This window comes from Flavobacterium sp. MFBS3-15, from assembly GCF_026107645.2.
Classification (GTDB): Bacteria; Bacteroidota; Bacteroidia; order Flavobacteriales; family Flavobacteriaceae; genus Flavobacterium.
Window position 1 is genome coordinate 57,672 of sequence record NZ_JAPCHV010000015.1, and the last position, 57,671, is coordinate 115,342.

A 57,671-nucleotide genomic window follows, 5' to 3' on the forward strand; every position below is an offset into this window, starting at 1 on the left:
AGGGATGCTGAATTTGGAACCGTTATTGTCCCAGTATTCCAGAAAATCACCAATGCCTGATTGCGTGCGGATATCCCTTTCCAGTACCAGGTCGAGGAAATACTGCACATAGCTCTGGTTGCTCTTATCCTTGATAAACGCATCCACAATCGTTTCCACTGCTTCATACAGCGATCGCTTCCTGCAATTTTTAAAGGAGATATGTATATCATGCCTGCCAAGCCAAATTTGCAGCGCTTCCTCGTCAGGCTGCTCCATCCCCTCGGCGATGAAGTCGTGGACAGCCAGGCCATCGTTTTGTGTGCTTGCTGCAAAATACAGGAACTGCGCCTTCGCTTCAATGTTGGCATTGCTTTTCAGGTAACGCAGCAGGCTGATGATGAGCTTTACCTCTGTGGCATTTTCTATAAGAAGCGTTTCCGACGATAATATCGGTATCGCATTTTCGGTAAGGTAATTGGCCAGTAATACACCGGGCTGCCTTTTCCTGGTGAGCAGCACGATATCTTTATATTGGAATCCTTTTTCGCGAAGGTTTTGGATGGTTGCCAGTGTGGCCTGAAGGTAAAGTTCCTCTTTGCTTACCTCATCTTCCAAATCGTCCTGCTGTATTTCGGGCAGGAAAGAGATATTAACATAACCGCCTTTTTTTGTGTTATGTTCCTGCCTGCTTGTAGCATACATTGCCTTGTAATCTTCATTCTCAAATTCTTCCGAGAGGAAACCAAAAAACTCATTGTTGAAGTTTATTACTTCACTATAGCTGCGGTAATTGGTATCTAATGGTATTGTTTTTCTATCTGGATTAGAAAATGGGTTGTAACCATTAACCAAATTTATAAATTGTTCTGCTTTGCCTCCACGCCAGCGGTAAATAGACTGCTTCGGATCTCCTACTATCATTAATGAACCCTTAACACCCTGAAGATCTTCTGAAGCAAGAACATCTTTAATGAGTGGGATTAGATTATGCCACTGCATTTGAGAGGTATCCTGGAACTCATCAATAAAAAAGTGCCTGTACCTCTCACCAAGCCTTTCATAAATGAATGGCGCGGGCTGGCTTTGTATCTCTTTATGGATGATGGCGTTGAACTCCGATATTGAAAGGACGTTCTGTTCCTTCTGGATGCGCTCCAGCTCCTGCCCGATAGAGTTGAGCAGCGAGAGCGGTGTGATGTTCTTTAAAAAAGCATGGTAAAAATTGCGTTTCTCATAGTTCTTATAAGCGTTTGCCAAAAGCGCCAGCAGCCGGGGCAACAGCGCCTCTATTGCATCACGGTCTTTTGCAGATTTGTTTATCTGTACATCTTCGGGGGAGTGGAATTTTTTATGCGAACTGCTCAAAGTCCCTTCTTTAATGTACCCAATGTGGTTAGGGAATGTACCGCGGGAAAACGATGCCGGGTCAATACCGCTGACTTCGAGGAGTTCGCCCAGTTCCGTACCTATGTTTTTACATTCCAGTTCCAGAGATGCAATGGTTTGCCTGAGCTTTTCGCGGATAAAAATAAACTCTTCTATCGACTTGTCCTTAAATTGGTGCAGCTCATTGCGATTGTTCTCATCAATAAGCAATTTGCCGGTATCGAACAGTTCACGGGTAACGTCCCAGCTCTTGTCGTTGTCTGTTTTATCCAATGAAAAATCAACAAGCAGCGAGGTAAGCACATCGTTCTCGCCTGCCTTGGCTATGATGGCATCAACCGCCTCCTGCAGCAGCATATCTGTTTCGAGCGATACGTCAAATGACAACGGCAGGTTCAGGTCATGGGCAAACGCCCGGATCACTTTGTGCGTAAAACGGTCGATGGTAGATATATCAAACGATGCGTAGTTGTGTATGATGTTTTTAATGATGGAGCGCGCTTTGTCATGGATGGTGGCAATCGATAGTGAAGTTTCTGCAGACAGCGCTTTCATGAGCTCGTAAGCCCCAACAGGAGGCTCCTCCTTTGCAAAATCAGAAAGGTTCTGGATAATGCGGCCTTTCATCTCCTCTACAGCCTTGTTCGTAAAAGTTATAGCTAATATTTTGCGATAGGCATCATCAGCAGGCGCCTGCAGCAATATGCGCAGGTATTCTTTGACGAGCATGTAAGTTTTGCCCGAGCCCGCCGAGGCATTATATATGGAAAAAGCCGTTTGAGCCACTTAAAATGAAGTGTTTATCATTACATTAACTAAATTATCACAAATTCTTATTTTGTGAGAAGCTATAAATCTGTAAATTTGGATTTAAAATTAGTACTAATCTTTTAAATATACCATCTTATGGCATTTGAATTACCTAAACTTCCCTACGCATACGATGCCCTGGAGCCGCACATAGATGCCCGCACCATGGAAATTCACCATACAAAGCACCACAATGCTTATACTACTAACCTGAATGCCGCCATCGAAGGTACCGACCTTTCCGGCAAAACCATCGAGAACATCCTTATCAATCTTGATATGTCGAATAAGCCCGTAAGGAATAACGGCGGCGGGTTCTATAACCACAACCTGTTCTGGACGATACTTTCTCCGAAAGGCGGTGGGGAGCCAACTGGCGAGCTGGAGGAAGCGATCGACAAAGCGTTCGGTTCGTTTGAAGAATTCAAGGCAAAATTCGCGAAGGCGGCAGCTACGCAGTTTGGATCCGGATGGGCATGGCTTTGCGTACACAAAGGCGGCAAGCTGGACATTTGTGCAACACCTAACCAGGATAACCCACTGATGCCGGAAGTTGGCTGTGGCGGGACACCTATACTTGGCCTTGACGTATGGGAGCATGCTTACTACCTGAATTACCAAAACAGGAGGCCTGATTATATCGAGGCTTTCTTTAATGTGGTAAACTGGGAAGAAGTAGCAAGGCGATTTGCCATAGAAAAATAGTCTTTTAATTTATATATCAAAACGGGTTCCGGAAGGTACCCGTTTTTTATTTATCAATCATGGCAAAAGAAACAGCGATACTTTTTAAGGACCAGGCGTATTTTACACCTGTAAATATTATCAGGTGGATGAAATTTTATATTTTGTCAGAGGAAGCTTTTACCAAAGTCTTCCCCGAAGCATCTGCGGAAATTTCCAGTTATTTTTTCTGGGATCAACATCTGGGATACGGTGGACTGGCAGGGGACAGTTTCAATCTGGATCATTTTCTTGATAACAGCAATATTGATAGGTTCTCCATGATCGTTGCTGCTCTACTGGACAGCTATTCAATGTCAAAAGAAGAAATCCGTGCTAAAGTGATAGCCAGTGAAAAACTGAAGGAATTTGAAAGGATAAAGGTAGCACGCTTTTTAGCCGTCAACATTGACTTTGATGAAGCTTTTGGCGTAAAAGAACATTTTGAAATTCTGCAGCGCGCCCTTCAAAAGAGGACTTTTTATGAACTTTCGCATACCCCTATTGAGGATCTTGAAGGCGAATGGACATCTACATATGAGACGGGTGCTTTGGATTATAACTACAATATGACCGATTTTATGGCTCTGGGAAAGCAGGTAAAGCTGGTGATATCCAAACATGACCAGCGATTTTATATATCTACGTGGCTGGTGAAGGTGTATGACTATACTTCGCGCGAGGAGAGGGATCTCGCAGTGCGCCAAACCTACGTGACTTTTCGGAACGGGTATCTCCATCATCATTATGACACAGAGGGTGGATTTTATTTTTCTCACCGCAGTCCGGTATTCGATTATAAAGTTGAGACGTTCCAAACGCAGTTTGGCGATGTAGGATTTACATTCCGGCGAACCTTACAGGGATAAAAGGGCACGGCTTAAAATAAAAAAGGGAAAACGATCTGTTTTCCCTTTTTTTGCCCCCAAAAATACCGTAAAATTAAATTTACTAATGCTATTTTCTACAGCAAACATACCACAGTTTATTGTTTCCGCAAAACAAATCAGACAAAGTGCAATTAAAATCGATGAAATGCACGCAGATTGTTTTTCGATATATAGATTCAAAGATCGACATGCCGAATAACTTTTTAAAATAAAAAAGGGAAAACGATTTGTTTTCCCTTTTTTTGCCCCCAAAAATACCGTAAAATTAAATTTACTAATGCTATTTTCTGGTACAAACATACGGTGTTTCTTTTCCTTCCACAATTGTTTTAGATGAAACACCTAATAAACTCGTTGAAATGCAGTTTCGGGCTTTAATATGCCCTCGCGTCGTTACCTTCATAGAAATTGATAAAGGCGCGGTTCACTACCCTGTTGCCTCCCGGGGTGGGATAATCGCCGGTAAAATACCAATCACCAAGGTTTTTCGGACATGCCTTATGCAGGTTGTCTACCGTTTGGAATATGATCTTCACTTCAGCTTTTATATGATCCTCTTTCAGCATATGGGCAATCTTGTCGCTTATCTCCTGGTCGGTGAATGGCGCGTAGAACTCTTTCACATAGTTCACCACTTCATCATCCGGCAGGTTTTCCTGTGCTTTGGATTTTTTGTACACCTCTTCAATGATATGCTGCATCCCTTTTTCTTTCAAAAGCTGCTCTGCCGCACGGAAAGCCACAAGCCCCTCGAGCTTGGCCATATCAATGCCATAACAATCGGGGTAGCGTATCTGAGGAGCTGAGGAGACAATGACTATGCGTTTTGGATTTAGCCTGTCCATCATCTTAATGATGCTTTTTTTAAGGGTAGTCCCCCTAACAATGGAGTCGTCAATGATAACAAGATTGTCTTCCGGCCTGATAACCCCATAGGTAACATCGTATACATGCTCTACAAGATCGTCACGGCTGCTGTCTTCGGTTATGAAAGTGCGCAGCTTAACGTCTTTTATTGCGATCTTTTCCGTTCGGATCTTAACCGAAAGCAATTCTTTCAGTGTTTCCGCAGTAAGGGTATGCCTGTTTTCGAGTATGTGGTTGTTCTTTCTGTCATTTAAAAAGTCCTGTGCCGCCTCTACCATCCCGAAAAATGAAGTCTCGGCCGTATTAGGTATGTATGAGAAGACTGCATTGTCTGTATCATCCTCTATGGCTTCCAGCACCTGTGGCAGCACTAGCCTGCCCAATTCCTTGCGTTCCCTGTATATTTCAGCATCGCTTCCCCTTGAGAAGTATATGCGCTCAAACGAACATGCTTTTTTGGTTACGGGCGGGATAATTTCCTGCACGCTTACATTACCATTCTTTTTAATGATGATGGCATTGCCGGGCTCGAGTTCCTGCACTTTTTCGAAGGGAACATTGAACACGGTTTGTATTACCGGCCTTTCGGACGCTACTACTGCAATCTCATCGTCCTGGTAAAAATATGCCGGGCGTATACCTGCCGGGTCGCGGAATACAAAGCTGTCGCCGTGGCCCAAAAGTCCCGCCATGGCATAGCCGCCATCCCAAAACTTAGAGGCGCGTTTAAGTATCCTGGCAATATTCAGCCTTTCGGATATTACCGCCGAGGCTTCCTGCTTGGTATAACCTTCGTTCTTGCAGGTCTGGTAAAGCTCAGAGACTTCGTCATCCAGGAAGTGGCCAATATTCTCCATGATCGTAACGGTATCGGCTAGTTCTTTTGGGTGCTGGCCCAGTTCTACAAGATTGTCAAACAGCTGTTTTACATTAGTCATGTTAAAGTTACCCGCCACGATAAGGTTGCGGTGCATCCAGTTGTTCTGCCTCAGGAACGGGTGTACGCTCTCGATGCTGTTCTTGCCGAATGTTCCGTAGCGTACATGACCCAAAAACAATTCGCCAATATAAGGAATGTGCTCCTTTTGCAGGGCTACGTTGTCGTTATATTCAGGGTGAATGGCCAGCTCTTCGTTTATCCGCTCGTTAATCTGGGCAAAGATGTCCTGTATAGGCTGCTGCTGGTTCGACCGGACACGGCTGATATAGCGTTGGCCTGGCCGTACATCCATCTTGATGCTTGCAAAACCTGCACCATCCTGCCCACGGTTGTGCTGCTTTTCCATCAGCAGGTACATTTTCTGTATACCATAAAACGCCGAGCCGTACTTTTCCTTGTAATATTCCAAAGGCTTCAGCAGCCTTAATAGTGCGATGCCGCATTCGTGCTTGATAGCGTCACTCATAGTTGTTGTATTGTCGTTGTTGTTGTTTTTATCATTAAAAAAAGGCCCGCAATGAGGCCTTTAATTTTTATTCTTCTTCTTCAAGCGCAATTTCAAACTGCGTTAGCGATTTGAACTGTTGCAGGCGGTCCTGAACCTCTCCCTTTGTGAGCGTTTCCATTCGTTCGGTTCCGAATTTCTCCACACAGAATGATGCCAGGTTAGACGCGTAGATTATGCCATTCTTCATATTATCGAACGATACATTCTCGCTCTGCGCGATGTAGCCGGCAAATCCGCCGGCAAAGGTATCGCCCGCACCGGTAGGGTCAAATACTTCTTCAAGCGGCAGTGCCGGCGCAAAGAACACCTGCTTGTCGTTGAACAGCAAGGCTCCGTGCTCCCCTTTTTTGATGACCACATATTTAGGGCCCATGGTGTGGATTTTGGCAGCTGCCTTAACCAGCGAATATTCGCCCGAAAGCTGGCGTGCCTCTTCGTCATTTATAGTTATCACATCCACACGCTTCATTACATCAAGCAATTCCGGCAGCGCGCAGTCCATCCAAAAGTTCATCGTGTCAAGCACTACAAGCTTTGGCTTGGCTGTCATCTGGTCCAGCACACCCGATTGTACAATTGGGTGCAGGTTACCCAACATTACTACATCGGCATCTTTAAAGTGCTCCGGAACAACCGGATTGAAATCAGCCAGCACGTTAAGCTCAGTCGACAACGTGTCGCGCGAATTCAGGTCGTTATGGTAGCGGCCGCTCCAAAAGAACGTTTTTCCGCCCGGCACTGTTTCCAGACCTGTAAGGTCGATGTTTTTGCTCTTGAGCAGGTCGATGTGCTTTTGGTCAAAATCATCTCCGATTACCGACACTATGGCCGACTGTACTTTGAAAAATGAAGCCGAAAGGCCAATATAAGTTGCAGCGCCACCGAGTATTTTATCGGTTTTGCCGAATGGCGATTCAATAGCGTCATAAGCGACAGTGCCAACAATCAGTAATTTGTTCATAAAGGGTATGATTTTGAAGGCGCAAAGATAGTGTATAAGTTGGTGCGGTGCAAGTTAAAACAATCAAAGTGGCAAGCGGAATTTATTGGCTATTTGTGTATTTTTGGAAAAACACAGAAGTGAAAAAAGTATTGGCTCTTCTATTGATGATTTTGGTTACAGGATGCATTGACCATAAGGCGCAAGTCCCGCCGTTAAAGGAAATTCCAAAGGCAAGCAATGCTTTCCAAAATTTCCTGGCACAATTTCCCGGCCTCTCTTTTCCTATACAGGTAAAAGCATGCGGAGAGATGCCCGACCTTGAAATTTTAGATGGCGCGGCAAGCTATCCATACAACAGGAGGCCTGATTATATATTCGGTAAATTTAGCCTTAATGATGGCTGCGTAGCTGTAATAACATTTTCAACTGCGGACTGCATGCTGCCCATTCTCACAACTTATCACCCTGACGGTATTGAGATTGACTCAAAACCCCTGGCAGTAGGGCAATGCTCTGACGGTCCATGCTACAAGTGCGAGGAAGTTTTGCAGATCGGCAAAGACTTAACGATCCGTGTGGCTGACACTATGCAAACCTTTGAATGCGATGAAGACGACCTGCCCAAAGGCGCGCCGATTACAACAACCATTGTGTATAAAGAAGGAAAAATTACACCTTCGGGAAGGATAGAAATTAGTAAGGAAAAGGAGAAGCAGCTTTGATATAGCCGAAAAATCTGTGCACAAGTGCTAAAACCCCGGTCATCCGCGTTCCTTTTTCATACCTTTATGCTTTAAAGCAAATCATGGAAAACCAAAAAGAAGAACAGGCGCAAAACGAGCCGGTAAAAAGCAAAAAGGAAGACTATACAGGCGGCTGGGGCATACTCCTGCTCGAGGTATTTTGGATTTTTATCGTACATCACCTCTACCCGGTATTTTCCGTATGGGCGTGGGGAATGGAAAAAGGCAGCTTTACTTTTACACAGACCAATTTTTACATTTATCTTGCCCTGATCGTGCTGCCACCTACCTTTTTGAATATTTTGAAATTCATCAGACAACGTAAAAAACAGCAGCCCATCGGGCGGTACATTACTGCCCAGGTTGTAGTACTCATTGTATTTACGGCGATTATTTTTGGGTCTTTTTCATGGGATTTTTAAGTTAGATTTTTGGATATGATTTTTAGATTGTCAGACATTCTATATATTTATCAAAAAAAATCATTCCATGTTTTTCAGGCGAAAGAAACTCACCGAAACAGAATTTGCAAACAAATTTGCCCAGGCGCTAAGGCAAAAGATAAAAGGCATAGACATAATTTCCATCAATGGGCTTGAAGTAGTCTCTAAACTTGATGATTCCGACGAGCATCGCCATTTTCTCGACAACGCCTATATAGAGTACTCCCACGACACCAAAAAGCTAAAAGAAGTCATCGAGAAATATGCAAGTGTTTCAGCGGACTCTTTCCTGCCCAACGAGCCGGTAAGCCCGGAGAGCATTTTGCCTGTCATTAAAGGTAAGCAATTTATAAAGGGCCTTTTGGAAATCAATCCAAAGGCCGGGGCGCAACAGGTACTCGAGACATACAACTCCGATCTTGATATTTTTTACGTGGTCGATACCGAGCATGCCCTTCGCTACCTTACGAGCGATGAACAGGAGAAACTTGGCCTGGAGATGGATGAATTGCGTGAGCTTGCCATTCGCAACCTTGATAAATTTGATATACGCAGCCATGGTGAAGAAGGCTATTACATGATTACGGCCGGTGGTACCTATGAAGCCAGCATGATATTGCTCGACATTTGGAACAAAGGCAATTTTGACGTGAACGGCGATATCATCATCGGCATACCGGCACGCGACCTCCTTGTCGTTACCGGCAGCAAGGATTGGGCCAACCTGCATAAGATGTACGACCTCGTAAAAGAAGTCTCTGAAACAGGGAATTATTTAGTCTCTGATAAACTATTTGAGCTGAAAGGTGACCGGTTTGAGGTGTTGGGTTAAAAAAGTATCTAAAAAGTCTTAATCAATGCAATATCAAAAATTAAAAAAGTGCATCGACAGTGGCAGATTGCAATTGAGGCGTGGCGAGGCTATACAGCACTACCTGATTGTTATTGCCTTAGCTGGTTTCTCAATATTGGGAATTTACATTATGTTTTCGGCGAAAGATGAAGATCAATTTGAAAGGTCTGTGATCTTCTTTATAATTAGTTGCCTTATCGGGCTTCTGTTTTTGTTTATACAATACAGAAGGCTGCGGTTTGTAATGATCGAAACCGAGCTTTCTCAGGATGAAATTGCTGAAGTGATCAACAAGGTTGCCATGAGATTAAACTGGAAACAAACATCAAAAGGCAAAAATTATTATACTGCATCAACACCGACCAGCTTTTTGCAAGGCAGCTGGGGAGAGCAAATCACAATACTATTAAACGATAAAAAAGTCTACATAAACAGTATATGTGATCTTAAAAAACAATCATCTGTAACTGCCTTTGGCAGAAACAGAAAGAACGTTATCACATTTAAGCGGGAATTAAACCTTATTGAAATGGTCAAAAAAACTGCTAAAAATCGCTAAGGGCCCATCTTTCGCCTATGCATCCACATTTAGCTTGAGGTATTGGGATAAAAACAAGGCCATCCGTGCGGATGGCCTTTATATTTTAATGGCTCAGGCAACCCCGAACCAATAACGCTAAACCCTAAACAAATTAATCCCTTCCTGATATTTTAGCGAACAGCTTAAGGAACTCCATGTATAGCCATACTAATGTAATCATTAGCCCCATGGCACCAAACCACTCCATGTATTTCGGCAGTCTCCTTTGTGCGCCCTGCTCAATCATATCGAAGTCAAGAAAAAGGGTGAGCGCCGCTACTACAATCACAAACACGCTGATACCGATGCTCATCAGCGAACTGTCCTGGAACGAATGCCCTACAAGGTAGTTGCCGGTAAACATTGATATGATCCACGAGATAAGGTAATAGGTCATAATAGCAAGCACGGAGGCAATGACAACTGACTTAAATTGCTCTGTTACCTTCACTATCCCAAACCTGTACAGCAGGAAGCAAACCATAAAGGTTACCAAAGTACCACCAACTGCCTTAAGCACAACCCCCGGGTACATAACTTCGAGCACGACGGAAATACCTCCTACAAACAGCCCTTTGAATACAGAATATGCGGGTGCCAGTACACCTGAATAATTCGGCTTAAAGCCGGCAATAATCACGATGATGAACCCGGTTATGCCACCACCTAATGTAAGTGCATAGGGATGAACACCCTGGAACAGCATTAAATAACCTGCAAAGAATGCGCTCGTAACCAGTATAGCAAAAAGGAACATCGATTTATTGATGGCACCTTTCACCGTCATGGTTTCATTTTGGCTTACAGCATAAGCATCTTCCTGCGCGCCATAGCGGGAGGTTGGCGAAAACGATTTGTTATTAAAAAAAGGATTGCTTGATTTCATAGTTTCAATAAAAATTTATCCAAATATAGTTTTTTCCTGACACAAAACAAAAAGCTGCCCCTGTGGGCAGCTTTCTTATATCAAAACAAATGCCATTTAGTCGATTTCAGACACCCTCAGCGTATTTACCATTCCTTTGTCTGCCACAGGCATCGCAGCAAGGTTAATCAGTATGTCACCTTTTTCAACAAAACCTTTTTCCTTAGCCAGGTTGTTTACATCCTCAACCGTTTCGTCGGTGCTAAGGAAGGCATCATAATAGAAGGCCCTTACACCCCAAAGCAGGTTGAGTTGCGTAAGTATCCTCTTATTTGACGTAAATACCAAAATATGCGATGCAGGCCTCCATGCAGAGATCTGGAATGCGGTATATCCCGAATTCGTTAGTGTACTTATCGCTTTCGCCTTGATGGTATTAGCCATTTGTGCCGCGTGGTAGCAAATGGATTTTGTGATGAAACGCTTCGTCCTTACCTGCGGAACATTTTGCGGAACGTGGATAAGCGGTGAATCTTCAACTGCCTCGATGATCTGGGTCATCTTCTCGATAACCTGCACCGGGTAATTACCTACCGATGTTTCGCCCGAAAGCATTACCGCGTCGGCACCATCCATAACCGAGTTGGCTACATCATTAACCTCAGCACGGGTTGGCGTAAGGCTTGTAATCATGGTTTCCATCATCTGTGTGGCTACAATTACCGGTATGCGTGCTGTTTTGGCACGGTTGATAAGCTTCTTCTGGATAAGCGGCACTTCTTGTGCAGGCATTTCCACACCAAGGTCGCCACGCGCTACCATCAGGCCATCGCAAAACGCAACGATCTTATCGATGTTCTCCACACCTTCAGGCTTTTCTATTTTAGCTATGATCGGAATTTTATGGTCAGAATGTTCTGAGATAAGGTCCTGTAGCTCTTCAAGGTCTTTAGGTGTCCTTACGAAAGAAAGTGCAATCCAGTCTACGCTGGCAGCGATGGCAAATTTAGCATCGCGGATATCCTTTTCAGTAAGGGCAGGAAGCGATACTTTAGTATTTGGAAGGTTTACCCCTTTTTTAGATTTCAATGGGCCACCCTGTATCACAACCGCTTTAACACGGTCCTTTTTATTGGTTTCAAGCACTTCAAAAATAAGCTTGCCGTCATCAAGCAAAACCCTTTCACCTGCATTTACATCGGCAGGGAAAGCTTTATAGTTCATGTATACGTTATCAGCTGTCCCTGGTACATCATCTGCAGTCTGAAAAATAACTGTATCACCTTTATTTACGATAACATCCTCCTTCATCACCCCAACACGGAGCTTTGGTCCCTGAAGATCGGCAAGGATGGAAGTATTGTATCCAAATTCATCGTTAAGTCCGCGTATGATGTCGATGCGCTCCTGTACATCGGTGTAGTCGGCATGCGAAAAATTGATCCTGAATACATTTACACCGGCTTCGATCATGTCTTTGATCACTTCCCTTGTGCTGCAGGCAGGGCCTAATGTGGCTACAATTTTAGTTTTCTTGTTTGTCAACATTCTCTTAAAAAATTAAGTTATTTTTCGATTTTAGTTTATTGTGGTCAATAATATAAGCCGTTGTGATGTGTTTTACCGTCAGCAGGCTTCCTACTACGGTATCCAACGCAAAAACATCGGGCGTATTTTCTATTTTAAGTATATAATCCACTTTTTTGAGTTCGGGTAAGAGGAAAGTACTGGTTGCAACATTCATACCGGCTTGCCCGAACAGCGATTCTGATCCCGGCTGGGTTCCTACAATACTGTGCCTGTTCTGCACAAGGCTCCAAAGGGTATCGTTGCCGTCTTCGTAGGCAAACCTCGAAAAGCCGCTTTCGCCCCCGCGAATACTGTAGCTGATATCTTCAGCACTTTTTTCCAAAAGGATAGCAAGCTCCCTGTTAAGGAAATATGCCAGGCGGTAATCTTCAAGTGGGGAATGTATGGCAATCAATCCATAGTCGATTGTAATGAAATCGTCGATCGATAATTTGTGAATAGCCATACGAAGTATCCAAATAAGCCGTAAATATACTGCATATAACTCAGAATATGTGAAGAAAAATTAAACTTTATGTAAATTTTTTCACGAAAACGTTTGAGTAAACTATTAACTTGTGTTATTTTTTGTTAATTTTTTCCTGAAATGCAAAAAATGCTCTTTGTGAGGCTTTTTCTTCCGCTTTCTTCTTGGATGTGGCCCTTGCACGCGAAATTACACGCCCTCCAATGGTAAGTTTTACGGCAAAGTGTTTCTGTCCTTCCTTCCCGTTGTCTTCGTACACTTCGTAGTTGAATGGCTTCTTTTCTTTTTGGCACCATTCGATAACAAGGCTTTTATAGCTTATCACCTTACCTTCAAGCTTGGCAATGTCTACATAAGGCTGCACCACCTTTTTTTGTATGAACTTCTCGCAGTATCCAAACCCGCGGTCCAGATATATGGCCCCTATAAGCGCCTCAAAAAGGTTTCCGTGTATGTTCTCCCCAAAATGCTGAGCCGATACTTTGCTCTCTACCCATTTGATCAGGTTAAGGTCGCGGCCCAACTCGTTAAGGTGCTCACGGCTCACGATCTTGGAGCGCATTTTGGTAAGGTAGCCCTCATCGCCGGTAGGCACTTCATTGAAAAGGTGGGCGGCTATAACCGATCCCAGCATCGCATCACCCAAAAATTCCAGGCGCTCATAGTTAACCGGGTGGCCATTTTCATCCACCTTATTGGAAGACCTGTGCGTAAAAGCCCTCCTGTAATGCTCAAGGTTCAGCGGGACAAACCCCAGCATTTTGTTTATTTCCTCAAAAAAAAGCCCGCCTTCCTGGGGAAGACGGGGATTTTTTGAGAATATTTTTTTAAAGAAACCCATATAAGGATTACATATCAAGTTTTTTAACCAACACACATGCATTGTGGCCGCCAAACCCAAAAGTATTGCTCATAACTACTTTCATATCCCTTTTTTGGGCCTTGTTGAAGGTAAAGTTGAGCTTAGGGTCTATGTTCTCATCATCCGTAAAGTGGTTGATGGTAGGCGGAACCATGCCATGCTTGATGGAAAGTATCGAAGCGATAGTCTCTATAGCCCCGGCAGCCCCAAGCAGGTGGCCTGTCATTGATTTCGTAGAATTCAGGTTGAGTGTATAGGCATGCTCCCCGAACACCTCCAGTATCGCCTTAGATTCGGCAATATCACCCAGTGGTGTAGAAGTGCCGTGCATGTTTACGCCATCCACGTCGGTAGGTTTCAGGCCCGCGTCGCGAAGGCAGTTCAGCATCACATTGCGTGCGCCTAACCCTTCCGGATGCGGTGCGGTAATGTGGTGGGCATCGGCACTCATGCCGCCCCCGCCAATTTCGCAGTATATATTGGCACCCCTTGCTTTGGCGTGCTCATATTCTTCAAGTATAAGTGCGCCGGCACCTTCACCCAGTACAAAGCCCTCACGGTCCTTGTCCATCGGCCTTGATGCGGTTTGCGGATCGTCATTGCGGGTAGATAGCGCGTGCATGGCATTAAATCCGCCCATACCGGCAATGGTTACCGCTGCTTCACTGCCCCCTGTTACCATAACATCGGCATGGCCAAGGCGGATGTAATTAAAGGCATCGATCAGCGCATTGGTTGATGATGCACAGGCAGAAACTGTAGTAAAGTTTGGCCCCCTGAAACCATATTTAATAGAAATGTGGCCTCCTGCAATGTCAGCGATCATCTTTGGGATAAAAAAAGGATTGAATTTCGGGGTACCGTTTCCGGCCGCAAAATTCATCACTTCCTCCTGGAAGGTTTCCAACCCCCCTATACCGGATCCCCATATTACACCTACCCTGTCTTTGTCAAGCTTATCAAAGTCAAAGTTGGCATCCTTTACAGCTTCTTCTGTAGAAACAAGGGCATACTGGGCATAACGGTCCATTTTCCTTGCTTCTTTTCTGTCTATAAAATCCTCTACGTTGAAATTTTTTACTTCGCAGGCAAATTTTGTTTTGAAGTTGGTAGTATCAAAATAGGTAATGGGAGCCGCACCGCTCACACCGTTTACCAGGCCTTTCCAGTATTCCTCTACTGTATTGCCTATGGGCGTAAGTGCGCCAAGTCCAGTTACAACTACTCTTCTTAATTCCATAAAGTCGTTTTTATAGTTTCAAATTATAGAACAATACCCATGTATCCCTCAATAAATTAGTAAGAAAACATGGGCATTATTTAATATTGTTATGAATGCTCCCGATAAAAGCGGTTCATTTTGTTTTAGTGTTGAATGCAAAGCCAATAAATAATAACATCCATGCAATACGTACCGCATGGATGTCTGTTATTTATTATTTTTTTGCCTCCTCGATGTAAGAGATTGCCTGACCAACAGTAGCAATGTTTTCAGCCTGATCATCCGGGATTTGAATATCAAATTCTTTTTCAAACTCCATGATAAGCTCAACAGTGTCCAGGGAATCAGCTCCCAAATCGTTTGTGAAGCTAGCTTCTGTTACAACTTCGTTTTCGTCAACACCTAATTTGTCTACGATAATCGCTTTTACTCTTGATGCAATGTCTGACATAATCTTTAATTTTAGAATTTAAATTGAACGGCAAAAATAAAAAAACTTATCTTATAACCGCGTGTTCACCAAAAAATGTGACCACTAAAATAAAAAATTAATTTTACAATTTTATGAAATCGGTGTTATTTTGCAGATTATTTACGCATTTTTAAACCACTAAAAAATTGCCCTGATGAAAAACATAATCCTGTTCGCTTCCGGCGGCGGCTCCAATGCACAACGCATCATGGAATACTTCGGGCAAAAGGACGGATACAGCGTTAAAGCGCTGTTTACCAACAACCCAAATGCAGGCGCCATTGCCATAGCAGACAAGCATAACGTACCCTCCATTATCTTCACCCGCGAAGAGCTGAATGACGGCACTGTACTGCAAAAGGTCAGGAACTACAATCCCGGCATCATTGTACTGGCCGGCTTTTTATGGAAGTTCCCTGCCGATATTATAAAGCAGTATCCCCATAAAGTGATCAACATTCACCCTGCGCTACTGCCCAATTATGGCGGAAAAGGCATGTATGGCATGAACGTGCACCGTGCCGTGCATGAAAATAAGGACAAGGAAAGCGGTATTACCATACATTATGTAAACGAGCATTATGATGAAGGCAACATTATTTTCCAGAAAGCAATTGCCATAGAGGAATGCCTGAGCCCCGAAGAGGTGGCGCTCAAGGTTTTGAGCCTGGAGCATGAGCATTTTCCGGAGGTTATTGAAAAACTTTTAAATACGGAGGCATGAAACAGTTATTTTTTGTGTGTTCACTTTTGCTATTGTTCAGTTGCGAGAAAAAGCAGGAAAAAACCATAGAGATGCCTGCTCCCGAAAAGCATTTTAAGGAAGCTTACAAGGAAGATCCCTGTGACACTGATTTTGACGTTTTTTTCAGAAAGTTTCAGTCGGACAGCATTTTCCAAAGGCAGCACGTAAAATTCCCGCTAAAGAATACCTACCTGAATAGTGACGGCGATTATGAATTACTTAGGAAGGATATTACCGTCTTAAACTACCGGTTCCTCGATTTCACAAAAGATGAGGAAGCCGCAAAAGCAGAAAATGGCGCTTTCACCATAAATATTGAAAAAGAAAAAGACTCGGTTTTTTACCAGGCCCGCGGAATTGACAACGGCATCCATGAAGACATCAAATTCGCTTTCATTGATGGCTGCTGGTATTTGCTGGCTATAGAAGATTCTTCTACATAGCACAATTTTAGGTTCGAGTGAAGCTAAATCTGAAATCTACAATCTGAAATTTGAAGTAAATGCATACAGTCCACATATATACCGATGGCGCCGCCAAAGGAAATCCCGGCCCGGGCGGATATGGCGTTGTCATGGAACAGGTGGGCACCGGTTACCGAAAGGAATTTTACGAAGGCTTCCGGCTTACCACCAATAACCGCATGGAACTGCTGGCGGTTATCGTGGGGTTGGAAAAGCTGACCAAACCCAATACAGCTGTGCTCGTAGTATCCGACTCCAAGTATGTGATTGACTCAATTACCAAAGGCTGGGTGTTCGGGTGGGAAAAGAAAGGCTATGCCGGCAAGAAGAACCCCGACCTGTGGAAGCGCTTCCTCAAAATATACCGCCAGCACAAAGTAGACTTTAAATGGGTAAAGGGCCACAACAACCACCCGCAAAACGAGCGCTGCGACCAGCTGGCAGTAATGGCAGCAACACAGCCAAAGCTGAATGTGGACGCCTACTATGAAGCGGAAGGGCAAAAGATGGATTTATAAGCAATTCAGGCTTCAGGATCACTTGACAGCAATCGTGGCATTCCCCGTTTAAGGGGGTTAGGGGCTCAAAACTCAAACTTCAGCTGCACTGCGACTGTCTTATTGGGCTTGCCGGTGTCGGTATCTGTGTTCAGGTTAGATAAGGATATGCCCAGCAACCGCACCGAATCCTTCGGCTTTTCCTGATACAGCAGTTCTTTTACCGTTTCGAGGATCAGGCTTTTGTCGGAAATGAAATATGGCAATGTCTTGCTACGCGTCTGCACTGTAAAGTCGCTGTACTTTATCTTGAGGGTGACGGTCTTGCCTGCAATCTTCTTTTTCCCGAGGCGGCGGTCCAGCTCATTGGTTATGTCATTTAGCTTTTCTTCCATGAACACTTCCGACACCAGGTTCTCAAAAAAAGTATGCTCCGTACCTACCGATTTGGCGATGCGGTTGCTCTTTACCTCGCTGTTATGGATGCCGCGTACTACATAGTAGTAATAGCTGCCCGACTTTCCAAAATGCTCTGAAAGGTATTCCTCGGATTTTTCCTTCAGGTCCTTTCCGGTAAAAATACCCAACTGGTACATCCTTTCCTCTGTCACTTTGCCTACGCCATAAAATTTACCGATCGGCAGGTTTTCCAGGAACTCAAGCACCTCATCCGGATTAACGGTCTTTTGCCCGTTGGGCTTATTATAGTCGCTGGCAACCTTGGCAATGAATTTATTGATGGATATCCCTGCCGAAGCCGTAAGCCCCGTCACCTCAAATATCCGTTTGCGTATGTCGGCGGCTACAAGTGTGGCACTGGGATTGCCTTTTTTGTTTTGGGTAACGTCAAGATAAGCCTCATCCAGTGACAGGGGTTCCACCTTATCCGTATATTCATAAAATATCTCGCGTATGCGGCGCGATATTTCTGTATAGCGTTCAAACCGTGGCTTTACAAATATGAGGTGGGGACATTTTTTTTTAGCCAAAAATCCGCTCATCGCGCTGCGCACACCAAACTTGCGGGCCTCATAACTTGCTGCAGCAACCACTCCCCTGCTCGAGCCGCCGCCTACGGCAATAGCCTTGCCCCGCAGTTCCGGATTATCCAGCTGCTCAACAGACGCGTAAAAGGCATCCATATCTACATGGATGATCTTGCGCTGGCGTATTTCGGGATTTTCAGCCTCAGTCACAGTTTAGTCTCAGTTTTTCAGTCAATATTGCCCGGGGAAACTTCAGTATCCGTACAGCAATATATGGAAGCCAAAGTTAGGGAAAACAGCACATACTTCGAATATCCGGAATGATCAACGGACTCTGACTGCAACTAATACTGCTTGCGTAGGGAAGGAAAGAAAAACGAGCCCGGCCTTCTTTTAAAATGTTTCCATATCGATTTGGATATGGGGCGAAGTTCCGACAACGGGATGTTGCGCGAACGGAAAGCCAGTCCCATCGAAAGGCTGAAGCTTACCATAAAGTTGACCAGCCCGATGATTCCTATGCCAAATATCCCCCAAAACAGCAGCTCGTTGGAAACATTCCAGTTAGCCCCATACAGGGCAAGAGCCAGGTTTCCGCTGGCAAAGGTAATATGCCGAACATCAAGGTTCAGTCCCAAAAAAACCCCAATAGAGGCAGTACTGCCCATGAATACGCCGAACCAAAAATTCGAGATCACGCCCGCCCACTTCCGTTCATAGAGCTTTGCGAGCTTTTGCGTGCGCACGCGGCCAAAGCTCCTTTTGAGTACAGGATGCTCCTCTATCCGGTAATAAACATGACGGTGCTTGTCGCGGTTGGCTACGCTTCCGGCTATGATACCCGAAAGGAACAGGAACACACCCGCAATGGCCGCATGCAGTATAGCCAGGGAGTGTATAGGGCTAAGATCGGTCATCATGGCATACCACTTGGTTAGGGTAAGATTGTATGAAAAGGCATAATCTATGAGCCAGATCCCAAGCAGTGATACCGGAAACGCGACAAGCACGTTGCCCAAAAAGGCAATGAACTGTGACCGGAATACCCTTGCAAAAAACTCGGCAAAGGCGCGGTGCTTCTCCTCGTCGTCTACCTCGGTGTTCTTTCGGCCACTTTCGATGGCGCGCACCAGTGCCGCGGCAGTCATGGCAGGCTGTTTGGTGGCCAGAGTAAAGCCCAGCACATAGATGGCAATGAAGCCGAACGAATAATTGAGGCTGTAGAAAAACGCGTGGCCGAAGGCGCTGGTTTCCATTTTCGACAGGAATACCTTAATGATGCAAAGAATACCTACAATGATGCCGCCCCCCGATGCCGCCCAAAACATTTTGAGGTACTCCAGCCTGCTCTTGGTAATATAATTTTCGCCGGTATTGGCGGTATGCTGTGTTACTTCATACGATAGCAGCTGGGTACTTTCGTTGATGAGCTTGCGTACATTATTCTTGTCGCAATTGTAGGTAATGAGGCTTTTACCCAGCCTGATGGTATCCTGGGCTGTTTCGCGGTCCTGCTCAATGGCCAGTAATGGCAACAGCACCCCAAGGCGTTCCAGCTGTTGGCGGATACGCAACAGGCTTTGGTTTACGCGCAGTGATATGCCATATTTTTCGCTGTTGCGGAAAGCCGCACGAACATAGTCGGTACACTGGTGGTGCAGCACAAGCATTTGGCGGTACCCGATATCATCAGGGGGCACATAGTTGATCTGCTCCTCGAGGAGGCGGGCACTCAACAGTGCAAATTCCTTCTGTATGGCGAGGAACGGGCTTTCGAGTCCCTCATATTCCGGCACCATCTGTATCACTTCGCTTTCCAGGGCGCGCCCTGTAATGCGGTGAATGAGTACTTCCATGGCATACAGGAGTTCGGCCAGCGGGCTTTTTTGTTCTGACGAAACATAAAGCGACCGGAATTTCACCAGGTGGTAAAATTCCTCAAGCTGTTCCATGGGTATCTTTTCTACCCAAATCGGATCGGTTTTCAGGTAAAAAACCTGGTTGAGCACATACTCAAGGGTATCCTTTTGCGGCTGGTCGGGTATCAGCTTTGCAAAGAGGCGCTTGCGTACCTCCGAGAAAAATACCGCCTCGCCAAGGATGCCTGCATCGGTAAGGATGCGGCTGAACTTCTTCTGCTTCAGGATGCCTTTCAGGTAAAGCGACAACCCTGTACAATACCGCTCGTTATCCCTCAGCAGCTGCAGCAGGCTTTCAAGGCTCACCGTTTCAGCCCGGTGCGGGTCTTTCGGACGGAACAGGTCTGCCAGCTCTGCCAACAGATCGGTTTCGTCGGCCTTATATTCCCACAGGTTATTGCTGTCGAAATTCAAGGTAAAGAATTCTTCGATTGTGATATTATGCTTGGTTTTCCTGAACTTCATTGAGCCAATGGTTACGGGGTAAATTTACAAATGATTGCGGATACACTGCTATGGCAGTGCTAATTTATGCAAACCTTAGCTTTTTGCACCTACCTGTTTTTTGCTTTTATTTACTTAACTTGCCCTGTAATTTAGAATACCATGACCGAAACAGAGCGCAAGTTCCTCGTGCTTTCCGATACCTACAGGCAGGAAGCGCATTCACAAAAAAGAATAGCACAGGGCTATCTCAACTCGCACCCGGAGCGCACCGTACGTGTGCGCACCAAGGGCGATGCAGGCTACCTGACCATTAAAGGGAAAAGCAATGAAACCGGCACTACCCGCATGGAATGGGAGAAAGAGATTTCTTTGGCCGACGCCCGACAGCTGCTGGCTCTTTGCGAAAGCGGTGCAATAGATAAAGTGCGCTACGAAGTGAAACTGGGCAGCCACATTTTTGAGGTGGACGAATTTTTTGGCGAAAATGAAGGACTTGTGATTGCCGAGGTGGAACTGGCCGACGAAAATGAAGCCTTTGAAAAACCGGAATGGCTGGGCATGGAAGTTACCGGAGACGAGCGCTACTACAATGCTTACCTGAGCAATAACCCCTATACCAAATGGCCGAAGTAACCCGATATGACCTCATCATTATAGGCGGAGGGCCGATAGGGATGGCGTGTGGCATAGAGGCACAGCGCAAGGGCCTCAGCTACCTGATACTTGAAAAAGGAGCATTGGTCAACAGCCTGTTCAATTATCCGTTGTACATGACCTTTTTTTCCACCGCCGAGCGGCTTGAGATTGGCGGTTTGCCTTTCAGCTGCATTGCACCCAAGCCCGGGAGGCAGGAAGCGCTGGAATATTACCGCAATGTCCAGCGGCATTATAATCTCAACATTCAACTGTTCGAAGATGTCCTGTCCGTTAACAAGCAGCCTTCGGGGCAGTTTGTGGTGCATTCGTCCAAAGGATGGTATAATGCTAAAAATGTAGTCATTGCCACCGGCTTTTATGACATCCCCATTACAATAGACGTGCCGGGTGAAAACCTCCCGCATGTGCGCCACTACTACAAGGAAGCCCATGAATATGCCTTTAAGAAAGTAGTGGTCATAGGCGCTAACAACTCATCTGTAGATGCCGCACTGGAATGCTGGCGCAAAGGGGCCGATGTAACGATGGTTATCCGTAAGGGCGAAATAAACCCGCGCGTAAAATATTGGGTAAAACCCGATGTGGAAAACCGGATTGCCGAAGGGAGCATAAAGGCGTATTTTTATTCCTGGGTGACAGAAATACGGGAAAACGAAATGGATGTATTTACGCCGGACGGCAATGTTACCCTTGATGCCGACTTTGTACTGGCCCTTACCGGCTACCGGCCCAACATTGAATTTCTTCGTAAATGCGGCATCGGCATCAGCGATGACCTGCTTTGTACCCCGCAGTATAATCCCGAAACCATGGAAACCAATGTGCCCGGGCTTTACCTTGCCGGTGTGGTATGCGGGGGCATGGAAACCCACAAATGGTTTATAGAAAATTCAAGGGTACATGCTGATATGATTGTAAGCAACATTACAAAAATGATTTCCTGAATCTGAAAATCAGATATTTATACCCCCTTAAAATTTTAGCCCTAAATTTCTTAACAAATTTTTAACGCAAACTTTAGTTCGGCTTCAACCGAACCAAACGAACTAAAGTTTACCTTTGCAAAAAAATTTGAATATGGCCGACGTACAGAAAGAGCGTGAGGAATTGATTGAGTTGTTCGGGATCCATTTTGAAAAGTTCCACCACATGCCGCCCCTTGGGTCGCGCATTTTTGCCACCATCATACTCGATGCCTGTGGCAGGGGCATCACTTTTGAAGACCTGGTAGAACGCATGGGGGCAAGCAAAAGTTCTGTCTCCACCAATGTGAACCTGCTGCTCAAGCTTGGGAAAATAAACTACTATACGCTTCCGGGCGACCGCAAAAAATATTACAAGCCATCACCCTTCAGTGAGCGTTTCAGCAACTACATGAAAATGGTTGAACTTGAAAAAATCATCATCGACAAGATGCTGGATTACCGCCAAAAGACGGCTATGTGCAGCGCCGAAAAGGGCGATATCGAAAAGACAAAGGCGTATAAGGAACATGTATTGCAGATGGAAGAGCTGCTTACCAACACCATAAATAAGTTTAAGGAAATAGAAAACAACAACAAATAATCATCAATCAGAAAACAAATAGTTACCCAATGAAAAAAAGATTCTTAGCAGGCGCGATGGCTGCCTTACTTATCATAACATCCTGCGGCAAAAAAGAAGAGCAGGCCGCACAGGCCGCCCCGCCGCCAATGCCGTTCCCGGTAATGGCGATTGCCAAACAGGATGCCGTGATTTTTGAAGAATATACAGCGAGCCTTGAAGGCCAGCAAAACGTAGAGATACGCCCGAAGGTAAATGGCTTTATCCAAAAGATATATGTAGACGAAGGCCAGCAGGTAAAAAAGGGCCAGCTACTGTTTAAGCTCGAAACACAGACGCTTAACCAGGATGCCGCGGCGGCAAAGGCGAATGTTTCTGCCGCACAGGTAGAGGTGGACAGGCTGAAGCCGCTGGTGGACCGCAAAATCATCTCGAATGTACAGCTTGAGACTGCCAGGGCAAGACTGGCGCAGGCCAAAGCGGCCTACAGCAGTATCGCTGCCAACATTGGCTATGGTACAATAACTTCACCGGTAAACGGTGTTATAGGGAGCCTTCCGTATAAAGAAGGCAGCCTCGTAAGCGCCACCAGCGAGATGCCGCTGACTACCGTTTCGGATACCAGGGGCATGCGTGCCTACTTTTCAATGAACGACAAGCAGATGATTAATTTCAGCAGGGAGTTTAAAGGTGCAACATTACAGGAGAAGCTTAAAAACACACCCGAAGTAAGCCTGTTGCTTGTTGACGGCAGCGAATATGAGCAAAAAGGAAAATTAGAGGCTGTTAACGGAATGGCGAATGCCGAGACAGGTACCACACAGTTCCGGGCCGACTTCCCCAACCCGGAGGCGATACTCAGGAGCGGCAGCAAAGCTACTGTACGCATACCCCTCGCGAAAAAAGGAGTGATACTCGTGCCGCAAAATGCCGTATTCGACATGCAGGGCAAGCAGATGGTATATGTTGTTGGCAAGGACAACACCGTGAAATCGAAAATACTGGACATTGCCACTACATCCGGGCTTAACTATATTGTTAGTGAAGGGCTTGAGGAAGGCGAGGTAATCGTTACGGAAGGTACAAGCAAACTGAAAGACGGCATGGCCATAGTGCCGCAGCCGGTTGCAGCACAGGAGGCTCCTGCCGCAACTGCCGATACTACAGCAGTATCCCAAACACAAACCAAAACAACAACCGTTACAAAGAAATAAACCAGGATGCTAAAGACATTTATAGAAAGGCCGGTACTGAGTACCGTAATTTCGATATTGATAACCATATTGGGCGTACTTGGCCTTATGGCGCTGCCGGTAGAGCAGTACCCCGAGATCGCCCCGCCAACGGTGCAGGTAACCGCTACCTACACCGGGGCAAATGCCGAGACGGTACTTAACAGCGTTATCGTTCCGCTTGAGGAAGAGATCAACGGTGTGGAAGGGATGACCTATATGACCTCAACCGCATCGAATGACGGCGCAGCGACAATAAGCGTGTTCTTCGAACTGGGTGTAAACCCGGATATTGCGGCGGTTAACGTACAGAACAGGGTATCGAGGGCCACCAGCAAGCTCCCTTCTGCTGTAGTGCAGACCGGGGTTACCACGCTGAAAAGCCAGACGAGTGCCTTGATGTTCCTTTCGCTGTACAGCAACAACAAGGAATATGACGGCACTTTTGTACAGAACTTTGCCAAGATCAATATCGTGCCAAAGCTGCAACGCGTAAAAGGTGTTGGGCAGGTAAACGTATTTGGAGGTAAGGACTACTCCATGCGTATATGGATAGACCCCCAGAAGATGGCTTCGCTAAACCTGGCGCCAAAAGACATCCAGGCTGCGCTGCAGGAACAGAATGTGGAGGCGGCTCCCGGTAAATTCGGCGAAAACGCACAGGGCGTCTATGAGTACGTTATTAAGTACAAAGGCCGCCTGTCCAAAGTAGAGGACTACGAAAACATCGTAGTTAAAGCGACCGGCAACGGCAACTTCGTACACCTGAAAGATGTAGCCAAAATAGAGCTCGGGGCCTTCAACTACGGCCAGAAGAACTACGGTATGGGCAAGGATGGGGTAGCCATAGGTATCTTCCAGACATCGGGCTCTAATGCCAACGATATTATCGAGGAAGTGATGGATATCATGCAGACAAGCAAAAAGAGCTTCCCTGAAGGCATAGAGTATGTGATACCGTTCAATACCAAAACCTTCCTGGACGCTTCTATAGAAAAAGTGATCTCTACACTGGTAGAGGCTTTTATACTGGTATTTATCGTAGTGTTCCTCTTCCTGCAGGACCTGCGTTCCACGCTCATCCCGGCCATAGCGGTTCCGGTGGCTATTGTCGGCACCTTCTTCTTCCTGAATATATTCGGGTTCTCCATCAACCTGCTTACGCTGTTTGCACTGGTGCTGGCCATTGGTATCGTGGTGGATGATGCCATAGTTGTGGTCGAGGCGGTACATGCCAAGCTGGACGAAGGCGAACGGTCTCCGCGCAAAGCGACCCTTTCGGCCATGAGCGAGATCACCGGCGCCATCGTTTCCATTACGTTGGTTATGGCGGCGGTATTCATCCCGGTATCGTTCCTGCAAGGGCCGTCGGGTGTGTTCTACCAGCAGTTTGCCATTACCCTTGCGGTTGCCATCCTGATTTCGGCGGTAAACGCGTTAACGCTCAGCCCCGCACTTTGTGCATTGCTGCTGAAGCCGCACGAAGAGGGTGAACACCATAAAAAGAACCTTAAAGAGCGTTTCTTTACCGCATTCAATGCCGGTTTCGACTCGATGAACAATAAATATACCCGTTCCCTTGGCTTCCTTGCCAGGAAAAAATGGATAACAGCCATTGCACTGCTTGCCTTTTGCGGGATAACGTACCTGCTTTTCAGCACAACCCCGTCAGGGTTTATACCAAATGAGGACCGCGGCATCATCATGGCCGACCTTACCATGCCTCCGGGAACAACATTGGAAAAAACCGAGAAGGCGGTAAAACAATATGACTCGCTGCTGCAAACCATGCCTATGGTAGAAGCAAGGATGAACATTGTTGGATTCAGCTTATTGAACAGGGTGAACGGCGGTTCGTATGCCTTTAGCGTTATCAGGCTGAAAGACTGGAAAGAGCGTAAGGAACCAAACCAGTCGGTAGATGCCATTGTAGGCGAACTGTTTGCCAAAACAGCCGGTTTCAAGGATGCACGGATGCTGTTCTTTACGCCGCCAAGCGTACAGGGCTTCGGTTCGGCCGACGGCTTCGAATTCAAGATTGAGGATACTGGCGATGACGACTGGGCAACCGTAAGTAAGGTGAGCAACGAGTTTCTTGGCGAACTGATGAAGCGCCCCGAGATACAATATGCCATGACCAACTTCAACCCGGGCTTCCCGCAATACCAGATGGATATCAATGTGGAAAGGGCCAAGGATGCCGGTGTTGCGGTAAATGACATATTCAACACCATGCAGGGATATTACGGGGGGCTTTACACAACCGACTTCAACCGTTTTGGAAAGCAGTTCAGGGTAATGATCCAGGCGAAACCGGAAGACAGAGCCGATGAAAAATCGATAAACAACATTTACGTACGCAATGCCAACAACGAGATGGTAGCCATAAGCCAGTTCATCGACTTCAAGAAAATCTACGGGCCGGAAGTGGTATCGCGCTTCAACATGCTGAAAGCGGTAAACGTAAACGGTAAAGCCAACCCTGGCTTCAGCTCGGGCGACGCGATCAAGGCCATACAGGAAGTTGCCGCGCAGCATTTGCCAAAAACCTATACTTACGAATTCTCCGGTATGACGCGCGAGGAGATTATTGCGGGCAACCAGGCGATAGGGGTATTCCTTTTAAGCCTGATATTCGTGTACTTCCTTCTCAGTGCGCAGTATGAAAGTTATGTAGTGCCGCTTGCGGTACTGCTGTCGCTCCCCGTGGGTATTGCCGGGGCCATCGGCTTTGTGAAGCTGGCCGGCCTTGAAAACAACATCTATTTCCAGGTGGCGCTCATCATGCTCATAGGGCTTTTGGCGAAGAACGCCATTCTTATCGTAGAATTTGCCATACAGCGGCGCAAGCACGGCATGGGGCTTACCGAAGCTGCCATAGCGGGCGCAAAGGCACGTTTAAGGCCAATCCTCATGACATCGTTCGCCTTTATCTTCGGACTCCTTCCTTTAGCGCTGTCAAGCGGTGTAGGCGCAGTGGGTAACCGCTCGATAGGCATGGGCGCTGTAGGCGGGATGCTTATAGGTACGATATTCGGTGTATTTGTAATACCGGTATTGTTCATCATATTCCAAAGCCTGCAGGAAAAAATGACCGCGAGGCGCGAGGCAAGGGAAGCTGCACATGAATCTACTGAAGACTAAAACAGACACTAATGAAACGCACCATATACAGAATACTGATAATTACCGTAGGCGGATTGCTGCTGCAATCGTGCTTTGCGGCCAGGGAATACAGCAGGCCGGACATTAAGGCCGAAAACCTGTACCGCACCGAAATAGTGGCTGCCGATACTGTATCGATGGCCGATATGTCGTGGGACAAGCTGTTTACCGACCCTGCATTGCAGGGCCACATTAAAAAGGGTCTGCAGTATAACTTTGACATTAGGTTTGCCATGCAAAACATTGCGGCTGCCGAAGCCAGCCTGAAGCAGGGCAAAGCGGGTTACTTCCCTACCCTTAGCCTGGGGGCCGACTGGACCCACCAGGAGCTTTCCAAAAACACCCAGTTTGGACGCATCATCAGCCAGAGCGGCGGCGCGACCAACGTAGACCAGTACCAGGTTACCGCAACGCTTGGGTGGGAAGCCGACATTTGGGGCAAAATACGCAGCAATAAGCGCGCCTTCGCGGCAGCCTATATGCAGACCATCGCTGCCAACCAGGCGGTAAAAACCCAGGTAATTACCGATATTGCTGCACTGTACTACCAACTGCTTTCGCTGGATGCACAGCTGAAAGTAGCGCAGGAAACCCTCATCAACCGCGACCAGAGCATTGAAACCATACTGGCGCTGAAGGACGCAGGCAGCGTAAACGAGGTGGGCGTAAAGCAGACCGAAGCGCAAAAATATGCCACCGAGCTGATCATTGAGGACCTGAAGAACAACATTGTACTTTTGGAAAACAGCCTGAGCATACTGCTGGGCGAACCATCGCACACGATAGCACGCGGCACGTTCGACGCGCAGCAGCTGAACCCGGAAATAAAAGTAGGGCTGTCTACACAATTGCTGCGCAACCGTCCCGATGTGGTGGCGGCAGAGTTTGGTTTTGTGAATGCCTTTGAGCTGACCAATGTGGCACGCGCCAACTTTTACCCGCAGTTCAGGATTACCGGCACCGGAGGCTTGCAGAGCATTGAGCTGAAGGACTGGTTCAGTACCAACTCGCTTTTCGCCAATATCGTTACAGGGCTTACGGCCCCCATATTCAACGGCAGGCAGATTCGTACGCGCTACGAGATAACAAAAGCACAGCAGGAGCAGGCTCTGGTAAGGTTTCAGCAGGCGCTAATCAATGCCAGCAAAGAAGTGAGCGATGCACTGGCCAACTACGAAAATGAATCGCGCAAGATAACCATACGTGAAAAACAGGTGGACGCTCTGGGCAAAGCAGCCGATTATTCGGATGAACTGCTTACCTACGGATTGGTAAACTACCTTGAGGTACTTACCGCCAAAGACAATGCCCTGAACAGCGAGCTCCAGCTTATCGATAACCGGTACCAACAATACCTCGCCATCATAAATTTGTACAAAGCCCTTGGCGGCGGATGGCGCTAAAAGCATAATTGGACTTTCCGATTATTTTAGATTAATTGTTTGTTTTATGTAGGGCCGCCCGTTGCAGCAATGTATCGGGCGGTTTTTTATGTTGATAATTTTACACCTATATTAGAAAATAATCTTATGATTATTTTTACCTTTATCGAAAGTAAAGGATGATGAAGCCGGAAAAAATCAAGGGGCAGGGCGCTGTGAGCAACGTGCACAACCATTTTATAAAAAACAGGTATGAGACCAGCATATACCAGGATGACTATGAGGAACAGGCAGCAAAGACAGAGATCATTGAAGTATTTCCCAAGACCATTGTCAACCCGGTAAAAAGCCCCGACCTGCCGATGGCCTACTCCATGAACCCCTATCAGGGGTGCGAGCACGGATGCGCCTACTGCTTTGCCCGGCCTACACACGAATACTGGGGCTACAGCGCCGGCATCGACTTTGAACGCAAGATCATGGTCAAAAAAAATGCGCCCGAACTATTGGAGCAATTCTTTAAAAAGCGGGGGTACAAACCCGAATCGATACTCCTTTCCGGGAACACCGACTGCTACCAACCGATTGAGCGCAAATTGCAGATAACGCGCCGCATACTGCAAACCTTTCTTGACTACCGCCATCCGGTAAACATCCTGACCAAGAATGCCCTCGTGACCCGCGACCTTGATATACTTGTGCCATTGGCCGAGAAAAAGCTGGTAACGGTTTCCCTGAGCATTCCCACGACCAATGAGGAGCTGCGAAGGGCATTGGAACCCCGCACCTCGTCGGTCAACAGCAAGCTGCAGGCCATAGAAACGCTTTCGCAAAACGGCATCCCCGTCAACATCATGGTAGCGCCCATCATTCCGGGCCTCAACAGCATGGAGATACTGCCCACCCTGAAAACCATAGCCGAAAAAGGCGCGCACAGCTTTGGCTATACGCTCGTCCGCCTTAACGATACCGTAGAACCCATTTTCATAGAATGGCTCGAACAGCATTACCCTGACCGAAAAGACAAGGTGCTCCACCAGATCGCCTCCATGCATGGCGGCAAACTTGGGGAAAAGCAGGTATACAAACGGCGTACGGGTGAGGGCAACATTGCTGAAATGATCCATACCACCTTTAAAGTCGGCAGGCAAAAGTACTTTTCGCACGACAAGGATGAGATATTCCGCCTGAGGACGGATCTGTTCGACGGGACCAAGGGAGAGCAATTGAGTTTGTTTTAGCTTCGGTTAGTCCTGGTGAAGACGCCATTGGTATTTTAACGTGGGTTCGATATAACCAAGGCATGAAATATTTATTTTCAAAAGATATGCTTTAGATATAACTTTCCACTACTCTTAACCGGGAAAACTGTTTTGGTTTGAGCGTAGAGGCGTTGCAATGCAACGTCTCTGCAACGACGCATAAGTTTAATTTCGATATGGAATAAGGCCTTGTGATCAATTTTAAATCGAACTCACGTTATTTTAAATATATTTACGATTCCAAAACAACTGACATCTATGAAACACATCTTCAGCGCAATGCTGCTGCTGGCCCTTGCCGGCTGCGGCTCAGACGACGGCGGGAACAACGAACCCAACAACAATAACCCCGACCCGGATCCCGTAGGCGAGCCTGTAATTACCCAGTATGCGGGTTATACACTACTTTGGAACGACGAATTCACCGGAACGTCACTGGACCTTACCAAATGGAACTACGAGACCGGTACGGGCGTAAACGGCGACTTTGGCACCGGACAGCTTGACAGGGCCACCAACAGGGTTGAGAACGTAAAGCTGGGAACGGGAACGGTTAACGCGCCGGGCGAACTTTCCATCACCACCCGAAGGGAGCAATATGTAGACCGCGACTATACCAGCGGCAGGATAAACACGCAGGGGAAATTTTCTGTCGGGCCTGGCTCGCGCATAGAGGCGCGCGTATGGGCACGCGACGTGAAGTACAAGGGCCAGGGCTTTGCCTTCTGGATGATGCCTGCCGAGAAGCCCGCCGACCAGCCGCACATCATGTGGCCCCAGGGCGGCGAAATTGACATTATGGAATATGTTGGCGCCATACCTTACAATAACCTGGGCAGCGTGCACTATGCCTGGTTTTGGGAAAATAACCAGTACCAAAGCTGGAACCACGGCCACAAAGGCGGCTATTACAACTACGAGCAGCAGCAAAAACCGCAAACCAATCCGCAATATGGCGGCTGGCCTGTAACCGGCACTGACCCGAATGCCGGCAGCGGCGGCTACCACCTGTACCGCATCGACTGGTATGCCGACCGCATCGAGTTCAGCGTGGATGAGCACGTATACCACATCAACTATTTTAACGATGGCGATGCCTTCGGCAATGCCCCCGACGGCCAGGATGCCGATGCCACTGTAATTGTAGACGGCAAAAGGGTATTCAAGTCGGAGTACTCGCACCACTTCCCGGAGTGGGAACCGTTTGACCATAAATTTTACATGATCTTATCTGCAGGTGTGGGCGGCAACGACAACATGACATACGGTGGGGCCATTGTACCCGAAGCCGTATTCCCGTGCACTACGCTGATTGACTATGTGAGGGTGTACAGGAGGGATTAAGCCGTACACGAATATGGAATTTGTAGAAGTATAAGTACAACGGCAAGGAATTGCAGGACGAACTGGGGCTTAACATGTACGACTACGGCGCAAGGAATTATGACCCAGCGTTGGGTAGGTGGATGAATATTGACCCGCTGGAGGAGAATAGCAGGAGATGGTCTCCATATAATTACTGTCAAAGCAATCCCATTTATTTTATAGACGCTGATGGAATGTCATTAGGTGATTTTATAAATCAAAATGGTAAGGCAAGCAATAATGCCCCAGAAATATTTTGTTACACACCTAAAAAATAATTCTATGCAGAATATTATAATAAGCGCTATGTTATTTTTAACTATTAGTTGTTTATCACAAAGCAAAACACTGTTAGATACAATAATGGAAAATCATATTACTGAATTCAGAAAGACTGTGGGAACATCATCTCCAATTTTTATAACATTCGACTACGACTTTGCAAAAAATCTAAAATTGTCTCCTACAGACTATTACTTAACTCCGTATATCAACCCTCAAAAATTAAAGTCAGATAAAAACTATCTTGTTAAATTTATAGTCTCAACAGATAATAACAAATTAACATTGAATGCAATAAATTTTAGATTGAAAAAAATTAACAATAAGGAATTAGAATACATTAATATGGGCGGAGATAAGTATGATTTGACAACTGGTTTACTGGAAAAAAGCAGCCAATAACGTATTTGAAAGTTTTAAATAAGTTCAACATAAATTAAAAAGATAAACAAAGCCATCTTCGGGTGGTCTTTTATAGCCGCTTCCATATCTAATGTATCAACGCAGCCTGCAAAATGGCTCCACCAGTTAAAAGCGAGCTATAGGAGATGGTGTGGATATATTTCGCTGGTTATTGTTATGTAGGACAGTCATAAACTTACTGGCAATAAAAACTGAGATTTCTCCTTCGACGAAATGGAAGAACGTTTAATTCCATTTCGACGAAGGAGAAATCTCATAGTATAAATCACTTCGCTACCTCCAGCGATACTTTCAGTTCGCCGTGATTCTTATTGTCGGTGATTTCCATAAAGGCTTTTTTGGAAAGGTCAATATCCCTGCCTCTGCTGAAAGGCCCGCGGTCGTTGATGGTCACGACAACCGACTTGCCATTGGCTTTGTTCGTCACTTTTACCTTGGTGCCAAAGGCCAGCTTTTTGTGGGCGGCGGTGTACTTGCTGTTGCTGAACTTCTCGCCGCTGGCGGTTTTCCTGCCGTTGAACTTATCGGCATAGTAGCAGGCAACGGCATTCTTGTCATACGAACTGAATGCACCGTTGGACGATGCTACCCTGGACGATGAACAGGCAGTTGCGATAAACAGTAAGGAAAGGAGGATGAGGGCTTTTTTACCCATGGGTCAGGTTACTTCTTTTCTATGATTTCCATTTTCACCTTGAAAGTACCCGACTTTTTATTGGATGCAATTTCCATGAAGGCGGTCCTGGTAAGGTCGATCTCCAGCTTTTTGCTGTACGGGCCGCGGTCGTTTACCTTAACGTCTACAAACTTGCCGTTTGCCTCGTTGGTAACGCGCACCATCGTCCCGAACGGGAGCTTCATGTGGGCTGCAGTATAATGCTTGTTATGGAATCGCTCGCCACTGCTTGTCTTCCTGCCATTGAACTTGTCGGCATAATAGGTTGCCAGGGCGCTCTTTTTGTACAGGGTAAGCTTGGGGCCGGCGGGTTTTTCCGCGATGGGTGCGGTAACTTCGGTGGTATCTGCCACGATGGCGGCAGCCGGTTTTTCAATCTTTCTTACGGCAACCGTTTCGGTGGTTGCGAAGCCAGTTATTATTAAAAATAATAAAGCGGCACTGAAAATAAGACTACTATTCTTCATAATAAGTTTATTTTGGTCCTTTATTAAACAAATAATATGCCAGGGATAAAAAAGCCCACAGGGGGCTTAGTACGGTCAGCTTAATCGAACCATTGTCCGTAGGGGATCCTGCTTAAAAGCAGCACTAAACCGATGGCATAAAATATTCCGATGCTCTTGAATTTTTTAGCAGATTCCTCTGTCTTTTTGTGTTTCGACCATCCTATCGTGATAAGGGTGATCGCTATCAGGTTTACAAGCGGGTGCTCTACAAGCAGCAAACGCAGGTGAGGGTCTTTCATTACTGCTCCCATTCCGGCAGATTTGGCAACTGCCATAGCCGGCGAAACAAAAATCAATACCAATCCCAAAACAAACTGTACGTGCGTAAACACCAGGGCGATCATCGAGATCTGCCTGTCCTTAGGGGTAAAAACCCTTTTGGATGAAAGGCCCGCAAATGCATTCAGGATGGCGATAACCAGCAGTACCAAAACCGCGTAAGCCCAATAGGAATGGATGTCTAAAACACCTTCGTACATAGTTTTCTGATTTTTAGGAAAAGCAAATATAACACATTACGTACGAAAGTCAACCCAAAATCTCCTGTTAATAGTTGTTAATAGAAGTTTACCTGCTGGCATCAAGATGCTTACAACTTAATTTGACATCCCCCTCAAACAAAAAAATCCCTGTGATCGCAATGAACCACAGGGATTTTTAAAATTCTATGCCTGCTAATTATTTACCTAAAAAAGTTTTCAACAATAGCGTCGTCGACCCGTCGTGCTGCTTCACTTCACCTGTATTGATCTCGTCGAGGATGGAGTTAGCCAATTGCTTGCCCAGCTCCACGCCCCACTGGTCGTAGCTGAATATGTTCCAGATAACGCCCTGTACGAATATCTTGTGCTCGTACAATGCCACAAGCGAGCCCAGCGTTTTCGGTGTCAATTTTTTGATGAGGAGCGTATTGGTAGGCTTGTTCCCCGCAAACACTTTGAACGGCAGCAGGTAATCCGCCTTCTCCCCTGTTACGCCCTGTTTTTCAAACTCTGCGCTTACCTGCGCTTTTGTTTTGCCGTTAAGCAACGCTTCGGTCTGTGCAAAAAAGTTCGACATCAGCTTGTCATGGTGGTCCTTGTTGCCGTGCAATGGCTCAATATAGCCTATAAAATCAGTTGGTATGAGCTTTGTACCTTGGTGGATCAGCTGGAAGAAAGCGTGCTGGGAGTTGGTTCCCGGCTCACCCCATATGATGGTGCCCGTCTGGTAATTTACCGGGTTGCCGTCGCGGCCCACGCTCTTGCCGTTGCTCTCCATGATACCCTGCTGCAGGTAAGGAGCCAGCTTTTGCAGGTATTGTGTATACGGAATCAGCGCCTCGCTTTCGGCACCGAAGAAATTGTTGTACCAAATGCTCAGCAAGGCCAGCACTACCGGTATATTCTCACCGAAATCAGCCGTACGGAAATGCCCGTCCATTTCGTTGGCGCCCTTCAGCAGGTCGTCAAAGTTCTCAAATCCTACTGCCAATGCGATGGTAAGGCCCACCGCGCTCCATAGTGAGAAGCGTCCGCCCACCCAGTCCCACATCGGGAAAATGTTGGCCTCGGCAATGCCAAATTCCGTTACCTTTTTAATGTTGGTCGATACGGCCACAAAGTGCTTCGCCACATCTTCCTGCTTCGCCGAAGTAAGGAACCATTCCCTCGCTGTTTCAGCATTGGTAAGCGTTTCCTGTGTGGTAAACGTTTTCGATGCCACTACAAACAGCGTCGTTTCCGGGTCGAGGCCCTTGAGGCTTTCCATCACGTGGTCGCCGTCTACATTAGAGATGAAGCGCACGTTCAGGTGGTTCTTATAGAATTTCAACGACTCCACCACCATGGCAGGCCCAAGGTCGGAACCGCCGATACCGATGTTCACCACATCAGTAAAGGCCTTGCCGGTGTACCCTTTTCTGCTTCCGCTGATGACTTCATCGCAAAACTGCTTCATCTTGTTTTTAACCGAGTATATTTCCGGCAGCACATTCACGCCGTCAACCTTCACATCGGCATTCTGAGGGGCACGCAAAGCTGTGTGCAGCACTGCCCTGCCCTCGGTACGGTTGATGGCCTCCCCGCCGAAATAGCTTTGTATGGCGCCCGAAAGATCAACTTCCTTAGCCAGGTTTTGCAGCAGCGAAAGCGTCTTTTCGTTGATGATATTCTTGGAGTAATCAACCAGGAAATCCTGCCACTGTATATGGAATTTCCCGGCCCTGCCGTTGTCTGCGGCAAACATTTCGGGCATGGAGGCATGCTGCATTTCGTCAAAATGCGCGCGCAATTCCTGCCATGCGGCGGTACCGGACGGATTAATGTTTTGTAGTGCCATGTGAATTTTATTTTTGGAATTTGATGTTCGAAATACTGTCCAGCTCCTTTTTAAGTGGGGTCATAAAGGCAATGAAGCGCGGCTTGTGTTTGGCCGACATCGGCTCTGAGCTTGGGAGCTTTTGGCGCAGGGCATCCACCTGTACGCCGTTCTTCCAGAAGCGGTAGCACACGTGCGGGCCTGTCGCAAGGCCGGTACTGCCCACAAGCCCTATCACATCGCCCTGGCTTACGCGCTGCCCCTGCCTCACTTTTATCTTGGACATGTGCAGGTATTGTGTGGAATAGGTGCCGTTGTGCCTCACCTTTACGTAGTTGCCATTACCGGAGGTGTAGCCCGTACGTTCAACAACACCATTGGCCGTAGTCATGATGGGGGTGCCGTGCGGTGCTGCATAATCAGTACCGTTGTGTGCCTTCCAGCGTTGCTGCACGGGGTGGAAGCGCCTTGGCGAAAACCGCGAGCTGATGCGGCTGAACTGCAGTGGTGCCTTCAGGAACATGCTCTTGAGCACCTTGCCTTCCTCGTCATAATAATCGTATCGCTTGGCGTTCTCATCCTGCTTGAACGGGAATGCGTATATCTTTTTGCCCTTATATTCAAAATAGGAAGCCTCGATGTTGTCGAGCCCGGCATATTCGGTGCCATCGATGTATTTTTCGTTCACCGTTACGGCAAACTTATCGCCCTTTTGTATCTTGAAGAAGTCGATGCTCCAGGCGTAAATTTCGGAGAGTTCGTGTGCCAGTGCGGGAGATGCCCCTGCATCAGAAAGCGTTTCGGCCAGAGAGCCCTCAATTTCGGCGGCGATCACGCGGCGTTTTATGGTTACCGGCTTTACGGTTTTATAAGCTTTGGCAATGGAGTCGCGCAGGTCGACCACATAGTAGCTCAGGTTATCGGGCTGGTAAATGAACAGCTGGAGCTTGTTAGGTGCCTGCTTGCCCTTGAGCATCGTAAACGGCTTGCCCACACGGATGTCCCTTAGCTTGAAAGAATCCCTAATCGCCTCGGTCACCTTGTGTATCTGTGCCGCATCATAGCCCTCTTCGCCCAGTATCTTCCCGAATGTATCGCCCTTTTCAATGGTATCGCGCACCACTTTGAATTCTTCCAGCGTAAAGCCGAATTCTTTGGTTACGGGCGCGGGTTTGGCAACAGGCTTGGTCTTTTCGGTTTTTTCGTCTTCCTTACAGGCAAATAGCGTTAGCAGTAATAGTATGGCAGTCAGGTACTTCAATTGTGTTCACTTGTTTTATCGATTATACATTTTCTCCCCAGGATTTCAGCTCTTCCTCGCTCCAAAGCTCAGGGAAAAATATCCTGCGCTGGTATCTGGGGTGCATGTATTTCTTCCAGTCGCTTCCGCCGGTGGCCTCCTGCGGCCCGGAAACGCTTTCAATGTATTTTTTGGCAGTGTTGTAGTGGCCCATTACCCAGGTCACGTTCACCGTATAGTCATAATGCCTCATCGCCCTCACGAGCATTGGGTCCTTTTGATCGGCTTCCGGCAGCTGCCTGAACTTCTGCCAGATGTTGATAGTGTTGTATTCCTCCATGTATCGAAGGAACTCCCCTTTGTATTTGCGTTCAAATTCGGCAAGCAGGTAGCTTTTTTCGCCTGTGTGGTAGTCCTTGCCCGCGGCTTGCCAATAGAGGTGCTCCAGCGCATGCTCATAGGGTGTATTGCGGTCTATGGTAGCGCGGTAGCGGTAGTCGATCAGGTTAATGAGGTCGGTGCTGGCAAATTCTATCAGGCGGTACTGTGCGCTCTGGAAGCCGCTGGCCGGGGTAAGCGTGTTGCGGAATTTCATGTACTGCTCTACCTCCATGCCGTCGCGCATGATGTCGAACGAGGTGGTAAGCATATCGAAATAGCGGCTGATGCGCATCAGCTTTTCGGTAAAAAAAGAAGTGGAAGGTGCTTGGTTGTGGCAAAGCTGCTCCACTTCCCAAAGTATCATCTTAAACAGCAGCTCATTGATCTGGTGGTACATGATGAACACCATCTCATCGGGCAGCGTTGTCCTTTGAATCTGCAAATTAAGCAGCGCATCGGTCTGTATATAGTCCCAATATGTTATCGGCTTAGCCCAAAGCAGCCCTTCAAGATGGGTCTCTGTCTTTTGGTTTATCGCCCGGAATTTTTCGTCAAGGTCATTTATTTTTTCCAGTATTGGGTCTGTCAACTCCATTTGCTTATTTCTTTTTAACCGTAAACGGATGGGCGAGCCCCCTGTAGGAATCGAGGTCGGCCTTTAAAGACCCAACCGCAAGGCTTGCTTTAATACGTAACGGAACTTTATTCTCATCGTCTGAAACCCAGACGGTTAAACTTTCTTCTTCCTTAAATACACGGCCGGCCTGAACCATTGGCCTGAATATCATTGAGGAAACGGTGCCAAATTTAGTTTTTAAATCTTCCCTGCCAACGAATTTCAGCTTAAATTTTATCACCTCGTCGTCAAAAAACATGTCAAGCGAAATGGATTCGCCCACTTTCAGCTTGTCGATGTCCTTATGGTTCCTAAGGTAATAAAATGCCGACACTACGTCCTGTACATGCTCGGGCACTGTATAGGTCTTTTCCTTGTTTTTCTTACGGTCTTTTACCGTCACAGTATTGTTCGCCTGCTGAAAATAGGCTTCCTGGTGCTTTTCATAGCCGCCTTCGTCTATCTTGCGCAGGTGCTGGTAGGGTTTGCCGGTCGCTTTGTCAAAGTAGCTTTCGTAGGTGTCATCTACCTTAAAGAAAAATTTTGTCATTCCGGTCGTGTACCCTTTCCCTACCACATGGTGGATCTTCTTTCCGTTCCTCAGTGCCTCCTTAACTTCCAGTGTGGCATAGCCCGCATTTACAACACCGTAGTGGATGCGGAACTTAAAATATTCCCCTGTTGTAAAAGCGTTTTGTGGAAATGCATTAAAGGTCGTCAGAAGCAAAATAATCGCTATCAATTTTCTCATAGTAAATTTTTGTTTTTTGTGGATAACCACCTTAAATGCAATTTCTGTTCCAAAAATACTAAAACAAAAAAACCCAGTCAAAATAATGACCGGGTTTTTATGCTATTAACCAACCAAAAAACTATAAATTATGAAAAATTTACTTTACAAAGCGGGGGCCTATGACCTCCCTCCGATTTGCGAGTGCAAAAGTAGATAGTTTATTGAATATTTCTTTTCAAAAAATCAACTTTAACACATATACTTCAAAAAATAGCTTTCATGCGGTCTAATTTTTATACATCTTTCAAAAAAGAGCGATTATTATAGCGTTCCCCTCAATGCCTGCTCACGTTCTATGCTCTCAAACAGCGCTTTAAAGTTTCCTGCGCCAAATCCGCGGGCACCCATACGCTGGATAATTTCATAGAAAAGCGTTGGCCTGTCCTCTACCGGCTTGGTGAAAATCTGCAGCAGGTAGCCTTCCTCATCGGCATCGATCATGATGCCCAGCTCTTCCAGCACCACCATGTCTTCCTTCATCATGCCCATGTGCCTGCCAAGGCGCTCCGGAATGGCTTCGTAATACGCATGCGGCGGGCGCGAAAGGAACTCAACACCCCTGGACTTCAGGTCAGATACCGTTTTGATGATATCATCGGTAGCGATAGCGATATGCTGCACGCCCGGCCCACCGTAAAAGTCAAGGTATTCCTCTATTTGCGAACGCTTCTTGCCTTCTGCGGGCTCGTTGATAGGGAACTTGATGCGCCCATTGCCATTGCTCATTACCTTGCTCATCAGCGCCGAATATTCGGTATTGATCTGCTTGTCATCAAACGACAGGAAGTTCACAAAGCCCATCACGTCCTCATACCATTTTACCCACGTATTCATTTCGTTCCAGCCCACGTTGCCCACCATGTGGTCTACATACTTAAGGCCGGTTGGCGCAGGGTTGTAGTCGCTTTTCCACTCGCGGTAGCCCGGAAGGAATACCCCATTGTAGTTTTTGCGCTCTACAAACATATGCACTGTTTCGCCATAGGTATAGATGCCGGCACGCACCACTTCGCCAAACTCATCGGTCTCTACCGTTGGCTCCATGAATACCCTGGCACCGCGCTTCGTCGTTTCTTCAAACGATTTGCGGGCATCCTCCACCCAAAGGGCTACTACCTTAACGCCGTCGCCATGCTTCACGATATGGTCGTTTAGCGGCGAATCGGCCGTAAGCGGCGTGGTAAGCACAATGCGGATCTTGTCCTGCACCAGCACGTAAGACGCACGGTCCTTCAGGCCTGTTTCCAGGCCGGCATACGCCAATGACTGGTAGCCGAAAGCCGTTTTATAGTAATGTGCCGCCTGCTTGGCGTTGCCCACTATGAATTCTACATAATCTGTACCCATAAGCGGCAGGAAATCCTGTGCGCCTTCAAATATTTTCTCGAGTCCGTACTCGACACTTTTAACTTCTTTTTCCATTTAGTTTATGTTTTAATTAACTGACGTGATGTCAGTTGCTGTGTTGTTTTTTTCCTCTCCCCGGCCCTCTCCAAAGGACGGAGCTGGGATTGGATGTTGTGTCTGACCTCACCCCCTACCCCATCTCCAAAGGAGAGAGGCATTGGAACGTGAATACTGTTGTTGTTTATTTTTTTCCTCTCCCCGGCCCTCTCCAAAGGAGAGGGAGCTGGGATGGATATTGAGAACGTAATTAGTGGCGTATTTATCTCTTCAAGGGTAAGCTTCCGGCAAGAGTGTTACGCTCCGTCACCCTCTCCTTTGGAGAGGGCCGGGGAGAGGACTACTCCACCCACGATTTATAATACTGCCCGTCGTCAAGGCCCATGGCTTCCTCCGTCACCATCAGCGGGCGGAAGGTATCTACCATCACGGCCAGCTCTTCGGTTACGGTCTTGCCAATGCTTCGCTCCATCGCGCCCGGCGCAGGGCCGTGCGGTATGCCTTTCGGGTGCAGGGTAATGTGCCCCTGCTCGATGTTGTTGCGGCTCATGAAATCGCCATCTACATAATACAGCACCTCATCGCTGTCGATGTTGCTGTGGTTGTACGGCGCCGGTATCGCTTTCGGGTGGTAGTCGTACAGCCTCGGGCAGAACGAGCACACTACGAAAGTAGACGTCTCAAACGTCTGGTGTACCGGAGGCGGCTGGTGCACGCGCCCGGTTATCGGCTCAAAGTTATGGATGCTGAAGCCATACGGGAAGTTGTAGCCGTCCCACCCTATTACGTCGAACGGGTGCGTGGCATATACCACCTCGTGCATCATGCCTTCCTTCTTAATCCTGATGAGGAAATCGCCTTTTTCGTCGTATGTCTCTATTTCTTCCGGCAGTTTGAAATCCCTTTCGCAGAAAGGCGAATGCTCCAGGTGCTGGCCGCTGCTGTTCTTGTAGCGTTTTGGCGTATAGAAAGGCGCGATGGACTCTACGTAGAAAATGCGGTTATCCTCCGTCTCAAAATCGATCTGGTAGATCATGCCGCGCGGTATGATAAGGTAGTCGCCGTACTCAAACGGGATGTTGCCCATAAAAGTGCGCAGCGTACCCTTGCCTTTATGGATGAAAAGCATCTCGTCGGCATCGGCATTTTTATAGAAATATTCCCTAAGTGATTTTCTTGGAGCGGCAAGCCCGATGATGCAGTCGCGGTTAACGAGCATGGCCTTGCGGCTGTCCAGGAAATCGTCCTGCGGCTTTAGCTCAAAGCCTTTAAAAAGGAGTGATTTGATGTTCTTGTCGATGGCAATCTTAGGCTCCACAGAGTAGGATTTCAGTATTTCCTTTACCTGCGTAGGCCTGTGCACATGGTACAGCAGCGAGGAGTGGCCGTGAAAGCCCTCGGTACCGAACAGCTGCTCATAGTAGAGCCCGCCATCCGGCTTTTCGAACTGTGTATGGCGCTTTTGGGGGAAATTCCCAAGCTTGTGATATATAGGCATTTTTAAATGTATTAGTTATTAAACAATAGTCCGCATACCACTATCGCCTCATTCGGGATTTCTCTTAATGAGGTATTTTAAATATCCTAATAAACCGGCCCATTGCGTGTTCATATTACAAATATCGGAAAAATTTGGTTTTTTGATTGTATAATTGGGATAAAAAACTGTTCAAATATATCCAAAGTAAGAATTCATCAGCCATTATCAAAATACCAGCCTGAAAACGGCAAAGATGGCTAAAAGCAAAAGTGAAGCTTTCCCCGCCTTTGGAGGGCGGCATGGTTTGCCTTGTCTTGTTTCCGGCACTTGTAACCACCCCGGCTTTCAGCCACCCCTCCAAAGGAGGGGAAGGGAATCCGGGCATCCACAGGACTTTCGTGTGGATACATACATTTTGTCGAATTGATACGCAGCACACTATTCCCATAAGGAATCAATTTCAGTGTAAAGGTGGCTAAACCCGGATTATGAAGCCACACAGCAGTGAAGCTTTCCCCTCCTTTGGAGGGGTGCCCGGAGGGTGGGGTGGTTTGCCTTCTTTTGCTTCCGTCACTTGTGTAACCACCCCGGCTTTCAGCCACCCATCCAAAGGAGGGGAAGGGAATCCGGGCATCCACAGGACTTTCGTGTGGATACATACATTTTGTCGAATTGATACGCAGCACACTATTCCCATAAGGAATCAATTTCAGTGTAAAGGTGGCTAAACCCGGATTATGAAGCCACACAGCAGTGAAGCTTTCCCCTCCTTTGGAGGGGTGCCCGGAGGGTGGGGTGGTTTGCCTTCTTTTGCTTCCGTCACTTGTGTAACCACCCCGGCTTTCAGCCACCCCTCCAAAGGAGGGGAAGGGAATCCGGGCACAGGAGTTCAGGCTTGGCAACAAAAAAAATCCCGGCAACTTTCGCTGCCGGGACTCCGGGTGTGTTTGTTGTTTTTATTTTGTAGAAGTCTTTCCATATGTAAAAGCAAATACCAGCGCATGAATCGCAGCAAACACTACGGAAAAATAGAACAGCACCGGCACATATGGGTTTTCCGGATCCGGGTGGAGCAATGCATCGGCTTTCGCCCCTTCGTGGTGTATAAAAGCCACTACTACCAGCGCCAATACCATAACGATACCCGCCACCGAAACAAATTTATAGCTGCCTGAGCCAAACTGGCCGGCATTAAGGTAGCTTTTCCTCATACCGTAAAAAAGGTACAGGTCAAAACCTATCATCATCCATACGATGAGCCTGATCCAGGTGTCGAGCGGAAGGAAGACCATCATGAAAAGGCATACGCCTACGCCCAGTATCGGCACCAATGGAACCAGCGGGGTTCGGAAAGCCCTTGGCGCTTCCGGCATTTTCTTACGCATAATCAGTACGCCTATGCACACCAATATAAAGGCGAACAGCGTCCCGATGCTGGTCATCTCACCCACCACCCTTGCAGGAACGAATGCGGCAAAAAGGCTTACCAGCACCATAAAAAGCATATTGTTTTTGGCCGGTGTACGGAATTTAGGGTGAACATCGGAGAAAATTTTGGGCATAAGGCCGTCCTTACTCATCGAGAAGAACACACGACTCTGGCCCATAAGCATTACCAGGATAACCGATGCATAACCCGCAAGAATAGCAAGCAGGATAGCATTATTCAGCCATGGATAGGCCGGGGCTATAGCGCCTGAAGTATCCATCGGACCCATGGCATCTATCGCGATGGCAACCGGGGCAATACCGTCGGTACCGGCAAAAGCGCTGAAGTTTACAACTCCTGTCATTACGTGTGCAAACAGTATATATAGCAACGTACAGATACCAAGCGAAAGCAAAATACCAATGGGCATGTCGCGTTTGGGGTTCTTTGCTTCCTGCGCCGCTGTAGAAACAGCGTCGAAACCAATATAGGCAAAGAACACAATGGCGGCTGCACGGATAATCCCGCTAAAGCCGAATTCACCAAACGTTCCTGTATTATCAGGAATATAAGGCGTATAATTCTCCGGCCTTATATATTGCCAGCCCAATACAATAAATACCAGCACAACAGTTACCTTAAGCGCAACAATAAGCCCGTTTATAAATGCCGACTCTTTTGTACCCCGCATCAATACGAGCGACATTACCATAACGATTACTACCGCGGGAATATTAATAATACCGCCTTCAAAAGGAGAAAGCATGAATTCGGCCGGGATATCTATGCCATAGCCGTGGAGAAACTTGCCAAGATATCGTGACCAGCTTATTGAAACCGTTGCTGCGCCTACTGCATATTCCAGCACAAGATCCCATCCAATAATCCAGGCAACAAATTCACCCATAGTGGCAAACGAGTAAGTGTACGCGCTGCCCGCAACAGGAATCATGGAAGAAAACTCTGCATAGCAAAGCCCGGCAAATATGCAACCCAATGCTGCTACTAAAAACGATATTGTTATGGCAGGTCCGGCATTGGTTGCAGCAGCAATACCTGTAATTGAAAATAGCCCCGCACCGATTATGGCCCCTACGCCAAGGGCGGTTAACCCTGTTGCTGAAAGGGTTTTCTTGAGTCCTTTTTCGGATTCGCTGGCCTCATCCAGCAATAAATTTAAAGGTTTCCTTCTCCAGATTGACATATAGTTTTGGTTTTATTAAAGTCCCAAATATAGGGTTTTTAATAAAATTATGAGGTTTTTAACGAAATGTTTATTCGGAAGGAGCTGATTTGGTGTGTTTAGAAAAGGCTGGATTGCTAATTGGGGAATTTTTACCGGAAAATGCATTTCGGCGTCCGTGCATCAGGAACGCTTTTTCGGCAAAGGTCACCGGATTTTTGTCGGATGTACCCAAAAATACCCTTGTTATACCCCCTAAAGTCATCAGGGCATGGCCTGAAAATCATCCTGAAGCGCCTCAAAAAAACCATAAATACCCCTAAAATCACCTAAAAAAACCTAAAACCAGTACCCTACGCTCACCCAGGTAAGGTGCTTGTGGGTTTCTGGCGACCAGCTGTGCTTGATTTCCACCGGCCCTATTATGGTTTCCATGCCATAGCCAACGGCATAGCCGCTAAACCTTGGCCATGAGAACAGCAAGCCCTCTTCATACAGGTTGTACCCCACATTGGCATAGTTGGCGGTTACATTCAGGTGGTTCTTTTTAAGAAACTCATAATCAAGGGTTGCCAGGCCTTTTATGTAGCTGTTGCCCGAAATGCTCAGGAAATCATAGCCATAAAAGTGCACAAAGCTGTTGGTAAGGTTATAACCGTACCCGCCCAGCATGAAGTCGAAGGTAGGCACCTGGTTTTCGCCCAGTGCAAATCCGGTCTCAGCTTTGAGGTCTATGGTCAGGCGCCTGGCAAGTGTCTTTGCCGTACCTATTTCCCCTTTTATCAGCGTAAAGCGGTCAAACCCCCCGGTATAGTCGGAAGAGTAGACAAAAGCCTTTGCGAGGCCCTGGAAAAACCAGCCTTCAGATGGGAAGAACTTGCTATCGTAAGAGTCGAACTTGAGATACCCGTAGAGCGAAATGTAATCGCTGTCGTCAAATACCGGGTCGATGTCCTGTATGGTTTCCGATTTTATATTGATATGCTGGTACTCGGCACCGCCGCCAATCAGGAACCGCTGGGCAAAAATGGTTTGCAGGTACAGCTGGTTTGTCCAGTCAGAATAATCCACATTTACCGATTCCGTACCCAGGATCCCGGTGAGTTCCCCCACAGCATAATCTGCAGAAATGTTGCGGTTAAAGCCCGAGTAATGGGAATGAAGCCCATAGCTGATGTAAAAACCGTTATCAATGTAGTAATCGAGATTATACCTGAAGTTGTCTCCCAGTATCACATCTACCGAGGCCACGTCGTTGCGGCGTATGAGATTTTTTTGCGTAAGGTTGAGTAATATGGCGCTCTTATATAATGGGTCGTAATGCAACCCAAATTTGAGATAGCGGTTGATGGGATTTTCGGCAAGCTTCAGGTTGAGCACCTCGCCGCGGGTGCCTTTGTCAAAACAGTACGATATCCCATTAAAGTTCTGGGTTGCATTGAGTGTACTGATACCGCTGTTGAAGGTATCGTACGATATTTTACTCCCCGGCTTAAAGCTCAGCTTACCTATTACATAGGATCGTGTGTAATTATTGAGTCCGTCTATGCGAATCTGTTCTACGTATACAGAATCCTGTGCCGGTATGCGTGGCTTGGTTATGGGATGGCCAACGCCCAGCGGCTTTAGCCTTTCAATAATTTCACGGCCGGCTTCCTCACCCTTTTTTATGATCTCGGTGCCCTGTTCAAACGATACTACGCTGAATTCTGAAATGTCAGGTTTTACGTAAATATCGGTAAGCTCCCGCTTGCCCTTCATCTTATTGATCATCTGGTAATTATTGATTTGCACCAGTATGCCTGTAGCGCCCTTGAGTTCGTCGCGTGTTTTGAGCGGATCCTGCACATCGACACCAATGATGATGTCGGCCCCCATCTTTTTTACCTCCTCAATAGGATAATTATTAGTTACGCCCCCATCAATCAGCAATCTGCCGTCTATTTCCGCCGGCGCATATAACGACGGGAATGCCCCGCTGGCTAAAATGGCATCCGGAAGGACGCCATGCCGCAGCACGACTTCCTCGCCCGTTTCCACATCTGTGGCAATGCATACAAAAGGAATAGGCAGCTTATTAAAGTCCCTGATGTGGCGCACATGATTGGTAAGGCGGTTTATGGTGGTGTAATTGTAGAGTCCTTTGGATAGTGCTGTAGGAAAGCCAATGCGAAAGTTTTTAAACGGAAGGCTGAGTGCGTACAGTTCGTCATTACGCTTTTCGAAAAAGTTCTTCGAACCGCGCGGGGTGTAATCCCTCAGCATGGCATCAGGATCCAAAGCCCGGAATATAGAATCCAGTTCCGTAGCAGAATAACCCGCCGCATACAGGCCTCCCACAATGGCACCCATGCTTGTACCGCCTATATAAGAAACCTCAACCCCCTGCTCCTCGAGCACCTTGAGCACCCCTATGTGTGCCAGGCCCTTAGCGCCGCCGCCACTCAATACTACGCCTACTTTGGGTTTGCCTTCCTTCTTCTCCTGCCCTTTTACAGGGCCGAAAACAAGCATGCATAACAGCAGGAGAAAAAATCTATTCATTATTTTGTATTCGCCTTATAATATTCAGTAATCTTTTTTGCTTTGCTCGGACCTACCACTTTGGCAATTTCTTCCTCAGGCGCTGCCGTAAGCCGCTTTACCGACTTAAAATGGGTAAGCAGCGTCACCATAGTCTTTTCGCCGATGCCCGGAATGCTGTCCATTGAGGTTTTCAGCGCGCCTTTGCTACGCTTGTCCCTGTGGAAGGTAATCCCAAACCGGTGCGCCTCATTACGGAGGTGCTGTATTATCTTGAGCGTTTCGCTTTTTTTATCCAGGTACAGTGGCACAGAATCGCCGGGGTAGAAAATTTCCTCAAGCCTTTTTGCAATGCCTAATATAGTGATTTTCCCGCGCAAGCCCAACTCATCAATGCTTTTTAATGCTGAGGATAATTGCCCTTTGCCTCCATCGATGATAATGAGTTGCGGCAGGGGCTCGTTTTCCTCCAAAAGCCTTTTGTACCGGCGGAAAACAACTTCCTCCATCGAAGCAAAATCATTAGGCCCCTCCACGGTTTTAATATTAAAATGGCGGTAATCCTTTTTGCTCGGCTTGCCGTCCTTAAATACCACACATGCAGAAACCGGGTTGGTACCCTGTATGTTAGAGTTGTCAAAACACTCTATATGGCGTGGCTCTTCGGGCAGTCTCAGGTCCTTTTTCATCTGCGCCATAATGCGGTTGGTATGCCTGTCCGGATCTACGATTTTAATCTGCTTCAGCTGGTCCAGACGGAAATAGCGGGCATTACGCTCACTCATGTCGAGTATCATTTTCTTATCGCCGAGCTTTGGAACGGTTACATTTACACCCTCGCCCAGTTCAAGCGGGAACGGAGCTAATATCTCCTTCGAGCGGAGATGAAAGCGTTCGCGCAATTCTACCACTGCCAGCTCCAGCAATTCCTCATCAGGCTCGTCCAGTTTCTTCTTAATTTCCATCGTATGGCTACGGATGATGGCACCGTGCGATACCTGAATGAAATTCACATAAGCCATACTTTCGTCGGAAATAATGGAAAACACGTCCAGGTTGGATATCTTGGGATTGAATACCGTGCTGCGGGACTGGTAGTTTTCCAGGACGTCCATTTTTTCCTTGATCTGCTGGGCTTCCTCAAAGCGCATTTCCATGGCAAACTCCTGCATGCGCTTTTTAAAATCCTTGAGGCTTTCTTTGAAGTTACCCTTCAGGATCTGCCGGATGGCATCCACATGGTTTTGGTACACCGCAAACGATTCATGACCTTCGCACGGGCCTTTGCAGTTGCCCAAATGGTATTCGAGGCACACTTTATACTTACCGGAACGGATATTTTGCTCGCTAAGGTCGTAGTTGCAGGTGCGCAGCGGGTATAGCTCTTTTATAAGATCCAAAAGGGTATGAACTACTTTAAACGTGGTGTACGGACCGAAGTATTCCGAACCGTCCTTTATTATTTTCCGTGTTGAAAATATCCTCGGAAAGGGTTCTTTTTTAATGCATATCCAAGGGTAGGTCTTGTCGTCCTTAAGGAGTACATTATAGCGTGGCTGCAGCTTTTTAATCAGGTTATTTTCCAGCAAAAGGGCCTCACTTTCGGTAAGTACGACGATGTGCTTTATGCTCACGATTTTCCGCACCATCACGTTGATCCGGCCCGAATCATGCATTTTATTAAAATAGGACATCACCCTCTTTTTCAGGTTCTTCGCTTTCCCGACATACAGCAATTTGTCGTCTTTGTCAAAATACTGGTATACGCCGGGGCTATCGGGCAATGTTTGTATTTGTAAGTCTAAAGGGGTATGCATGGTACAAAGTTAGTGAACAAATCTTTTGATGTAACAGCAAAATAAGGGGTTTGTTTCACTTCTGTAATTGGTGATTTTCCATTTCGATAAGTTTTAGTATTTTTATCCTTTCACAAAGCCTATGGAGCATCGCAAACTTGTAATACTGGACGAGGAGATAAAGCCCGGCGACAGCAAAACCATCAACATGGAAATTGCCCGCCTGCACACAATGACCAAGCTCAAGATCCCAATAATAGTGGAGCGCTCCAAACATGACGGCCCGGTAGTACTATTCTCGGCAGGGCTGCATGGCGATGAGATCAACGGTATGGAGATTGTACGCCAGATCATCGTCCGCAATATTAACAAGCCGCGCATAGGCACCATCATCTGTATACCGGTCATTAATGTATTCGGGTTTGTGAACAAAAGCCGTGAATTCCCTGACGGGCGCGACCTTAACCGCGTATTCCCCGGCAGTAAGAACGGATCACTGGCCAGCCGTTTTGCCTATTACCTTTTAAAGGAAGTAATACCCCATGTAGACTATTGCGTCGACTTCCATGCCGGTGGGGCCAGCCGCTTCAATGCGCCGCAAATACGCATAGTGCCGGGCAATGAAGAGCTGAAACAGCTATCTGATGTGTTTAATGCCCCATTTACACTCTATTCAAAGAATATCAACGGCTCTTTCAGGAATTCCTGCGACAAATTGGGTGTGAAAATGCTCCTGTTTGAAGGTGGCAAATCGTTAGACATCGATGCCGACATAACCCACCATGGCGTACGGGGTGCCAAGCGTTTCCTTGCCCATTTCGGAATGCTCGATGCCTCTAAAAAAGCCCAGCCTGCCGACAGGCCCTCAATTTATATTGAAAATTCCGCCTGGATACGGGCCCGCAATTCGGGGCTGTTCCAAAACAAGACCAAAGCAGGGGCATTCGTGCAAAAAGGCGAGATCATTGCCTGTATTACCGACCCTTTCGGCAAGTTCGAAAAGAAAGTAAAGGCACCCAATACGGGATATATCATCAATTCCAACGACTCACCGATAGTGTACCAGGGCGATGCGATATTTCATATATCGCAGCGGATGGTGTAGCGTCGGTTGATTTGGTTATTTGTGGATACGGTAATTCGTTCCAAATAACCAAATCCACGCATCAACAAATAAACAATGAAAAAAAAAGACCTACGCCTCAAATATAAAAACCTCCGCCAGGCCCTCCTCCCCGAAGAAGCCGAAGACAAAAGCCTTGCCATTGCTAACCGGCTGCTGACGCTGGATATTTGGGGCAAGACCTACTTCCACCTGTTCCTGACGATGGAGAACCAAAAGGAAGTGCAAACCGACTTTATCCTGAACATCCTTGCCGGGAAGGATAAGGAAGTGATCGTGTCACGGTCTGATTTTGAGCGCATGGCTATGGTACATTACCTGCTAACCGATAATACCAAACTCATGGTAAGCCAGTACGGCATCCCCGAGCCTGTCGATGGCATTGAAGTACCTTCCAATAAACTGGATGTAGTATTCGTGCCATTATTGGCCTTCGACCAAAAAGGCCACCGTGTGGGTTACGGCAAAGGCTTCTATGATCGTTTCCTGAATGAATGTAAGCCCGACGTTATAAAGATAGGGTTGTCGTTTTTTGAGGGTGAAGAAGAGCTTATAGAAGCGAATGACACGGATGTCCCGCTTGATTATTGTGTAACACCGGAGAAAGTTTATTCGTTTATTCGTTAATGCGTTAATTCGTTAAACCCAAGTAACCAAATCAACAAATCAACTATTTAGCGAATGCCTTTTTATTGAAAACGATAAGTATGCCCACACCTACTGATATTGCCGTATCGGCAACATTAAAAATCGCATTAAAGAAAGAAAAATGCTTACCACCCCAAATTGGGAACCATGATGGCCATTGCCCGCTAAATAAAGGAAAATAGAACATATCCACTACTTTTCCGTGGAATAATGTACCATACGGTTCATCAGCAAACATTGTGGCTACCTGTCCGTGGCTATGGTCGAATATCACTCCGTAAAAAACCGAGTCGATGATATTGCCAAAAGCGCCTGCAAGTATCAACGCGATTGAGACAATAAGATAAGGCGACTGGCGCTTTTTTACCGCATCCCAAAGCCACCATCCTATTCCACCTACCGCCAGTATGCGGAAAAGTGTAAGAGTTAGTTTGCCCCCAAGCCATGCCGGAAGTTCTGCCCCCCACGCCATGCCTTCATTCTCTATGAAATTTATCCTGAACCAATCCAGCCCCAATACCCGGAACCAATCGCCATGCATCATGGTTGTTTTGATGTAAATCTTGGATACCTGGTCGATGATCAACACAAGAATGACAATAAGGTAGGCTTTCTTTAAGGACATTTACAGAATTTTAGCCGCAAAAATAAGGGAATTAATTTAGATAAGAGATTTTTAGCCACGAATTACACTAATTTTCACAAATTGCAATACCACTGATAATTTGCGAAAATTAGTGTAATTCGTGGCTAAAGTAAAACCGCCCTGAGGCGGTCTTGAAATTATCGTTGCATGTTCTTGGCTTCGATGCTCATTGTGGCATGCGGAACCAGTTTCAGGCGCTCCTTGTTGATAAGTTTGCCCGTTACTTTGCAAATGCCATAGGTCTTATTCTCAATGCGGATAAGCGCGTTCTTCAGGTCGCGGATGAACTTCTCCTGGCGGATGGCCAGCTGTGAGTTCGCTTCCTTCGACATGGTCTCGCTCCCTTCCTCGAATGCCTTGAACGTTGGCGAAGTATCGTCGGTACCGTTATTCAGGTCGTTCATATAGGCACTGCGTATAAGGTCAAGATCTGCCTTTGCTTTTTCAATTTTCTTTGTAATTAATTCCCTAAACTCTGCAAGGTCTGCATCAGAGTATCGTATTTGCTCATCTACCATTTCTCTATCTATTTTGAAATTAATAATAAGGTTGTTATCTCGTCAAATTCAATTTGGGTTCCGTTTTCTACTACCGGCAGGAAAACCATCTCATCGGTAAGGGTCTCGCTCTTGATGTACTCTTCATTTGCCTTTACCGCCCCTTCAAGATCCGCATTCTCCTGAAGGTATATCTTAATCCTGTCAGTCACTTCAAAGCCACTGTCTTTCCTGATGTTCTGGATCCTGTTCACCAGCTCACGGGCTATGCCTTCCTGCTTCAGTTCGCCGGTTATCGTGATATCCAGTGCAACAGTTATGCCATTTGCATTGGCTACCAGCCAGCCCGGTATATCCTGCGATGAAACTTCTACATCGGCAGAGGTTAAAGTAATACTTTTTCCCGAAACTGCAATATCGAGGCTGCCGTCTTTGTCTATAGTGTTGATCTGCTCCTGCGAGAACGACTGTATCTCTTTGGCTACCAGACCCATATCTTTACCAAAACGCGGACCCAAAGCCTTGAAATTTGGTTTTATCTGCTTTACAAGCACACCGGAAGCATCATCCAGCAACTCGATTTCCTTAACGTTAACTTCAGCTTTTATTAACTCTCCTACAGCTTCAATTTCAGCTTTCTGTTTTGCGTCAAGTACCGGAATCATTACCTTTTGCAGCGGTTGGCGTACCTTGATCATCTCCTTTTTCCGTAGCGAAAGCACGAGTGACGAAATGGTCTGCGCCTTCTCCATCCTGCTCTCCAGCGATTTATCAACATAGTTATCAGCATACACCGGGAAATCGGCCAAATGTACACTTTCAAACTTCTCTTGTTGTGAAGCCTGTGTTAAATCTTTATAAAGCCTGTCCATAAAGAACGGCGCTATCGGCGCGCCCAGCTTGGCCACAGCCACAAGGCAGGTGTACAGCGTCTGGTAGGCCGCAATCTTATCCTGCGCATACTCGCCTTTCCAAAAACGCCTCCTGCACAGGCGAACGTACCAATTGCTCAGGTTCTCCTGCACAAAGTCAGATATTGCCCTCGCGGCTTTCGTAGGCTCATAGTCAGCATAATAACTGTCTACATCCTTTATAAGGGTATTCAGTTCGCTCAGTATCCAGCGGTCGATCTCAGGCCTTTCGTTAAGAGGCACTTCAGGCTCTTCGTAAGAAAAACCATCAATATTAGCATATAACGCAAAGAATGAGTACGTATTATATAAAGTACCGAAGAACTTGCGGCGCACTTCTGCCACGCCTTCGATGTCAAATTTCAGGTTGTCCCACGGGTTGGCGTTGCTTATCATGTACCAACGGGTAGCATCGGGGCCATACTCGGCCAGGGTGGTGAACGGGTCTACCGCGTTGCCAAGGCGCTTACTCATCTTCTGGCCGTTCTTGTCGAGCACCAATCCGTTTGAAACGACATTCTTATACGACACCTCATCAAATACCAATGTGGCAATGGCATGCAGCGTATAGAACCATCCACGTGTCTGGTCTACCCCTTCGGCAATGAAATCCGCCGGGAAAGACTCGTGGTTGTCGATGAGTTCTTTATTTTCGAAAGGGTAATGCCACTGCGCATACGGCATGGCGCCACTGTCGAACCAAACGTCGATCAGGTCACTTTCACGGTGCATTGGCTTGCCTGATGGCGAAACCAGTACGATCTTATCCACCACGTTTTTGTGGAGGTCAACCAGGTCGTAATTCTCCTCGCTCATGTTGCCCGGCTCAAATCCTTTGAACGGGTTCTCTGCCATGAATCCTGCGGCAATTGCTTTTTCGATACCATTATACAGCTCTTCCACCGAACCGATAAGTGCTTCCTCAGTCTTGTCCTCAGTCCTCCATATCGGGAGCGGTATGCCCCAGTATCGGGAACGCGACAGGTTCCAGTCGTTAGCATTCTTGAGCCAGTTGCCAAAACGCCCTTCGCCGGTCGCCTTAGGCTTCCAGTTGATGGTATCGTTCAGGTCGAACATACGCTCCTTAACATCGGTCATTTTTATGAACCAGCTGTCGAGCGGGTAGTACAGCAGCGGCTCGTCCGTCCTCCAGGAGTGCGGGTAGCTGTGTACGTATTTCTCTACTTTGAAGGCTTTGTTGTTCTCTTTAAGATAGATGGATATCTCAACGTCGGCCGACCTTTCCGGTGCGGTGCCTGCGTCGTAGTATTCGTTCTTCACATACTTGCCTGCCAACTCCAGCGGCTTCCCGTTCGGATTGTCGAGGCTGCCCACATGCGAAGTGAATTTACCCTGCATGTCCACAAGCGGCACCGGGCTTCCGTTTTCGTCCAATACCAACATTGGCGGAACTTCCGGCTTGGCTTCCTTAGCCACTTTGGCATCATCAGCACCAAAGGTTGGCGCGGTATGCACGATACCGGTACCATCTTCGGTGGTAACGAAGTCGCCCGATATAACCCGGAAGGCATTTTTAGGGGTTTGGTATGGCAGTACAAAAGGCAGTAGTTGCTCGTAGCGTATGCCGACAAGGTCTTTGCCTTTGGCCTCTGCCAGAACTTTATATGGTATGTTTTTATCGCCTTCCTTAAAATTAGCAAAGTCGGCATCTTCAGTACTTTCAAAATAATTCTTGCCGAATTGCTTGCCTAACAGGTTCTTTGCCAGCACCACATTGATTTCTTTAAAAGTGTACTGGTTAAAGGTTTTTACCAAAACATAATCAATATTAGGACCAACAGTCAACGCGGTATTTGAAGGCAACGTCCATGGTGTAGTCGTCCATGCCATGATGTCCACTTGGCCAAAACCTTTCAGGAAGTCAGGGAGTGAATCGGCAACCGTTTTAAACTGCGCCACAATCGTGGTATCCGTCACGTCCCTATAGGCACCCGGCTGGTTTACCTCATGCGAAGAAAGTCCGGTACCCGCTTTTGGCGAATAAGGCTGTATGGTGTATCCTTTGTATAAAAGGCCTTTGTCGTATATCTGTTTCAGGAGCCACCAAACGGTCTCCATGTATTTGGGCTTATAGGTTACATAAGGGTCTTCCATATCCACCCAATAGCCCATTTTTTCGGTAAGGTCGTTCCACACGTCAGTGTAGCGCATTACCGTGCGCTTACAGGCCTCGTTGTATTCTTCTATCGAAATGGTTTTGCCGATGTCTTCTTTAGTAATGCCCAATTCTTTCTCGGTACCAAGCTCTACCGGAAGGCCGTGCGTATCCCAGCCTGCCTTGCGTTTTACCTGGTGGCCCTTCTGCGTCTGGTAACGGCAAAAGATGTCTTTAATAGCACGTGCCATCACGTGGTGAATGCCCGGAAGGCCATTCGCGCTTGGCGGGCCTTCAAAAAACACATATTGCGGCTTGCCTTCGCGGGTCGTTACGCTTTTTTCAAATATTTGCTCTTTCTTCCAGAAATCAAGCACTTCGCCCGCCAGTCCGGCAAGGTCAAGTCCTTTATATTCAGTAAACTTCTTACTCATTGGTAGTACCTTCTAAAAATCAATTTGCGAAAGTAACGATTTTTTTTAAGCAAAGGTAAAAATGGGAAAATATGTGGGAATGATAACGTTTTCGAAGTACTATTCGCAGTATTTTTACGTTTAACACATCACCTATTAACCTTAAAGATGAACAAAGTGTTGCTTTTGCTCTTGTGTACTCTATCATGTGTCTCGCAGGACATTCAGCAAAAAATAGATGCGCTTAACCATATAGGCGTGCTAAATGCTTTCATTCCTACCTGGTACCTGCCCGGCTCGCAACAGCAGGAGGTTAATGAATTTGCAAAAACCCTGCTTGCCGGCGAAATTGAGGTGCTCGCTGCCAATAAAAACCCATTTGTATATGTGTATGCCAATTGCTGGCTTATCGCCTCGGGAAAAGGAGATGTGGTCAAAATCTTTCAGGCATCACTTAAACAAAGGGATTCTGTTGCAATAATGAATTGCGGATACAGTTATGAAGCTGTATATGATAAATATTATGATGTATACACGACCCGCCTTTATGAAAGCCTTATCCGGGACGGCAAAGAACCCACCGAACAGGACATTGAATTGCTTTTCAATTCTGATGCAACATTGCATAAGCTGGACAGCCTGATTATTATTTCGAAAAAACCGGTGACCGAATTTGACTATTTTCAGGCATTTTCCCATAAAAAATTTGATAAAAAGCTATTGCCCAAAATTGAAAAGCTGGCATTCAGGAAACATATTCCCCACGCACTTTTTTATCTTGAAAAATATTATCCGGAACAATACCGAAAAAGAATCAGGGATTATCTGCACAACGATTTCATGAAAGCAAAATTCGTGACATTCGATGAGAGGATGAAACTAAGGGAATACTTGTATTATCTGGAAAATGGTGACGAATCAATGAAAAAACTGGCTCTTGAAAAAAGGGAAATGCATCCTCACATCGATAATTAGATATTAATTTCCGTTTCAACACAACCTTTATTGCCTATTCTGCATCTATTAAGTAAAAGCTGTTGCCATGGAAACTCATTTTACACTTACCGATGCCGAATTCGAACGGCTGTTTGAAAGCTGCTCCTTCGACCCTGCCCTCTTTACTCACGAAGCCCACATAAGACTGGCATGGATACATATACGCAAATATGGACTCGACAAAGCATCCTGCAATGTGGTAAGCCAGTTGCAGGAATACACTACAGCGCTGGGTGTAGCCGATAAATTTGACCTTGGTCTCACTATTTCCTCGTTAAGGATAATCAATCACTTTATTATGGAAAGTACCGACAGTTCATTTGAAATGTTTATTAAAGAGTTTCCAAATCTCAATACCCATTTCAAAGATTTGCTGCTGCAATATCCTCAACTTGAGAAACAAGACGGAATCTTTGTTTGATTTTTAACAACTGTTTAACATGGTGTTTATGACGCACCGGAGGTTTTATTGTATATTTAACATCCTAAAATTTTCCTATGCCGAACCGCACCTGTTTTCTTATTGATGATGATGATGATGACCGGGAAATCTTTGAAATCGCTTTAGAGGCCGTAGATAAGTCATGTGTTTTCATTTCTGCAAAAAACGGTCTTGAGGCGTTGAAATTTATCGATGAGAACCCCGATTTTATCCCTGATTATATTTTTATTGACCTCAATATGCCTTACATGACAGGATGTGAATGCCTGGCTGCCGTTAAACAGATAACGAGGCTCACGAATGTACCCGTTATCATTTACACGACCTCATCCTACGGTAAAGATGCCAATGATACACTGGCCCTGGGTGCAGCACACTTCCTGGTAAAGCCGGCAAGCATTTCGGCTCTTACTACGGCATTGAGCGATATTATTAATGGTATTGCCACTTCATACTTACTTAAATCTGTAAGCATAGAATAAGTTTGGGGCATAAGCCTGACTATTTTTTTACTATCTTTATCAGGTATTACTTCATTATGGAGGCTTCCAACCCAAAAAATAATCCCATTCCACAGTCCGGAAATAATTACCCGCCAGGCTTTACCGCACTGCTTGGATCAATTCCGGCACCCATATATACCTGTGATTTAGAGGGAGGCATTACTTTTTATAATACTGCTGCTGAAAGACTTTGGGGAAAGGCTCCCGAGATGGGCATAAAATGGTACAAATTCCTAAAATTGCATGAGCCCGATGGCTCGCCCCTTAAAAAGGAAAGGTGTCCTGTAACTGAAGTTATTTCGGGTATCAGCGCCACTAAACAAAAGGAACTGGTCATTGAGAGGCCTGATGGGGCACAACGCAACATCATCCTTACCGTACATCCGCTACTGGACACTGGCGGCAGGATGACAGGCGTTACTAATGTGGCTGAAGACATTACCGATAAAAAACTGGAAGATGAACTGCTTTATGCCGGCGAGAACAAATACCGATCGCTCCCGGAACTTTTAGAAAGAAAGGTCGAGGAGCGTACCTTCAGCCTTAAGGAAAGTGAGGAGCGCTACCATAAGATGATCGAGGAAGTACAGGATTATGCCATCATATTGCTGGATAGGGACGGCTATATACAGAACTGGAACCTTGGCGCTGAAAAGATAAAGGGCTATACTGATGAGGAAATAATAGGAAAGAATTTCAGGCTGTTTTACCAACCGCATGACCGTGAAGACAAGCTCCCGGAACGGCTGATTACCAAGGCACATGACACCGGCAGGGCAGTACACGAAGGTTGGCGCCTGCGCAAGGATGGCAGCAAATTTTGGGGGTTGGTGGTTATAACGGCATTGCACGACGACGAAAACAAGATCATTGGCTTTAGTAAAGTAACACGCGACCTTACTGAAAGAAAACTCGCAGACGACCGGATGCAGGACTATGCGAAAGAGATTGAATTCCGTAACAAGCAGTTGGAGGAGTATGCCTACATAGCTTCGCACGACCTGCAGGAACCTTTGAGGAAAATACAGATTTTTGCCGAAATGCTGGAAGGCAGCCTCCATAACGAAACACTTGCTAAAAAACAGCTCGAAAAAATCAATGCGGCTGCCCAACGCATGTCTAACCTGATAAAAGATGTATTGAAATACTCCCAGCTGTCCCGTGCCGACGAACTTTTTGAGGAAGTTGATCTCAATGAGGTGATTCACACCATTAAGGAAGATTTTGAATTGCTCATAGCTGAAAAGAATGTGCAATTGGAGAACACACCGCTGCCTGTTATAAAAGGCATCCCTACACAATTACACCAACTGTTTGCAAACCTGTTGAATAATGCTATAAAATTTAGCTCTGAAAACCCTTTAATCGAAATTTCGTACGAAGAAGCCGCGTCTGAACTGACTTTACTGTACCCGCACCTAAATTCTTCACTATCTTTTGCAAAAATAACAGTAAAAGACAACGGTATGGGTTTTGAACAGCAGTATGGCGAGCAGGTTTTCAAAATGTTCAAGCGCCTTACGGACAATTCC

At 46.6% G+C, this 57,671-nt stretch carries 51 protein-coding genes and 1 pseudogene (2 of these 52 cut by a window edge); 25 read left to right on the forward strand and 27 right to left on the reverse strand.

Annotated features, from left to right (window positions below; all coding sequences use genetic code 11):
- A protein-coding gene (locus tag OGH69_RS13520; protein ID WP_265175017.1) for a UvrD-helicase domain-containing protein crosses the window boundary here: on the reverse strand, nucleotides 1-2,154 show its 5' portion. The gene continues 990 nt to the left of window position 1, outside the view; only the first 2,154 of its 3,144 coding nucleotides appear in the window; its start codon is at nucleotides 2,152-2,154; its stop codon lies beyond the left edge, outside the window.
- Between the two features lie 120 nt (nucleotides 2,155-2,274).
- On the opposite strand from OGH69_RS13520, the gene OGH69_RS13525 reads away from it, so the two are divergent.
- Nucleotides 2,275-2,883, forward strand: a complete 609-nt coding sequence (locus OGH69_RS13525; RefSeq protein WP_265175018.1) for a superoxide dismutase — start codon at nucleotides 2,275-2,277, stop codon at nucleotides 2,881-2,883.
- Between the two features lie 59 nt (nucleotides 2,884-2,942).
- Complete coding sequence (locus OGH69_RS13530; protein ID WP_265175019.1) at nucleotides 2,943-3,770, forward strand: hypothetical protein; 828 nt, start codon at nucleotides 2,943-2,945, stop codon at nucleotides 3,768-3,770.
- Here the strand turns inward: OGH69_RS13530 and OGH69_RS13535 are convergent.
- The 3 genes from OGH69_RS13535 to OGH69_RS13545 all read right to left on the reverse strand — a co-directional run bounded on the left by OGH69_RS13535 (nucleotide 3,759) and on the right by OGH69_RS13545 (nucleotide 7,067).
- Entirely contained in the window at nucleotides 3,759-4,091 is a 333-nt protein-coding gene (locus OGH69_RS13535) for a hypothetical protein (protein ID WP_265175020.1), read from the reverse strand. The two genes, OGH69_RS13530 and OGH69_RS13535, sit on opposite strands and share 12 nt — an antisense overlap.
- 74 nt (nucleotides 4,092-4,165) lie before the next feature.
- Nucleotides 4,166-6,064, reverse strand: a complete 1,899-nt coding sequence (locus tag OGH69_RS13540) for an amidophosphoribosyltransferase (protein ID WP_265175021.1) — start codon at nucleotides 6,062-6,064, stop codon at nucleotides 4,166-4,168.
- Between the two features lie 67 nt (nucleotides 6,065-6,131).
- Complete coding sequence (locus OGH69_RS13545) at nucleotides 6,132-7,067, reverse strand: PfkB family carbohydrate kinase (protein WP_265175022.1); 936 nt, start codon at nucleotides 7,065-7,067, stop codon at nucleotides 6,132-6,134.
- Nucleotides 7,068-7,186: 119 nt separating this feature from the next.
- On the opposite strand from OGH69_RS13545, the gene OGH69_RS13550 reads away from it, so the two are divergent.
- The 4 genes from OGH69_RS13550 (at nucleotide 7,187) to OGH69_RS13565 (ending at nucleotide 9,647) form a co-directional block, all read left to right on the forward strand.
- Nucleotides 7,187-7,771, forward strand: a complete 585-nt coding sequence (locus OGH69_RS13550; protein ID WP_265175023.1) for a hypothetical protein — start codon at nucleotides 7,187-7,189, stop codon at nucleotides 7,769-7,771.
- Between the two features lie 83 nt (nucleotides 7,772-7,854).
- On the forward strand, nucleotides 7,855-8,214 hold the full coding sequence (locus OGH69_RS13555) for a hypothetical protein (RefSeq protein WP_265175024.1): 360 nt from the start codon (nucleotides 7,855-7,857) through the stop codon (nucleotides 8,212-8,214).
- 67 nt (nucleotides 8,215-8,281) lie between these two features.
- On the forward strand, nucleotides 8,282-9,067 hold the full coding sequence (locus tag OGH69_RS13560) for a DUF1444 family protein (RefSeq protein WP_265175025.1): 786 nt from the start codon (nucleotides 8,282-8,284) through the stop codon (nucleotides 9,065-9,067).
- Between the two features lie 25 nt (nucleotides 9,068-9,092).
- On the forward strand, nucleotides 9,093-9,647 hold the full coding sequence (locus tag OGH69_RS13565; RefSeq protein WP_265175026.1) for a hypothetical protein: 555 nt from the start codon (nucleotides 9,093-9,095) through the stop codon (nucleotides 9,645-9,647).
- Between the two features lie 133 nt (nucleotides 9,648-9,780).
- Here the strand turns inward: OGH69_RS13565 and OGH69_RS13570 are convergent, their stop codons facing one another.
- From OGH69_RS13570 to OGH69_RS13595, 6 genes are all read right to left on the reverse strand, one after another.
- Complete coding sequence (locus OGH69_RS13570; protein WP_265175027.1) at nucleotides 9,781-10,554, reverse strand: Bax inhibitor-1/YccA family protein; 774 nt, start codon at nucleotides 10,552-10,554, stop codon at nucleotides 9,781-9,783.
- 96 nt (nucleotides 10,555-10,650) lie between these two features.
- Nucleotides 10,651-12,081 (reverse strand): pyruvate kinase, encoded by a 1,431-nt coding sequence (pyk, locus tag OGH69_RS13575; RefSeq protein ID WP_265175028.1) that lies wholly within the window; start codon nucleotides 12,079-12,081, stop codon nucleotides 10,651-10,653.
- Nucleotides 12,082-12,085: 4 nt separating this feature from the next.
- Nucleotides 12,086-12,568, reverse strand: a complete 483-nt coding sequence (locus tag OGH69_RS13580) for an IPExxxVDY family protein (protein WP_265175029.1) — start codon at nucleotides 12,566-12,568, stop codon at nucleotides 12,086-12,088.
- A gap of 115 nt (nucleotides 12,569-12,683) precedes the next feature.
- A complete protein-coding gene (gene rnc / locus OGH69_RS13585; RefSeq protein ID WP_265175030.1) occupies nucleotides 12,684-13,430 on the reverse strand; it encodes a ribonuclease III in 747 nt (248 codons plus the stop codon).
- A gap of 7 nt (nucleotides 13,431-13,437) precedes the next feature.
- Nucleotides 13,438-14,691, reverse strand: coding sequence for a beta-ketoacyl-ACP synthase II (gene fabF, locus OGH69_RS13590; RefSeq protein ID WP_265175031.1), 1,254 nt, complete (start codon nucleotides 14,689-14,691; stop codon nucleotides 13,438-13,440).
- Between the two features lie 196 nt (nucleotides 14,692-14,887).
- Nucleotides 14,888-15,124 (reverse strand): acyl carrier protein, encoded by a 237-nt coding sequence (locus OGH69_RS13595; protein WP_007137004.1) that lies wholly within the window; start codon nucleotides 15,122-15,124, stop codon nucleotides 14,888-14,890.
- A gap of 175 nt (nucleotides 15,125-15,299) precedes the next feature.
- Between OGH69_RS13595 and OGH69_RS13600 the strand changes: the two genes are divergently transcribed.
- The 3 genes from OGH69_RS13600 to rnhA are packed head-to-tail and all read left to right on the forward strand — an operon-like array spanning nucleotide 15,300 to nucleotide 16,872.
- The gene (locus tag OGH69_RS13600) at nucleotides 15,300-15,869 is read left to right on the forward strand and encodes a phosphoribosylglycinamide formyltransferase (RefSeq protein ID WP_265175032.1); all 570 of its coding nucleotides are present in this window, start codon (nucleotides 15,300-15,302) and stop codon (nucleotides 15,867-15,869) included.
- Nucleotides 15,866-16,333 carry a DUF4348 domain-containing protein gene (locus tag OGH69_RS13605; RefSeq protein ID WP_265175033.1) on the forward strand — a complete coding sequence of 156 codons (468 nt, stop codon included), beginning with the start codon at nucleotides 15,866-15,868 and terminating at the stop codon, nucleotides 16,331-16,333. The genes OGH69_RS13600 and OGH69_RS13605 overlap by 4 nt, the downstream gene beginning before the upstream one ends.
- Before the next feature lie 59 nt (nucleotides 16,334-16,392).
- The gene (gene rnhA, locus OGH69_RS13610; protein ID WP_265175034.1) at nucleotides 16,393-16,872 is read left to right on the forward strand and encodes a ribonuclease HI; all 480 of its coding nucleotides are present in this window, start codon (nucleotides 16,393-16,395) and stop codon (nucleotides 16,870-16,872) included.
- A gap of 65 nt (nucleotides 16,873-16,937) precedes the next feature.
- Here the strand turns inward: rnhA and dinB are convergent, their stop codons facing one another.
- The gene (gene dinB, locus OGH69_RS13615; RefSeq protein ID WP_265175035.1) at nucleotides 16,938-18,047 is read right to left on the reverse strand and encodes a DNA polymerase IV; all 1,110 of its coding nucleotides are present in this window, start codon (nucleotides 18,045-18,047) and stop codon (nucleotides 16,938-16,940) included.
- Between the two features lie 134 nt (nucleotides 18,048-18,181).
- Nucleotides 18,182-20,221 (reverse strand): site-specific recombinase, encoded by a 2,040-nt coding sequence (locus OGH69_RS13620; protein ID WP_265175036.1) that lies wholly within the window; start codon nucleotides 20,219-20,221, stop codon nucleotides 18,182-18,184.
- Nucleotides 20,222-20,362: 141 nt separating this feature from the next.
- Here OGH69_RS13620 and OGH69_RS13625 point away from each other — a divergent pair, with 141 nt between their 5' ends.
- From OGH69_RS13625 to OGH69_RS13670, 10 genes and pseudogenes are all read left to right on the forward strand, one after another.
- A complete protein-coding gene (locus tag OGH69_RS13625; protein ID WP_265175037.1) occupies nucleotides 20,363-20,836 on the forward strand; it encodes a CYTH domain-containing protein in 474 nt (157 codons plus the stop codon).
- Entirely contained in the window at nucleotides 20,824-21,804 is a 981-nt protein-coding gene (locus tag OGH69_RS13630; protein WP_265175038.1) for a YpdA family putative bacillithiol disulfide reductase, read from the forward strand. The genes OGH69_RS13625 and OGH69_RS13630 overlap by 13 nt, the downstream gene beginning before the upstream one ends.
- A gap of 133 nt (nucleotides 21,805-21,937) precedes the next feature.
- Nucleotides 21,938-22,426, forward strand: coding sequence for a GbsR/MarR family transcriptional regulator (locus OGH69_RS13635; protein WP_265175039.1), 489 nt, complete (start codon nucleotides 21,938-21,940; stop codon nucleotides 22,424-22,426).
- 29 nt (nucleotides 22,427-22,455) lie between these two features.
- Entirely contained in the window at nucleotides 22,456-23,619 is a 1,164-nt protein-coding gene (locus tag OGH69_RS13640) for an efflux RND transporter periplasmic adaptor subunit (protein WP_265175040.1), read from the forward strand.
- Between the two features lie 6 nt (nucleotides 23,620-23,625).
- Nucleotides 23,626-26,781 (forward strand): efflux RND transporter permease subunit, encoded by a 3,156-nt coding sequence (locus OGH69_RS13645; RefSeq protein WP_265175041.1) that lies wholly within the window; start codon nucleotides 23,626-23,628, stop codon nucleotides 26,779-26,781.
- Between the two features lie 11 nt (nucleotides 26,782-26,792).
- Nucleotides 26,793-28,205: an efflux transporter outer membrane subunit gene (locus tag OGH69_RS13650; protein ID WP_265175042.1), complete on the forward strand. Its 1,413-nt coding sequence runs from the start codon at nucleotides 26,793-26,795 to the stop codon at nucleotides 28,203-28,205.
- 161 nt (nucleotides 28,206-28,366) lie between these two features.
- Nucleotides 28,367-29,425 carry a PA0069 family radical SAM protein gene (locus tag OGH69_RS13655; RefSeq protein WP_265175077.1) on the forward strand — a complete coding sequence of 353 codons (1,059 nt, stop codon included), beginning with the start codon at nucleotides 28,367-28,369 and terminating at the stop codon, nucleotides 29,423-29,425.
- Nucleotides 29,426-29,704: 279 nt separating this feature from the next.
- Nucleotides 29,705-30,790 carry a glycoside hydrolase family 16 protein gene (locus tag OGH69_RS13660; protein WP_265175043.1) on the forward strand — a complete coding sequence of 362 codons (1,086 nt, stop codon included), beginning with the start codon at nucleotides 29,705-29,707 and terminating at the stop codon, nucleotides 30,788-30,790.
- 41 nt (nucleotides 30,791-30,831) lie between these two features.
- Nucleotides 30,832-31,089, forward strand: a pseudogene (locus tag OGH69_RS13665) (RHS repeat domain-containing protein); the annotation flags it as partial.
- A gap of 4 nt (nucleotides 31,090-31,093) precedes the next feature.
- The gene (locus OGH69_RS13670; protein ID WP_265175044.1) at nucleotides 31,094-31,495 is read left to right on the forward strand and encodes a hypothetical protein; all 402 of its coding nucleotides are present in this window, start codon (nucleotides 31,094-31,096) and stop codon (nucleotides 31,493-31,495) included.
- Nucleotides 31,496-31,781: 286 nt separating this feature from the next.
- On the opposite strand, the gene OGH69_RS13675 is transcribed toward OGH69_RS13670, so the two are convergent.
- From OGH69_RS13675 to uvrC, 12 genes are all read right to left on the reverse strand, one after another.
- Nucleotides 31,782-32,171 carry a septal ring lytic transglycosylase RlpA family protein gene (locus tag OGH69_RS13675; protein ID WP_265175045.1) on the reverse strand — a complete coding sequence of 130 codons (390 nt, stop codon included), beginning with the start codon at nucleotides 32,169-32,171 and terminating at the stop codon, nucleotides 31,782-31,784.
- An 8-nt stretch (nucleotides 32,172-32,179) separates the two neighbouring features.
- A complete protein-coding gene (locus OGH69_RS13680) occupies nucleotides 32,180-32,659 on the reverse strand; it encodes a septal ring lytic transglycosylase RlpA family protein (RefSeq protein ID WP_265175046.1) in 480 nt (159 codons plus the stop codon).
- 80 nt (nucleotides 32,660-32,739) lie between these two features.
- Nucleotides 32,740-33,180 (reverse strand): hypothetical protein, encoded by a 441-nt coding sequence (locus OGH69_RS13685; RefSeq protein WP_265175047.1) that lies wholly within the window; start codon nucleotides 33,178-33,180, stop codon nucleotides 32,740-32,742.
- Nucleotides 33,181-33,379: 199 nt separating this feature from the next.
- On the reverse strand, nucleotides 33,380-35,020 hold the full coding sequence (gene pgi / locus OGH69_RS13690) for a glucose-6-phosphate isomerase (protein WP_265175048.1): 1,641 nt from the start codon (nucleotides 35,018-35,020) through the stop codon (nucleotides 33,380-33,382).
- Between the two features lie 7 nt (nucleotides 35,021-35,027).
- Nucleotides 35,028-36,260, reverse strand: a complete 1,233-nt coding sequence (locus tag OGH69_RS13695) for a peptidoglycan DD-metalloendopeptidase family protein (protein ID WP_265175049.1) — start codon at nucleotides 36,258-36,260, stop codon at nucleotides 35,028-35,030.
- Between the two features lie 22 nt (nucleotides 36,261-36,282).
- Nucleotides 36,283-37,215: a tryptophan 2,3-dioxygenase family protein gene (locus OGH69_RS13700; RefSeq protein WP_265175050.1), complete on the reverse strand. Its 933-nt coding sequence runs from the start codon at nucleotides 37,213-37,215 to the stop codon at nucleotides 36,283-36,285.
- Between the two features lie 4 nt (nucleotides 37,216-37,219).
- Nucleotides 37,220-37,987, reverse strand: a complete 768-nt coding sequence (locus tag OGH69_RS13705) for a DUF3108 domain-containing protein (protein WP_265175051.1) — start codon at nucleotides 37,985-37,987, stop codon at nucleotides 37,220-37,222.
- Nucleotides 37,988-38,290: 303 nt separating this feature from the next.
- A complete protein-coding gene (hppD, locus tag OGH69_RS13710) occupies nucleotides 38,291-39,451 on the reverse strand; it encodes a 4-hydroxyphenylpyruvate dioxygenase (protein ID WP_265175052.1) in 1,161 nt (386 codons plus the stop codon).
- Between the two features lie 322 nt (nucleotides 39,452-39,773).
- Nucleotides 39,774-40,931 (reverse strand): homogentisate 1,2-dioxygenase, encoded by a 1,158-nt coding sequence (locus OGH69_RS13715; protein ID WP_265175053.1) that lies wholly within the window; start codon nucleotides 40,929-40,931, stop codon nucleotides 39,774-39,776.
- 938 nt (nucleotides 40,932-41,869) lie between these two features.
- On the reverse strand, nucleotides 41,870-43,546 hold the full coding sequence (locus OGH69_RS13720; RefSeq protein ID WP_265175054.1) for an amino acid permease: 1,677 nt from the start codon (nucleotides 43,544-43,546) through the stop codon (nucleotides 41,870-41,872).
- Between the two features lie 318 nt (nucleotides 43,547-43,864).
- Nucleotides 43,865-46,069, reverse strand: a complete 2,205-nt coding sequence (locus tag OGH69_RS13725; protein WP_265175055.1) for a patatin-like phospholipase family protein — start codon at nucleotides 46,067-46,069, stop codon at nucleotides 43,865-43,867.
- Nucleotides 46,069-47,865: an excinuclease ABC subunit UvrC gene (uvrC, locus tag OGH69_RS13730; protein ID WP_265175056.1), complete on the reverse strand. Its 1,797-nt coding sequence runs from the start codon at nucleotides 47,863-47,865 to the stop codon at nucleotides 46,069-46,071. Before uvrC ends, OGH69_RS13725 begins: the two co-directional genes overlap by 1 nt.
- Before the next feature lie 121 nt (nucleotides 47,866-47,986).
- Here uvrC and OGH69_RS13735 point away from each other — a divergent pair, with 121 nt between their 5' ends.
- Nucleotides 47,987-48,949: a succinylglutamate desuccinylase/aspartoacylase family protein gene (locus OGH69_RS13735; RefSeq protein WP_265175057.1), complete on the forward strand. Its 963-nt coding sequence runs from the start codon at nucleotides 47,987-47,989 to the stop codon at nucleotides 48,947-48,949.
- A 75-nt stretch (nucleotides 48,950-49,024) separates the two neighbouring features.
- Entirely contained in the window at nucleotides 49,025-49,594 is a 570-nt protein-coding gene (locus OGH69_RS13740; RefSeq protein WP_265175058.1) for a 5-formyltetrahydrofolate cyclo-ligase, read from the forward strand.
- A gap of 43 nt (nucleotides 49,595-49,637) precedes the next feature.
- On the opposite strand, the gene OGH69_RS13745 is transcribed toward OGH69_RS13740, so the two are convergent.
- The 3 genes from OGH69_RS13745 to ileS form a co-directional block, all read right to left on the reverse strand.
- Complete coding sequence (locus tag OGH69_RS13745) at nucleotides 49,638-50,240, reverse strand: lipoprotein signal peptidase (protein ID WP_265175059.1); 603 nt, start codon at nucleotides 50,238-50,240, stop codon at nucleotides 49,638-49,640.
- Between the two features lie 158 nt (nucleotides 50,241-50,398).
- On the reverse strand, nucleotides 50,399-50,779 hold the full coding sequence (locus tag OGH69_RS13750) for a TraR/DksA family transcriptional regulator (protein ID WP_252810358.1): 381 nt from the start codon (nucleotides 50,777-50,779) through the stop codon (nucleotides 50,399-50,401).
- Nucleotides 50,780-50,787: 8 nt separating this feature from the next.
- Nucleotides 50,788-54,219 (reverse strand): isoleucine--tRNA ligase, encoded by a 3,432-nt coding sequence (gene ileS, locus OGH69_RS13755; RefSeq protein ID WP_265175060.1) that lies wholly within the window; start codon nucleotides 54,217-54,219, stop codon nucleotides 50,788-50,790.
- Nucleotides 54,220-54,366: 147 nt separating this feature from the next.
- On the opposite strand from ileS, the gene OGH69_RS13760 reads away from it, so the two are divergent.
- From OGH69_RS13760 to OGH69_RS13775, 4 genes are all read left to right on the forward strand, one after another.
- Nucleotides 54,367-55,173: a hypothetical protein gene (locus OGH69_RS13760; RefSeq protein ID WP_265175061.1), complete on the forward strand. Its 807-nt coding sequence runs from the start codon at nucleotides 54,367-54,369 to the stop codon at nucleotides 55,171-55,173.
- A gap of 67 nt (nucleotides 55,174-55,240) precedes the next feature.
- Nucleotides 55,241-55,615 carry a hypothetical protein gene (locus OGH69_RS13765; protein WP_265175062.1) on the forward strand — a complete coding sequence of 125 codons (375 nt, stop codon included), beginning with the start codon at nucleotides 55,241-55,243 and terminating at the stop codon, nucleotides 55,613-55,615.
- A 77-nt stretch (nucleotides 55,616-55,692) separates the two neighbouring features.
- Nucleotides 55,693-56,118 (forward strand): response regulator, encoded by a 426-nt coding sequence (locus OGH69_RS13770; protein WP_265175063.1) that lies wholly within the window; start codon nucleotides 55,693-55,695, stop codon nucleotides 56,116-56,118.
- Between the two features lie 56 nt (nucleotides 56,119-56,174).
- Nucleotides 56,175-57,671, forward strand: the 5' portion of a protein-coding gene (locus OGH69_RS13775; RefSeq protein ID WP_265175064.1) for a PAS domain S-box protein. The gene runs 120 nt beyond the window's last position; only the first 1,497 of its 1,617 coding nucleotides appear in the window; its start codon is at nucleotides 56,175-56,177; its stop codon lies off the right edge, out of view.

Coding starts and splice junctions, on each gene's coding strand:
- OGH69_RS13525 (WP_265175018.1), top strand. CDS start 2,275: ATGGCATTTGAATTACCTAAACTTCCCTACGCATACGATGCCCTGGAG.
- OGH69_RS13530 (WP_265175019.1), top strand. CDS start 2,943: ATGGCAAAAGAAACAGCGATACTTTTTAAGGACCAGGCGTATTTTACA.
- OGH69_RS13535 (WP_265175020.1), bottom strand. CDS start 4,091: ATGTTTGTACCAGAAAATAGCATTAGTAAATTTAATTTTACGGTATTT.
- OGH69_RS13540 (WP_265175021.1), bottom strand. CDS start 6,064: ATGAGTGACGCTATCAAGCACGAATGCGGCATCGCACTATTAAGGCTG.
- OGH69_RS13545 (WP_265175022.1), bottom strand. CDS start 7,067: ATGAACAAATTACTGATTGTTGGCACTGTCGCTTATGACGCTATTGAA.
- OGH69_RS13555 (WP_265175024.1), top strand. CDS start 7,855: ATGGAAAACCAAAAAGAAGAACAGGCGCAAAACGAGCCGGTAAAAAGC.
- OGH69_RS13560 (WP_265175025.1), top strand. CDS start 8,282: ATGTTTTTCAGGCGAAAGAAACTCACCGAAACAGAATTTGCAAACAAA.
- OGH69_RS13565 (WP_265175026.1), top strand. CDS start 9,093: ATGCAATATCAAAAATTAAAAAAGTGCATCGACAGTGGCAGATTGCAA.
- OGH69_RS13570 (WP_265175027.1), bottom strand. CDS start 10,554: ATGAAATCAAGCAATCCTTTTTTTAATAACAAATCGTTTTCGCCAACC.
- pyk (WP_265175028.1), bottom strand. CDS start 12,081: ATGTTGACAAACAAGAAAACTAAAATTGTAGCCACATTAGGCCCTGCC.
- OGH69_RS13580 (WP_265175029.1), bottom strand. CDS start 12,568: ATGGCTATTCACAAATTATCGATCGACGATTTCATTACAATCGACTAT.
- rnc (WP_265175030.1), bottom strand. CDS start 13,430: ATGGGTTTCTTTAAAAAAATATTCTCAAAAAATCCCCGTCTTCCCCAG.
- fabF (WP_265175031.1), bottom strand. CDS start 14,691: ATGGAATTAAGAAGAGTAGTTGTAACTGGACTTGGCGCACTTACGCCC.
- OGH69_RS13595 (WP_007137004.1), bottom strand. CDS start 15,124: ATGTCAGACATTGCATCAAGAGTAAAAGCGATTATCGTAGACAAATTA.
- OGH69_RS13600 (WP_265175032.1), top strand. CDS start 15,300: ATGAAAAACATAATCCTGTTCGCTTCCGGCGGCGGCTCCAATGCACAA.
- OGH69_RS13605 (WP_265175033.1), top strand. CDS start 15,866: ATGAAACAGTTATTTTTTGTGTGTTCACTTTTGCTATTGTTCAGTTGC.
- rnhA (WP_265175034.1), top strand. CDS start 16,393: ATGCATACAGTCCACATATATACCGATGGCGCCGCCAAAGGAAATCCC.
- OGH69_RS13620 (WP_265175036.1), bottom strand. CDS start 20,221: ATGAAGTTCAGGAAAACCAAGCATAATATCACAATCGAAGAATTCTTT.
- OGH69_RS13625 (WP_265175037.1), top strand. CDS start 20,363: ATGACCGAAACAGAGCGCAAGTTCCTCGTGCTTTCCGATACCTACAGG.
- OGH69_RS13630 (WP_265175038.1), top strand. CDS start 20,824: ATGGCCGAAGTAACCCGATATGACCTCATCATTATAGGCGGAGGGCCG.
- OGH69_RS13635 (WP_265175039.1), top strand. CDS start 21,938: ATGGCCGACGTACAGAAAGAGCGTGAGGAATTGATTGAGTTGTTCGGG.
- OGH69_RS13640 (WP_265175040.1), top strand. CDS start 22,456: ATGAAAAAAAGATTCTTAGCAGGCGCGATGGCTGCCTTACTTATCATA.
- OGH69_RS13645 (WP_265175041.1), top strand. CDS start 23,626: ATGCTAAAGACATTTATAGAAAGGCCGGTACTGAGTACCGTAATTTCG.
- OGH69_RS13650 (WP_265175042.1), top strand. CDS start 26,793: ATGAAACGCACCATATACAGAATACTGATAATTACCGTAGGCGGATTG.
- OGH69_RS13655 (WP_265175077.1), top strand. CDS start 28,367: ATGAAGCCGGAAAAAATCAAGGGGCAGGGCGCTGTGAGCAACGTGCAC.
- OGH69_RS13660 (WP_265175043.1), top strand. CDS start 29,705: ATGAAACACATCTTCAGCGCAATGCTGCTGCTGGCCCTTGCCGGCTGC.
- OGH69_RS13670 (WP_265175044.1), top strand. CDS start 31,094: ATGCAGAATATTATAATAAGCGCTATGTTATTTTTAACTATTAGTTGT.
- OGH69_RS13675 (WP_265175045.1), bottom strand. CDS start 32,171: ATGGGTAAAAAAGCCCTCATCCTCCTTTCCTTACTGTTTATCGCAACT.
- OGH69_RS13680 (WP_265175046.1), bottom strand. CDS start 32,659: ATGAAGAATAGTAGTCTTATTTTCAGTGCCGCTTTATTATTTTTAATA.
- OGH69_RS13685 (WP_265175047.1), bottom strand. CDS start 33,180: ATGTACGAAGGTGTTTTAGACATCCATTCCTATTGGGCTTACGCGGTT.
- pgi (WP_265175048.1), bottom strand. CDS start 35,020: ATGGCACTACAAAACATTAATCCGTCCGGTACCGCCGCATGGCAGGAA.
- OGH69_RS13700 (WP_265175050.1), bottom strand. CDS start 37,215: ATGGAGTTGACAGACCCAATACTGGAAAAAATAAATGACCTTGACGAA.
- OGH69_RS13705 (WP_265175051.1), bottom strand. CDS start 37,987: ATGAGAAAATTGATAGCGATTATTTTGCTTCTGACGACCTTTAATGCA.
- hppD (WP_265175052.1), bottom strand. CDS start 39,451: ATGGAAAAAGAAGTTAAAAGTGTCGAGTACGGACTCGAGAAAATATTT.
- OGH69_RS13715 (WP_265175053.1), bottom strand. CDS start 40,931: ATGCCTATATATCACAAGCTTGGGAATTTCCCCCAAAAGCGCCATACA.
- OGH69_RS13720 (WP_265175054.1), bottom strand. CDS start 43,546: ATGTCAATCTGGAGAAGGAAACCTTTAAATTTATTGCTGGATGAGGCC.
- OGH69_RS13725 (WP_265175055.1), bottom strand. CDS start 46,069: ATGAATAGATTTTTTCTCCTGCTGTTATGCATGCTTGTTTTCGGCCCT.
- uvrC (WP_265175056.1), bottom strand. CDS start 47,865: ATGCATACCCCTTTAGACTTACAAATACAAACATTGCCCGATAGCCCC.
- OGH69_RS13735 (WP_265175057.1), top strand. CDS start 47,987: ATGGAGCATCGCAAACTTGTAATACTGGACGAGGAGATAAAGCCCGGC.
- OGH69_RS13740 (WP_265175058.1), top strand. CDS start 49,025: ATGAAAAAAAAAGACCTACGCCTCAAATATAAAAACCTCCGCCAGGCC.
- OGH69_RS13745 (WP_265175059.1), bottom strand. CDS start 50,240: ATGTCCTTAAAGAAAGCCTACCTTATTGTCATTCTTGTGTTGATCATC.
- OGH69_RS13750 (WP_252810358.1), bottom strand. CDS start 50,779: ATGGTAGATGAGCAAATACGATACTCTGATGCAGACCTTGCAGAGTTT.
- ileS (WP_265175060.1), bottom strand. CDS start 54,219: ATGAGTAAGAAGTTTACTGAATATAAAGGACTTGACCTTGCCGGACTG.
- OGH69_RS13760 (WP_265175061.1), top strand. CDS start 54,367: ATGAACAAAGTGTTGCTTTTGCTCTTGTGTACTCTATCATGTGTCTCG.
- OGH69_RS13765 (WP_265175062.1), top strand. CDS start 55,241: ATGGAAACTCATTTTACACTTACCGATGCCGAATTCGAACGGCTGTTT.
- OGH69_RS13770 (WP_265175063.1), top strand. CDS start 55,693: ATGCCGAACCGCACCTGTTTTCTTATTGATGATGATGATGATGACCGG.